Source organism: Rhodohalobacter halophilus, from assembly GCF_001715195.1.
Lineage (GTDB): Bacteria > Bacteroidota > Rhodothermia > Balneolales > Balneolaceae > Rhodohalobacter > Rhodohalobacter halophilus.
In genome coordinates, this window is record NZ_MDWE01000026.1 from 1 (window position 1) to 46,210 (window position 46,210).

At 45.8% G+C, this 46,210-nt stretch carries 41 protein-coding genes, 1 tRNA gene and 1 pseudogene; 27 read left to right on the plus strand and 16 right to left on the minus strand.

Going from position 1 to position 46,210, the window contains the following annotated elements; genetic code table 11:
• Positions 1-626: 626 nt before the first annotated feature.
• From BG260_RS08490 to BG260_RS14035, 5 genes and pseudogenes are all read right to left on the minus strand, one after another.
• Complete coding sequence (locus BG260_RS08490; RefSeq protein ID WP_069131672.1) at positions 627-1,625, minus strand: IS5 family transposase; 999 nt, start codon at positions 1,623-1,625, stop codon at positions 627-629.
• A gap of 104 nt (positions 1,626-1,729) precedes the next feature.
• A pseudogene (locus BG260_RS14540) lies at positions 1,730-1,819 on the minus strand (sugar phosphate nucleotidyltransferase); the annotation flags it as partial.
• A 102-nt stretch (positions 1,820-1,921) separates the two neighbouring features.
• Entirely contained in the window at positions 1,922-4,171 is a 2,250-nt protein-coding gene (locus tag BG260_RS08495) for a TonB-dependent receptor (protein WP_069131674.1), read from the minus strand.
• A 36-nt stretch (positions 4,172-4,207) separates the two neighbouring features.
• Complete coding sequence (locus BG260_RS08500) at positions 4,208-4,675, minus strand: hypothetical protein (RefSeq protein WP_141691552.1); 468 nt, start codon at positions 4,673-4,675, stop codon at positions 4,208-4,210.
• Positions 4,676-4,768: 93 nt separating this feature from the next.
• On the minus strand, positions 4,769-5,071 hold the full coding sequence (locus BG260_RS14035) for a hypothetical protein (RefSeq protein ID WP_141691553.1): 303 nt from the start codon (positions 5,069-5,071) through the stop codon (positions 4,769-4,771).
• 162 nt (positions 5,072-5,233) lie between these two features.
• Between BG260_RS14035 and BG260_RS08505 the strand changes: the two genes are divergently transcribed.
• The 7 genes from BG260_RS08505 to BG260_RS08535 all read left to right on the plus strand — a co-directional run bounded on the left by BG260_RS08505 (position 5,234) and on the right by BG260_RS08535 (position 12,720).
• Positions 5,234-5,572, plus strand: a complete 339-nt coding sequence (locus BG260_RS08505) for a hypothetical protein (RefSeq protein ID WP_069131677.1) — start codon at positions 5,234-5,236, stop codon at positions 5,570-5,572.
• On the plus strand, positions 5,559-7,040 hold the full coding sequence (locus BG260_RS08510; protein WP_083750200.1) for a dihydrolipoyl dehydrogenase family protein: 1,482 nt from the start codon (positions 5,559-5,561) through the stop codon (positions 7,038-7,040). Before BG260_RS08505 ends, BG260_RS08510 begins: the two co-directional genes overlap by 14 nt.
• Before the next feature lie 156 nt (positions 7,041-7,196).
• On the plus strand, positions 7,197-7,625 hold the full coding sequence (locus tag BG260_RS08515) for a hypothetical protein (RefSeq protein WP_069131679.1): 429 nt from the start codon (positions 7,197-7,199) through the stop codon (positions 7,623-7,625).
• A 198-nt stretch (positions 7,626-7,823) separates the two neighbouring features.
• Positions 7,824-9,644, plus strand: a complete 1,821-nt coding sequence (gene ggt / locus BG260_RS08520) for a gamma-glutamyltransferase (protein WP_069131681.1) — start codon at positions 7,824-7,826, stop codon at positions 9,642-9,644.
• A 55-nt stretch (positions 9,645-9,699) separates the two neighbouring features.
• Complete coding sequence (locus tag BG260_RS08525; protein ID WP_069131682.1) at positions 9,700-9,972, plus strand: GlsB/YeaQ/YmgE family stress response membrane protein; 273 nt, start codon at positions 9,700-9,702, stop codon at positions 9,970-9,972.
• Positions 9,973-9,975: 3 nt separating this feature from the next.
• Positions 9,976-11,334, plus strand: coding sequence for a serine hydrolase domain-containing protein (locus tag BG260_RS08530; RefSeq protein ID WP_069131684.1), 1,359 nt, complete (start codon positions 9,976-9,978; stop codon positions 11,332-11,334).
• Between the two features lie 12 nt (positions 11,335-11,346).
• Complete coding sequence (locus BG260_RS08535) at positions 11,347-12,720, plus strand: serine hydrolase (RefSeq protein ID WP_069131686.1); 1,374 nt, start codon at positions 11,347-11,349, stop codon at positions 12,718-12,720.
• A gap of 89 nt (positions 12,721-12,809) precedes the next feature.
• Here the strand turns inward: BG260_RS08535 and BG260_RS08540 are convergent, their stop codons facing one another.
• Both BG260_RS08540 and BG260_RS08545 read right to left on the minus strand, forming a co-directional pair.
• On the minus strand, positions 12,810-15,119 hold the full coding sequence (locus BG260_RS08540) for a TonB-dependent receptor (protein ID WP_083750201.1): 2,310 nt from the start codon (positions 15,117-15,119) through the stop codon (positions 12,810-12,812).
• 163 nt (positions 15,120-15,282) lie between these two features.
• Positions 15,283-15,756 (minus strand): hypothetical protein, encoded by a 474-nt coding sequence (locus BG260_RS08545; protein WP_069131689.1) that lies wholly within the window; start codon positions 15,754-15,756, stop codon positions 15,283-15,285.
• A 160-nt stretch (positions 15,757-15,916) separates the two neighbouring features.
• On the opposite strand from BG260_RS08545, the gene BG260_RS08550 reads away from it, so the two are divergent.
• On the plus strand, positions 15,917-17,395 hold the full coding sequence (locus tag BG260_RS08550; RefSeq protein WP_141691554.1) for a hypothetical protein: 1,479 nt from the start codon (positions 15,917-15,919) through the stop codon (positions 17,393-17,395).
• Positions 17,396-17,415: 20 nt separating this feature from the next.
• Here BG260_RS08550 and BG260_RS08555 read toward each other — a convergent pair whose 3' ends face one another.
• Together BG260_RS08555 and BG260_RS08560 are read right to left on the minus strand one after the other, a co-directional pair.
• The gene (locus BG260_RS08555; protein ID WP_245683931.1) at positions 17,416-18,231 is read right to left on the minus strand and encodes a ribonuclease H-like domain-containing protein; all 816 of its coding nucleotides are present in this window, start codon (positions 18,229-18,231) and stop codon (positions 17,416-17,418) included.
• A gap of 108 nt (positions 18,232-18,339) precedes the next feature.
• On the minus strand, positions 18,340-19,329 hold the full coding sequence (locus BG260_RS08560; RefSeq protein ID WP_069131692.1) for an asparaginase: 990 nt from the start codon (positions 19,327-19,329) through the stop codon (positions 18,340-18,342).
• A gap of 135 nt (positions 19,330-19,464) precedes the next feature.
• On the opposite strand from BG260_RS08560, the gene BG260_RS08565 reads away from it, so the two are divergent.
• Together BG260_RS08565 and BG260_RS08570 are read left to right on the plus strand one after the other, a co-directional pair.
• A complete protein-coding gene (locus tag BG260_RS08565; protein ID WP_069131694.1) occupies positions 19,465-21,588 on the plus strand; it encodes an elongation factor G in 2,124 nt (707 codons plus the stop codon).
• Between the two features lie 175 nt (positions 21,589-21,763).
• Entirely contained in the window at positions 21,764-22,774 is a 1,011-nt protein-coding gene (locus BG260_RS08570) for a Fe(3+) ABC transporter substrate-binding protein (RefSeq protein WP_069131696.1), read from the plus strand.
• Positions 22,775-22,855: 81 nt separating this feature from the next.
• On the opposite strand, the gene add is transcribed toward BG260_RS08570, so the two are convergent.
• Positions 22,856-23,845, minus strand: coding sequence for an adenosine deaminase (add, locus tag BG260_RS08575; RefSeq protein ID WP_069131698.1), 990 nt, complete (start codon positions 23,843-23,845; stop codon positions 22,856-22,858).
• 190 nt (positions 23,846-24,035) lie between these two features.
• Between add and corA the strand changes: the two genes are divergently transcribed.
• The 6 genes from corA to BG260_RS08605 all read left to right on the plus strand — a co-directional run bounded on the left by corA (position 24,036) and on the right by BG260_RS08605 (position 29,694).
• Positions 24,036-25,178, plus strand: a complete 1,143-nt coding sequence (gene corA, locus BG260_RS08580; RefSeq protein ID WP_083750202.1) for a magnesium/cobalt transporter CorA — start codon at positions 24,036-24,038, stop codon at positions 25,176-25,178.
• Between the two features lie 62 nt (positions 25,179-25,240).
• Positions 25,241-25,978, plus strand: a complete 738-nt coding sequence (locus BG260_RS08585; RefSeq protein WP_069131700.1) for an SDR family NAD(P)-dependent oxidoreductase — start codon at positions 25,241-25,243, stop codon at positions 25,976-25,978.
• Between the two features lie 48 nt (positions 25,979-26,026).
• Complete coding sequence (gene fni / locus BG260_RS08590; RefSeq protein ID WP_069131701.1) at positions 26,027-27,046, plus strand: type 2 isopentenyl-diphosphate Delta-isomerase; 1,020 nt, start codon at positions 26,027-26,029, stop codon at positions 27,044-27,046.
• A gap of 47 nt (positions 27,047-27,093) precedes the next feature.
• Positions 27,094-27,390: a putative quinol monooxygenase gene (locus tag BG260_RS08595; protein WP_069131703.1), complete on the plus strand. Its 297-nt coding sequence runs from the start codon at positions 27,094-27,096 to the stop codon at positions 27,388-27,390.
• 11 nt (positions 27,391-27,401) lie between these two features.
• On the plus strand, positions 27,402-27,875 hold the full coding sequence (locus BG260_RS08600) for an OsmC family protein (protein ID WP_069131704.1): 474 nt from the start codon (positions 27,402-27,404) through the stop codon (positions 27,873-27,875).
• 151 nt (positions 27,876-28,026) lie between these two features.
• Positions 28,027-29,694: an InlB B-repeat-containing protein gene (locus BG260_RS08605; protein ID WP_083750203.1), complete on the plus strand. Its 1,668-nt coding sequence runs from the start codon at positions 28,027-28,029 to the stop codon at positions 29,692-29,694.
• A 118-nt stretch (positions 29,695-29,812) separates the two neighbouring features.
• On the opposite strand, the gene BG260_RS08610 is transcribed toward BG260_RS08605, so the two are convergent.
• Positions 29,813-30,481 carry a DUF748 domain-containing protein gene (locus BG260_RS08610; protein WP_069131708.1) on the minus strand — a complete coding sequence of 223 codons (669 nt, stop codon included), beginning with the start codon at positions 30,479-30,481 and terminating at the stop codon, positions 29,813-29,815.
• A gap of 157 nt (positions 30,482-30,638) precedes the next feature.
• Between BG260_RS08610 and BG260_RS08615 the strand changes: the two genes are divergently transcribed.
• The 7 genes from BG260_RS08615 to arsB all read left to right on the plus strand — a co-directional run bounded on the left by BG260_RS08615 (position 30,639) and on the right by arsB (position 34,979).
• Positions 30,639-31,049, plus strand: coding sequence for a GNAT family N-acetyltransferase (locus tag BG260_RS08615; RefSeq protein ID WP_083750204.1), 411 nt, complete (start codon positions 30,639-30,641; stop codon positions 31,047-31,049).
• 274 nt (positions 31,050-31,323) lie between these two features.
• On the plus strand, positions 31,324-31,506 hold the full coding sequence (locus tag BG260_RS08620; RefSeq protein WP_069131709.1) for a histone H1: 183 nt from the start codon (positions 31,324-31,326) through the stop codon (positions 31,504-31,506).
• Between the two features lie 145 nt (positions 31,507-31,651).
• Positions 31,652-31,723: transfer RNA gene (locus BG260_RS08625), tRNA-Asn, on the plus strand.
• A 283-nt stretch (positions 31,724-32,006) separates the two neighbouring features.
• Positions 32,007-32,339, plus strand: coding sequence for an ArsR/SmtB family transcription factor (locus tag BG260_RS08630; protein WP_069131711.1), 333 nt, complete (start codon positions 32,007-32,009; stop codon positions 32,337-32,339).
• Between the two features lie 17 nt (positions 32,340-32,356).
• A complete protein-coding gene (locus BG260_RS08635; protein ID WP_069131736.1) occupies positions 32,357-33,253 on the plus strand; it encodes an arsenite methyltransferase in 897 nt (298 codons plus the stop codon).
• Entirely contained in the window at positions 33,253-33,867 is a 615-nt protein-coding gene (locus BG260_RS08640; protein WP_069131713.1) for a low molecular weight phosphatase family protein, read from the plus strand. Before BG260_RS08635 ends, BG260_RS08640 begins: the two co-directional genes overlap by 1 nt.
• Before the next feature lie 68 nt (positions 33,868-33,935).
• Complete coding sequence (gene arsB / locus BG260_RS08645; RefSeq protein ID WP_069131714.1) at positions 33,936-34,979, plus strand: ACR3 family arsenite efflux transporter; 1,044 nt, start codon at positions 33,936-33,938, stop codon at positions 34,977-34,979.
• 51 nt (positions 34,980-35,030) lie between these two features.
• Here arsB and BG260_RS08650 read toward each other — a convergent pair whose 3' ends face one another.
• The 5 genes from BG260_RS08650 to BG260_RS08670 are packed head-to-tail and all read right to left on the minus strand — an operon-like array spanning position 35,031 to position 42,385.
• Positions 35,031-35,651: a CPBP family intramembrane glutamic endopeptidase gene (locus BG260_RS08650; protein ID WP_069131717.1), complete on the minus strand. Its 621-nt coding sequence runs from the start codon at positions 35,649-35,651 to the stop codon at positions 35,031-35,033.
• A gap of 9 nt (positions 35,652-35,660) precedes the next feature.
• On the minus strand, positions 35,661-36,278 hold the full coding sequence (locus BG260_RS08655; RefSeq protein ID WP_069131720.1) for a hypothetical protein: 618 nt from the start codon (positions 36,276-36,278) through the stop codon (positions 35,661-35,663).
• Positions 36,275-36,958: a cytidine deaminase gene (locus BG260_RS13920; RefSeq protein ID WP_083750205.1), complete on the minus strand. Its 684-nt coding sequence runs from the start codon at positions 36,956-36,958 to the stop codon at positions 36,275-36,277. Before BG260_RS13920 ends, BG260_RS08655 begins: the two co-directional genes overlap by 4 nt.
• Before the next feature lie 15 nt (positions 36,959-36,973).
• Positions 36,974-39,913 (minus strand): glycoside hydrolase family 3 N-terminal domain-containing protein, encoded by a 2,940-nt coding sequence (locus tag BG260_RS08665; RefSeq protein WP_083750206.1) that lies wholly within the window; start codon positions 39,911-39,913, stop codon positions 36,974-36,976.
• A gap of 33 nt (positions 39,914-39,946) precedes the next feature.
• Positions 39,947-42,385 (minus strand): penicillin acylase family protein, encoded by a 2,439-nt coding sequence (locus tag BG260_RS08670; RefSeq protein ID WP_069131723.1) that lies wholly within the window; start codon positions 42,383-42,385, stop codon positions 39,947-39,949.
• Positions 42,386-42,514: 129 nt separating this feature from the next.
• Between BG260_RS08670 and BG260_RS08675 the strand changes: the two genes are divergently transcribed.
• The 4 genes from BG260_RS08675 to BG260_RS08690 form a co-directional block, all read left to right on the plus strand.
• The gene (locus tag BG260_RS08675; RefSeq protein ID WP_069131743.1) at positions 42,515-43,363 is read left to right on the plus strand and encodes a 3-hydroxybutyryl-CoA dehydrogenase; all 849 of its coding nucleotides are present in this window, start codon (positions 42,515-42,517) and stop codon (positions 43,361-43,363) included.
• Positions 43,364-43,691: 328 nt separating this feature from the next.
• Complete coding sequence (locus BG260_RS08680; RefSeq protein WP_069131725.1) at positions 43,692-44,708, plus strand: threonine aldolase family protein; 1,017 nt, start codon at positions 43,692-43,694, stop codon at positions 44,706-44,708.
• A 585-nt stretch (positions 44,709-45,293) separates the two neighbouring features.
• Positions 45,294-45,605, plus strand: a complete 312-nt coding sequence (locus BG260_RS08685) for a transposase (RefSeq protein WP_069131727.1) — start codon at positions 45,294-45,296, stop codon at positions 45,603-45,605.
• The coding region (locus BG260_RS08690) for an IS3 family transposase (protein WP_083750207.1) at positions 45,602-46,210 on the plus strand (609 nt) is incomplete at its 3' end. The genes BG260_RS08685 and BG260_RS08690, both read left to right, overlap by 4 nt.

The following is a 46,210-nucleotide window of genomic DNA, read 5'->3' on the forward strand; positions in this document are numbered from 1 at the left end:
AATTTTAAGCCAATTTTGGTAGCAAAATGATGTGATATTTACAGTTTTGTACGTAGGTAGATGTCTTTTCACATTTCCGTTTGTTAAAATGTAAATACTCTAAAAAACCTTCATTACAAACGGATGCGGTTGTACCGTTATGTATATCAGGGTTAAATTTGTCAAGAGCAATTCTGTTGGGAGATTTAAAGCTTTTTATGACACTGCGCTCTAATATTAAGTCACATCCAATTAAAACAAACGAATCTTTGATATAAGGAGATGCCTTCCAAAGAGAGTAAATGTTGTTAGTAGAAGAGTAGTCGGGGTTATGAACTCTCCGGATATTCAAATCGATATCATTTGATTGAATAAAGCTGTCTATCTGATTCGAAAGATACCCCGTAACCAAAATCAGATTTTCAAATTTGTGCTCCTCAAGACATTTAATCATATGACGAAGCGGGGACTACTAAAAACTACCCGTTTTTGTTCGTGTTAATATTTTGAAGCTTTTTTCTGAACATATCGAAAATTTTGATCCATATCGTACTCATCGTACTCAAAATGAGCTTTGCAAGCCCCATGTAAGGGGCGATTTTGTCCGATTTGTGGCGTTTTCGCCACTCCCGGACATACCTCACCCATCAAGGGTCCCTGGCAAGCAGCACCCCGGCCTGCTTCAGGTTCCAGCACATACAGCTAAAGTCGAAGATCAGGGCGTTCTTGATCTGGCTGCGGGCACTGGCTTTCAACGCCTTTGACTGCGTCTTCATCCAGGCAAAGGGATGTTCCACGGCAGCACGAACACGAGAAAATTTACGATTGCGTTTCTTCTGAGATCCGCTCAACGGGTTGTTGCGATACGCCTTATCCTGAATTCCATAAAACCACCCAAACTCCCGTGCCATCTTCTTAATGCGATCATCGGCGTAGCCTTTATCCCCGAACAGCGCCTTCGCTTTCAAATCTGCCAGCTGCTCGGTATACCGGCTGTCGTGGTGATTGGCCGGGCTAAAAATCCGTTTGTTGATCAGCTTGCTTTCCGCATCCATCCCGATATGGCCTTTGTAGCCAAAATAGTACCGATTGCCTTTTTTGGTCGAGCGGGCATCGCTGTCGTACTGCGGATTTTGTTGAACCGACTGCGATTGTTGCTTTTTCTTTTTGATGGTTCGATTGGTCGATTCCACCATAGTGGCATCGATGATGCTGCCCTTTCGCACAAAAAAGCCTTTGCCGCTGAGCTGGCGGTTTACTTCTTCGAACAACCGATCGGTCAGCCCGGCTTTGGCCAGCTCATCCTTGAACTTCCAGAAGCTGGTGAAGTCCGGAGCTTTGTTGCCAAGGGAGAGCCCAACAAAGTGCTGAAAGCTCAGGCGGTCGTTGAGCTGCTCTTCAAGCTGTGGGGCACTCAATCCATAAAAATGTTGCAGAAACAGCGATTTGACCATCAGCATAGGATGATGGCGAGGCCGCCCGCCCTTTTTGGTTCCAGTTTGATCCAGTCCGGCAATAATCTTCACCAGAGGCCCCCAGTCAATCACCGATTCCATCCTGGTCAGGAAAGCGGCTGTTTTGGTATTCTGTTTTTCGGGATGGAAGAGCTGGTCGGCCAGGGTGCGTTGATTGTCTTTTTGGATCATAATCTGGTATTATATCGTTGGTATTTATACCCTTACAAGATACAAAAACACGAAATGAGATAACCATTAAAACATCACTAAATCAGGGTTTTTCAAAGGCCCCGAAGCAGTGGTTTTCCGTTGATCTCTACCAGGCATTTAGGTTTCGCCTTTGTATAGGGGTACAGCCTGTTACCTTTTCCTGCTGCAAGTATTACCGCTGTTTTAACGTCCTAATTATTGGTAATCATAATCGAACAGTATCAATATTACATTCAGTGTGTTTGTAGTTAAATTTGATATTTATTCTTTCTATATCAGAAATAGAGTCTGTATAGCAGTGACACATTGTGGCCCGGTTCAGGAAAAACCTCTTTAAGTCGTGAAAGGTGATTTCTGTAGGTGGTATCAAACAGATTATTTCCCTGAAGTGAAATTGTGTGCAGAAGTCCGCTGCTGGATGTCAGGCGGTATTCGGCCGTGGCTCCAACCAGAGTGTAGGCATCCGTTACCGTCTCGAACTCAGCAAGGCGATCTTGTTTAAAAGAGTGCCTTACGTTCATACCCAGTCTGAGCGCATCTTTTGAGTAGTTTAACCCTGTTTTGAAGGAGAACGGAGGGATCATCGGGAGGGGAGTTGTATCAGATTCAAAATTGCCGCTCTCTTGCTCCTCCTCAGAAACATCGCGTCGGCCAATCGTCATACTTGCTGAACCGTTGAATGTAATATTTGAAGTGAGTTGAAATTCGGTTTGAGCTTCCAGTCCGTAAATTTCAGCACTCACCGATTCATATTGATAGTCGTTGAGGCGAGGGAAGAAGATATTTTGCCGGCCGGTATCTCTCGGGTAGATGTAGTTCTGAAAACCGTTGTGGTAGGCTGTTAACTCAAATGTTGCATTAGATCGGCGGTATCGAACAAATAGCTCCTTGGCAAGCCCGCGTTCAGGGTCTAAATCGGGATTTCCAATCTCAAAAGAGTAGGCTGCCAAATGGGGGCCCTGAGAATATAACTCTTCAATGGATGGAGCACGGAAGGAGTGCAGAAGCGTGGATCCCACAGAGAATCCGGCGCCGAGATTATAGATAACTGAAGCAGAGGATGCCAATGAATAAAATTCCCGCTGACGGATATGCCCGATTCTAGAATCCGGATTTTCACGGTCAGGCTTGGCAATTACGGCATCAAAACGGGTACCGAGTTCCAGGTGGAGTGGCCCAAAATCTGCCTCCTGTATGGTGTAGGCTGAACCGCTAAAACTGTTTGCAAAAATATTGAACCGATCCAGTACCTGGTAATCCTGGTACTCACCCCAGATTCCAATCACACCGTCATTAAAAACCGAAAAATTCCTGTGTGTTGCTTTCAGATTAACATTCGACGTATTGGTTGTGTACTCTGTGCCAACGGTTTCGTCTGACTCAAACTCTTTGTGGTGGTAGTAGCGATAGGAGAGTCCGCTCTCAACCATTTTGAAGAAGTGATCTTCAATTAAAAATTCACTTCTTGATTCAACCTGATACTTCTCCATCTCTACTTCAACACCATTTGGGTGGCCGCCTTCCGGGTCGGGCGGAATACCGTAACCGGAGATAAACGTTGAGGCAGCGATACCGCTATATCCCCAGGGGCGGATGTAGCTCACTCCAACTGCATTGTTGGTTGTGAGATAATTTGAGTTCTCGATGGTGCCAAGTGGCGATCGATAGTTAGCTCCGTATCGACCGCTTACATCTACATTAATAACAAAATCATTTTTGGGTACGGCTACTCTTCCGGCTGCCGAAAGGCCGCTGTTAACGGTTGCGCCCTGCAGTGTTGCCATGCCATTGATGGAGGATGGTTTATTGTTTGCGATCTGATTGCGGACAACATTTATCACTCCGCCGATGGCGTTTGATCCGTAGGCAAGTGCTGCGGGACCGCGGGCAATTTCAATCTCGTCGGCGCCCATTGGGTCTACAGTTACAGAGTGATCGGGGGAAGCCCCGGAAACATCTCCGGTTCGTTCGCCATCCTGCAGGATGAGTACACGTTCATCCCCAAGCCCTCTTATAACAGGACGTGCCGGTGCGGCGCCCATCGTGCGCTGGTCAAAACCAGGCTGATTTGAAAGGGTCTCGGATAGGGTGGTGCCAAGGCTTTCGCGCAGCTGTGCTCCGGTGACTTTCAGGGAGGCATGCTCCAGATTTGAACCTCTCATATCCCCGGCTTCAGCTACTACTTCAAGACTTTGACCGGAGAGAACCGTAGGGTTCAGTTCAATGGTGATGTTGGTCTCTTCACCATGAGTAATTTCAATTCGTTGAGTTTTACTTGAGTAGCCGATTCGGTGTACATACAGGCTGTATTCTCCTTCCGGAACATTGTGAATTTTGAAATAGCCGTGCCGATCGGTAGTTCCGGTTCGGTTAATCTCTTCGAGGTGGAGATAGGCAAAGGGTACCGGCTCTTCTGTTTCTGAATCTATAACAAATCCTGCAACCGACCCTGTGGATTTGGGATGGCCGGTTGCATTCATTGCCATAAAAAGTGAGAGAAGAACTGCAGTTAACAGATTTCTCATGCGATTAAATTAATAGGAATTGCTGATGCTGTTGAATTATGATTCTTGATTTTCAACCACAGTTACCGAAATTGGCAGTGATTCAAAATCTGAATGGCCTTCATGCATAAGATCAATAGTTACCTCTACTTCACCTTCACTTTCACCGGTTACCTGAAAACTCCATTCATCACCGTTTAACGGATGTACAACAGAAATTACGTTATCTGCCGATAGTGAGTACTCCAGGCTATACTCGCTGCCTTCGGGAGTGAATCGGTCACCATCATCAGCGATAAACTCAATACTGACAACGTTTTCAGATCCCAGTGGAACAGGAATGGTGCTGCCTGCTGTGTAAGTAAGGGTTCCGCTATCCTGCATGGCTACCATATTACCATTTGCTGTAAGAACAAAACCAACGGGTACTTCTCCGTGATCGTCATGATCGTCTGAATCACAAGATACAGCAGTAAAAATTAATGAAATTACTAATGTTAAGGGGATTAAGTATGATCGAATCATAGTAGTATGATTTATCTGTTTTGGGATTGAGATAGATTTTTCCCGCATAGGCAGGAAAAGGTTTATAGAAATGGTTAAAGCGGTAATGCTCGATTAGAAGGTAACGGGTGGAGCTCTGCCGTCGTAAGAAGGGTAGGTGACTGAAGTGTAAGAAATACTGTTATGAACGAATCTAACCGGTGTGGATGAAACAATAACTTCTGACTCAATACCGGTTTGCGGACTGAATTTAAACACGGATCCACAGATAACACACTGAAAATCGTCTTCGACGAGTTGATGAACTGTTTCGGAATCAGAGTAGTTGTCGATATGGAAATGAGAAGACGACAGTCCCGTTCCAATCAGAAGGATCAGTCCAAAAAATAGCGATATGAGAACTCTTTGTTTATCCAATCGTGTGTGGTAGTTAAGTGTGTATTCGAATATACACTCTAAAAGATGAATCGATCAAATGAAATTTTAGATTTGTTGTTTCAACATGTAAACGTGTATAAAAAGCAATTATTTGAATAGCTTTTAAGGGCCCGATAATATTTAGCAGATAGAGTAAGCCGTATGGAATATTTGAATGAAGTGAAGATTTGGTTTCTCATCCTGGGTGATGCCTATGGGGTGAATCCCATTATTTTTGGGGCAATTTATGTTGGAGCCATTCCTTTTTTTACACTTTCTGTTGCCTGGATTGTGAAAAACTTTCGGCAGGATAAAAACTTAGTGATTCCGGCTCTGAGCGCGTCATTCTTTTTTGTTTCAGCCTATCTCTATCTTATGATAGCCGGTGAAAATGTGCCGTGGTGGGTGTACCTACTTGTGATTGGGATGCTTTTTTATGGCGGATGGTCAACATTGAAAAAAGTAAAAGGAAAATTAAACAGGGTTGATGATGAAATATGATTTTGATGCAGTGATTATTGGGGGAGGAGCGGCAGGGCTGACCGCATCCGGAATTGCCGCAAACTTTGGAGCCAAAACCATGATGATTGAAAAAGATCGGCTTGGCGGCGACTGTACCTGGACAGGATGTATTCCCAGTAAAACATTGATCAAAGCGGCTTCTATAGTCCATCAAGCTAAGAAGAGCAGCCGGTTTGGTGTAGATATTTCTATAGAGGATATCAATCTGGAAACACTTTTAAAACATGTGGATGATGTTCGTACTGAGGTGTATGAGGATGCCGATCGCCCGGAGATTTATGAAGAGATGGGAATTGAGGTCGTCTTCGGGGCAGCGAGTTTTAAAAATCAGCACATCGTAGAAATTCAACTTGAGAACGGAACTGTACGAGAAGTTACATCAAAGTATTTTTTTATCTGCAGCGGTTCATCCGCTTTTGTACCGGATATTTCGGGATTGAATGATGTTGATTATCTGACCAACGACTCCCTGTTTGAAATCAATGATATTCCTGACTCAGTAGCGATTATCGGTGCCGGGCCTATTGGCTGTGAAATGGCGCAGAGTTTTGTGAGGCTGGGGAGAGAGGTTACGGTCCTGGATATAGAGGATCGGATCATGCTGAAAGATGACCCTGAACTTGCAGCGATATTGAGAGATAGTTTGGAAGCAGAGGGGGTGAAATTCGTGTTAGGCAGTTCCATTCAAAAAGTGGATCAGAAGGGGGCAGAAATTACAGTTCATTATGAGCAAAAAGGGGTAGCCGGAGAAGTAAAATGCCGGGCACTCCTCATGGCAACCGGCCGCAGAGCCAATGTGTCCGATCTAAACTTGAAGAATGCCGGGATCAACCATTCAGCGAAGGGGATTGACGTAAATGACAGATGCCGAACAAATTTGCGCCATATATATGCAGCGGGAGATGTGACCGGCCGTTATCAACTTACGCACATGAGTGAGCATATGGCGAAAATTGCGGTTACCAATGCACTTATAAAAGTTCCCATGAAAATTGATCATAAGCATGTTCCGTGGGCTACTTTCACCGATCCCGAACTGGCTCATATTGGCTCTTCAGAAGAAGATCTGAAGAGACAGGGGGTGGATTTTGAGACCTACCGGTTTCCATTCAGCAAAATCGACCGGGCAATCACAGACGGTAATACAAACGGTTTGATAAAAATTTATGCCAAGAAGTGGAGCGGTAAGATTTTGGGAGCATCTGTGGTTGGAGCTCATGCAGGCGAGATCATTTCAGAATATGCACTGGCTATGAAAAATGGTGTGTCGCTCCGGGATTTTGCCGACACGATTCATCCTTATCCAAGCTATGGACTGGGCGCGCGCCGTGCAGCTGATCAGTGGTATATCAGGAATCAGTCTGAAACTTTGGTGAAATGGATTAAGCGAATTTTCAGGTACAGGGGGGAAATTCCGGATTACAGCGATCCGAACAGAATTGTATGAACCGATTTTGTTTGTAAATCGAACCTTTTAACGTGATATTCCCAAAGTAAATACACCCGGCCGTTCCGCTGATTGTTGTAATTCCAAGAAATCGTGGAACGTTGACCACATGAACAGGTTATACTACACGAAAGCTCAAACCCAAACCCATTTCAAATGTATACAGGTTTTAAACATCTACACTCATATTTAGCCTATGTATTGCTGGCTGCACTTGTTTTTTCGATTATCTATGTAACGATTCAATTTGTCGGAAAGAAATCATTCACTGAAAAGGTCCGGAAAATTGCGCTCATCGGATTTATTGCCACTCACCTTCAACTTCTGATCGGATTAGTTCTCTATGTGCTCTCACCGGTTGGGCTCTCTAATTTTTCCGGCGAAGCGATGTCAGAATCTCTTAGCAGACTCTACATTTTGGAGCATCCGCTAACCATGATTATAGCCATTGTACTGGTATCGGTTGGATATATTAAAGCGAAAAAGCCCGGTGATGATGCCCGAAGATTTCGCACGATCATTATTTTTTACGGACTTGGTCTTATTCTGATGCTCTCCAGAATTCCCTGGTCTGTATGGCCTTAATATGAATATCGATTCGTGGCACATTCCTTATATGTGTCACAATTCGTATTGTCACTGCTGTCCTGAGCAGTCTTTCCGTAAAAACGTTTAAAAAAGAACAGCGGTTTTGGTTTACGGTTTGTATATAGAGTTTTGAAATGTCATATTTGAGGCTGCAATCACTTACTTACAATTTGAAAACCTATAATCTACCACCACATGCTCGATCCGTTACGCACTGCCGCTGCCACAATTTTTTTCGTTTTATTGTCTCTATTGATATTTCTCGGGTGTGAATCAGCCGAGGAGAGCAGGGTAACCTATTCAATTCCGGAACAGCCTGAAATGAGCACTGGCTACACGGATAAACCGGGCTGGGCAACGAATGAATTTGCCGTAGCTGCTGCGAATCCGCTCGCAACAGATGCCGGGTACCAGATTATTCAAGCGGGTGGATCTGCGGTGGATGCTGCTATTGCTGTTCAGATGGTACTGACCCTGGTTGAGCCACAATCCAGTGGAATCGGAGGCGGTGCATTTCTGCTGAACTGGGATGGTGAAAGTGTTCATGCTTATAACGGCCGGGAAACGGCGCCTTCTGCAGCAGATGAAAACCATTTTTTAGATGAGAATGGCGATCCTATGCCGTTCCGGGATGCCGTTAGAAGCGGCAAATCTGTGGGTGTTCCCGGAACCATCGCCATGCTGAAACAAGCCCATGAACGGCACGGAGTTCTCCCGTGGAGTGAACTATTTGAACCGGCGATTACATTGGCCGAAAATGGATTTAAATTGAGTCCGCGGCTGCACGAACTTCTCGAATCGGACCAATCATTCAGGGAAGATGATATCGCATCTCAGTTCTACTATGATGAAAACGGGGATGCCCGGGAAATCGGATATAATCTGAAAAACCCGGCATTGGCCGAAATTCTCAGAAATGTAGCAAGTGAAGGCATTCAGACATTTTATGAAGGAGCTGTTGCAGAAAATATCGTAAATCGGATTCAGGCTCATGAGCGGCCGGGCAATATGACAATAGAGGATATTGCGAACTATCCAGCCATGGATTTTGAAACCGTAGCACTCTGCAATGACTGGAAAAACTATAACATATGTGGATTTCCGCCGCCATCGTCGGGCCATCTCGCTGTCATGCAAATTTTGGGTATCCTGGAGCATCTGGGTCCCACCGAATCTGACTTTTCAAACGGGTTGATGACGCCGGCTTGGATGCACAACTACTTGGAAGCTGCAAAACTGGCGTTTGCCGATCGGAATAAATATATCGGCGACTGGGATTTTGTGGAAGCTCCCGCAGGTGATTGGAATAGCCTTGTAAACTCGGACTATTTAGCATCTCGTGCGGAACTGGTTGGCGAACAGAGTATGGGTACGGCAGAGCCTGGGAACCCCGGAGAAATGCAGGCAATGCTTGGAGTTCAGCCGTATCAGCCCGAGAGCGGTACAAGTCACATCAGTATCGTGGATCGTGAAGGGAATATGGTATCGATGACGACCACCATTGAGAGCGGTTTTGGCAGTCGAATTATGAGTGACGGCGGAACCGGCCTGCCGGGCGGTTTTATTCTTAATAATGAACTTACCGACTTCTCTTTAAGCCCGGTGGATGAGGATGGAAACCCAATGGCCAACCGGGTTGAGCCTAATAAGCGTCCCCGTTCAAGTATGAGCCCCTCGCTTATTTTTGATAGAGAGTCAGGGGAAATTCTGGCAAGTGTGGGTTCACCCGGTGGAGCAGCAATCATCCACTATGTGGCCAAAACGATCCTTGGCATGTATGAGTGGGATCTGAATGCACAGGATGCAATTAACCTCCCAAATTTTGCCAACTACAACAGCGCGTCTGTTCTTGAACAGGAGAGGTTTTCCGAAGAGTTTATTCAGGCGCTCATAGACAGAGGGCATGAGGTAAGGGAACAGTCGCTGACAAGCGGTATTCAGGCCATTCAGGTAACGGAAGATGGTTATTTTGGTGGTGCAGATCCGCGCCGTGAAGGTGTAGTCATGGGGCAGTAACTCCTGCTCTTTTTGGTAGAATTCATTGTAAACATCAATTATAAAGGAGAAAACAATGGGATTTTTAGAATTTTTACTGCTGCTATTAATTGCCGGTGTTTGCGGTTCAATCGGACAGGCCATTGCCGGCTACTCGCGTGGCGGGTGTGTTGTATCCATTGTCGTTGGATTTATCGGGGCACTGCTTGGCAGCTGGATGAGTGAACAGATAGGATTGCCTGAACTTTTTAATGTTAATATTGCTGGCAGCTCCTTCCCGATTATATGGTCAATCATCGGGTCTGTGGTGTTTGTGGTAATTGTCGGCCTGCTAACCAAGAAGAGATAAAACATGATAAACAGTCTGCTCAAGGTATTATTAGCAACTCTACTCTTTACTTCCTTATCTGTTAACCTTAATGCACAGAGTGTTCCTATTGATTTTAGCCGGGTCGATACGGCTGAAGTGGATTCAATTTTTTCTGACTATACGATTGATACACCGGGATGTGCATTGGGCGTAACACATCAGGGTAGTCTGATCTATTCAAAAGGTTATGGAATGGCCAACATGGATTATGGAATTCCAATTCAGCCCGACTCAAAATTTATGATTGCTTCCATCTCTAAACAGTTTGCAGCTGCAGCCCTGTTGATGATGGAGCAGGAGGGACTACTTGACCTGGATGAGAACCTGCAGACATATATACCCGAACTGCCGGATTATGAAATTCCCATTACTTCCCGGCAAATGATTCATCACACCTCCGGAATGAGGGATCTGTTCAGTTTACTGGCACTCAATGATGTGGGGCTGGATAATACCACAACACCGGAGGCGACGTTTGAGTTGCTTACCCGAATTAGCCGGTTGAACACAGAGCCTAACACCAAGTACAACTACAGCAACAGCACCTACTTTTTAATGTCTGTCCTGGTTGAAAATTTGACGGGTAAAACACTCCGGGAATATACCAAAGAGCACTTTTTTGATCCGATTGGGATGGATGATACCCACTTCCATGATGATACCGGAATGATTGTAAAAAACAGGGCAGAGAGCTACCGGCCCACAGGAAATGGAGTCGGTCGTTTCTACCGCGATAACCTTGATCGGGTAGGTGCACGCGGTCTTTTTACAACGATTGAAGATTTTGCCAAATGGGACGCCAATTTTTTGGAGAATCGGTCGAACCTGGAGAATTTCAGAGAAAAGATGTTAAGTGTTGGAGTATTTAATGATGGTACAGAGATGGATTATGCAGCCGGCATTCGGTTAAGTGAGTACCGGAAAATCGACACGTTTGGGCATGGCGGGAACTATATGGGATTCCGGACCAACTATATGCACTTTCCTGACTATGAGCTCGGGATTATCGTTTTTTGTAACAGAAGTAATATCAGCCCGGCAGCGCACTCTCGTGAAGTGGCTGATGTGTATCTCCGAGACGCTTATTCGGAAATTTTCAACGAGTATGTTGGAGAGTACCACAATGACTCATTTCGCACCTCATTTGATGTGATAAGCGAGGACGGTAAACTATATTTGCTGAGAGGGTTACGCCAAAAAGAGGAGTTGAGCTGGAGCAGAAATGATGAATTCAGGGCCGGAGGATTTTCCGTCAAATTTATCAGAAACGGGAATGGAATCGAGTCGATGAAACTGAGTTCCGGTCGAACGGCCAACATAACTTTTGAACGAAAGAACTGACAGATCAAACCTATGAAACGATATTTACAACTCTCACTGATAGCGGTACTGCTCGCTTCAATCCATACGGATATTCTCTGCGCTCAAACGGTTTCTAATGGACTGAATGATAGAGTGGATGAAATTTTTTCGCAGTACGACGGAGATGAAATTCCCGGCTGTGCGGTTTCCATATTTCAAGACGGTCAGTCAATTTTTAACAAAGGATATGGTATTGCAAATCTCGACTACGGAATAGAAATCAGTGATTCCACCCGGTTTTATATGGCGTCTGTATCGAAGCATGTTACCGCATCTGCGGCTCAGCTGTTGATTATTCGCGGCGAGCTCGACGAACATGCTCCGGTTGGCGAATATGTTGAGGAGTGGCCGGAATGGGCATCGGAAGTTCGCGTACATCACTTGTTTAATCACACCTCTGGTCTGCCTGATATTTACGGTTTGATGCGAATTGGCGGGATGGATATTAACGACGTGATGGATCTTGAGGATTACATTGAAGTGATCAAAAAAGGGGAGGAGTTAATGTTTGAGCCGGGATCGGACTACTCCTACACCAATAGCGGGTACTCTCTGCTGGCTTATCTGGTTGAGGAGATAAGCGGATTGAGTTTTCCCGAATTTGTACATGAAGAGTTCTTTGAACCGTTTGGCATGAATGCTTCTCATTTTCACAACGACCGGACTTTAATTATTCCAAACCGTGCGATCAGCTACCAGGTATCCGGTGGAAACATCCGGCGATCATACCCCGGTAATTTTCAGGGTGTAGGTGGCGGCGGACTCTACACTACCCTTCAGGATTGGGAGAAGTGGGAGCAGTTTTGGAATGGAAGTTTGAGCTGGGAAGGCGGTATTTCACAAGATGAAGCTAATCAACTGAAGGAGAGTTTATTGGCCCCTTCATTTGCCGGTGGTGAGGAGATTCCGTACCGAAGGGGGCTGCGTATGGAGGATCGAAAAGGGGTCAGAAATGTTAATCACGGCGGATCTTTTCAAGGATTCAAAACACACTATTCCCGATATCCTGATGCGGGATATTCGATGGTTACGGTTTGCAATCGCGGTGATGCAGACCCCGGCTCACTGAATGGCGATATCGCAGATTTTATTCTTCAGGAACAGTTTGAAAACTACCTCAGTGAATATACAGGTCGATTTGTGAATGATGAGCTTCCTGCTGAGTATCTGTTGAAGGTAGAAGATGGTAATCTGCATTTAGAAAGAAGGCTGAGCCCAAATGGTAGAATGAACGAGGTTGAAAGAGATGTTTGGGAAGCAGGATCGTGGGATTTTGAGTTTTTTAGGGATGAGAACGGTGAAATCGCGGGCTTTTTAGTGACAACCGGACGGGCTGAAAATGTGGAGTTTTTGAAGGCTGATTGAAAGTATTTTTTTAAAGATTTTGTGACAAAATGGAACCCCGCACCGAACTGTTTCGATGCGGGGTTTTGATTTTATAATAATGCGAAAGCTTAGAACCGAATGCTAACCTCTGCAAAGAACCGTTGTCCGGGTTCCGGCAAGTAGCCGCCGGATGGATTCTCCATGGTGTTAAACTGACGATTCAGGTGTTCGTAGTAATTTTCATCGAACAGGTTGCGAACACCGCCCGAGAGCGTAACTCCGTTAATCAGTGGAGAGGCAAAGGTGATGTCTGTTAACCAGAATCCCGGTGACCGGTTTTCCCCAAACTCTTCATTATAGCGTGTTTGCGGGAATACTCTTCGAATGTTCAGTACCGGGAATATCTTTCCTGACAACATAGAGCCATTTAACTGTAGTGTGGTTTCAAGTGGTGGAATTTCCGCTACAGCCTCACCTGAATCTGTGTATTCGGCATACGTGTAGGAGCTGTTGAAACCGGCTGACCAGCTTTCAGAGAATTGATATTGAAAGCCCAGTTCAAATCCTGTAAAAAGAGCATCTCCCCGGTTATCAAACTCACGAACTCCAGGGGCGCCCATTCCTACAGGAGTCAGGTCGGGGTTGATGACTGCAGATATGTAGTTTGTCATATAGGATGCAAACAGTGTCGATTCAACGTTAAAACGTCCCAGGTTTGATTTGATGACCAGGTCGGCCTGATTGTTGGCTTCGGGGTCCAAATCCGGGTTGCCGGCATACTCATAACTGTCTCGGCCAATGGTTAGGTAGTTGATGAAGCGCTCGGTTACGTCAGGACTGCGAACACCCCGGCCCAGATAGAGTCCCATACTGGTCGATGAACTGATTTGACGTGTAACCCCCAGGCTCAAACTAAGATTGAGATGTTCTGAACGGTTATCAAGTCCTGCAAAACGTGGAGCAGGATCATTTGAGTCCGCCCGGTTCAGGTCCAATCGTGATCCGGCAGATAGCGTCCACTGGTCGATAAAATGTTCAATACCTGCATACAGACCCGCGTTAAAGACCTCGGCATCCTGCCATAGGTTATAGGTCATGCTACTTCCGGCCTGTGGCCCCATTTTAATGTCTACATAGCGGGTTCCGGTCACATCGAGCTGATCGAACCCACCCGCAATGGTGTACGAACCGGACTCGTAAAGACCTTTGAAGGATCCGTGTACACCGTATGTTTCTGTTTCGGCAAGAGCAACAGCATCCCTCATCTCGAAAGAAGAGCGGTCATGGTTATTCATTTCATGATCCACCAGACTCCAGTATCCGTTTAGTTCAAGCGAAGAGACAGACTCATTCTGAGCCGGTTTCCACTCGTACCCGCTTTTGAACTTGTAGGTGTCATCTACAGCCATATCCATCATTAGAGCAGGGAAATCGGCGTCTCTGATAAAGGATTGAGACCAACCTGCTGTGATTCGATGTGAAGGTGCGATACGTAACCCGCCTTCAATACCGTAATCATACGATTCAAACCCGGAGGCGACTTCCTGTCCGTTACCCCCGGTGTAGTTACCGGTTGAGGAGAGTCCACCACTCAGCAGAAAGTTCCATATATCGGTTCCACCCTGAAGCCGGGCATCGGTTTTTCTGTGATTGGTGTTACTTTCAAACCCGGCTCTAACGTCTCCGTTCATTCCAAAATCGATGTAATCAGGTGTCGGGTGACTCACAAAATTGACGGTTCCGCCAAACGAAGGACCATACTTTAAGGCGTGTGGCCCGCGATGAATTTCAACCCTCTCTATATCACTCAGGCGAATGTGAGAGGTTGGCGGGTCCATACGGTTTGGACATGCCGCAGCCGTTGCAGTCAATCCGTCCAAGCGTACATTCAGTCGACTCCCGCTCAACCCTCGGAGAACAGGATCGATACCAAAACCGCCTTTTCGGATTCCCGATGCGTTGCCCGCATCTCGTAGAAACTGTCCCGAATCGATGGGTAAAGATGCTGCTTGATCTGTTCCCATACGGTTTGAGGGTGAGTTCATCACCCGGTGTGAGAGAACGGTGATCGGACTCATCATTTCAGAGGCCGGTGAGAGCTTAAAATGAAGTGGATCTCCGGAGTAGAGTTCACTTTGGGAGAGTGATCTTGTTAACGGACGAAAACCGATATGAGTGATCCGCACGGTTGCTTCAGTAAGATTTTCGCTTACGGTTAACGAAAATTGACCATGTTCATCAGAAACTGCAGAAAGCTGTTCACTCTCTATTTGAACATGAGCGCCCGCTACCGGCTGAAGGTCATCAGCCGAGAGGATTAATCCGGATATGATTCTGTTGTTTTGTTGATTGATAGCATCAGATAATGGGGTTGTCGCAGCTTCAACTCCAAACATGGGGAGCAGAAACAGGACAATAAAGAATTTTAATAAAGACATAATTCATTCTTGAATATGTTAGTGAATGGCTTCCAGTTTTGACGGAAAGATCCACCGATCCCAACTGCGGAATGATGAGCCCGTCAAAAATTAAAAGCTGTTAAATAGTTGTTTGATATTACTTCAGCCCTTTTTTTTTGCTGAAGTTTTGAGGATGGATGAATTAGCTTTGTGGAGGATGAAAAATATCTTTTTGAAAGAAGGAGAGGTTTGACTGATGAAGTTGTTTAAAAAATCGTTTGTCAAAAATCAGTTTAGCATTGCCGGATTCGGCAAGTAAAGCAGTCTTGTCCAGCGTATTGAACAGGATGTGCATTTGGCCGGGCGCGCCTTTCTGGCACCCGCAGACAGATTCACCGCTGGCGGTTTGAGTCATATCACAATGAGCCGGCTTTTCTTCGCTGCCGTGCTTCTCCGCGCTGTGTGATGAATCATGACTCTTGTCCATCTCCATATCGATGGCGCAGTGTTCCGTTCCGCTATTCGTATCGTGAGAACATCCGATACAGGTACAAAAATGTGCGACTTTTTCTCCATCGGTAAACAGCGAATACCCCACAATAGCAACCTTGCTGATCTCCGTCATGGAGAAGAGCAGGGTGAGCGTGAGGAATATGGAACCAATGGACTGCTTCATAAAATCTTGAAGTTTTATTAAAGATAATGTTGTCCGAAATAAAGGTCAATCCAAATTGGATAAATATATCTGAATAAGGAGTGAAATTACAGAATTGATACGATCAGATGATAAGTTTTATCAAGAGTGAAGGTTTCGTATTATCTAATGGAGAGATGGGATGGAATTAAAAGTAGATATGAGAACAAATCGATATACTCTATTTGCGATATTTTTATTGATGTTATTTGTAAACAGCAGGGACTCGCTACATGCACAACAGAGTAGCGGGTTTGCCACACTGATAGAGTGGGAGCAGAGAACCCTCAATTTTATGCTCGATCGCAGCCACAATTTCGGAGCCACGCATTACAACCGCGGACTTTTCAGGAGAACCATCAATCCAATGAGTCCGGAACACGAAATTGACCTCCTCACGTACCGATATACCTACTTGGATGATTACCGATGGCACACGGCTGATCAAGCCTACCGGCTTTCTGTTGGCAGCCTGAATGCGACCAATTTTGCCATTGAGAACAAGATAAAGATGAACTACCGTCCCGGGGATCGCCATCTTGTTAAGGTTGATGGTTTTCATGAAGAGAATTTGCGTACAGACCGGTTTCTGTTTCGTTTGGGATATGAATATCAGCTAAAAAACCGTCATCAAATAGGTGCAGAACACACGCTTAGCCGGGATAAAAGTGATCTCGACATAACGCTATATTACAAATATGGCGACATCGAAAATGGAATGATCTATGCCGGGTTTACATGGATGGATTGGGGTGCAGGCGTTGTGCAGGACTTGGCTGAAGGAAGCGACAACGAGTGGAATGACCGTTACGAACTCGTTTATGAATACGGCAAACATCCTTTTCTTTATAACATCAAAATTGTTTCGCCTGAAATTGGAAATTTCAAAGCAGAAATTCTGGCCGGCATCCAGACAAAATTAGAGAAAGAGGTGCGCTCTACATCCGATCCGGGTCAAATATTTTCTGATGAAGAGTGGGCTCACTATCTGGGAGCACTCGCTCAATACAGCCATCCGTTCGGTTTGATTGGTGTCACCTATCAGCGAAGGTTTTCAAAACTGATTCGTCAGCCGGTTCCGGGTTCAGATTTTATTGAGGATTTTAGCAATCGGCAGTACAGCGATCGGGGAGGTTTTTTTGTGACGGGAACGTACAGAAACTTCAGTGCAGAACAGTGGATGTGGCTCGAACGGAATGTGGACAGTCTGCAAGGGGAGACCGTACCCGGTGATCTGGCTCCAAACTACAGTAATGTAGGCAGACAACCCTTCCATTTTGTTGAACAGAGATTGAAAATGAAGAGCAGAATTCTGTATGGCTCCGATCGAAAGGGGATTCAGCTCGGTCTGGAGTTTCATGCGGATTATCGCTATCCCGAAGGGGATCCCCATCCCGATAATGGAGTCAGAAATCTCGATTTTCGAAGAGTGTATCCTACCGTCAGAAACAGAAATGATCGGTTAACCTTTACAATCGGATATCGGGTGAATGAAAAATTTCATTTCTTAGCCGGTGTCTCTTACGATATAGATCAGGATAAGCAGTCCGGCATTGGGTATCCAAGAGAACCGGGCAGCCGCTTTGATGGAGGATTTGGAAGACTATCCGTAGAGTGGTGAGGATGTAAATTTGTCCGATGTCAGCCGGTCTGAATCTCTTTCAGTTTACTGAGTGCACGTTCGTTCAGGTTGGTAAACTGTTCTTCAGGAATGTCACCCACTGTGTATTTCATCCGTAACCAGACGATGTAGGTAGCCATGACATCTTCGTAGCAGTAGTGCTCGATTTCGGCCAGCTTCTTTTCACGATACATTGCCAGTACTTCATTTCCCTCCGCTGTTTGCTTGAAGGGTACATCAATCAGATACCCAAGATGTTTCAGTTTAGGATAGGAGCTGGCTCCGTAATTACTGAACTCATCCATCAGATCCACATTTTCCTTGCTGAAACGGTATCGGATGTCGTAGTGGTTTAGGCGGACCGGTATCTGCATGTTGTGTTTCATAGCCCGATAGGTGAGAAGGGGCAGATCGAAACCGCGGCCATTATGGTGTACCAAACCGAAATCTTTGTACGTCAGCAGAGTGTTGAAAATAGCCTGCAGACCTGCCTTTTCATCTTCTCCATTCCAAGCAGCTTTTTGAACCGGGTTACCGCCGTTATCGACCCAAAGTCCGGCCCAGGATACCATTCTGTGGTACATCGGTGGCAGAAATCCGCTATTGTTTCGTGTGAGTTCCTCGCTTGCTTGTTGAAGCAGTTCCTCGTCTTCAAGATCGGGCTGATTTAACACCCTGCGAAGAAATTCAAAATCCGGAATGGTTTCGACATCAAAAATAAAGATCATACGATAGATTCGATTTTTTAAAGGTATCTGCTCAATTCCAATTAACGTTAATGTATAAAAATGAGAAGATAGAAGTGTGAGGAATTCCACCCCGACTGTCGATTGCATTTTTCGACGGTCGGGTTGAAGGGAAAAGGTGTTGGGTTCATATTCGCCGGTCAACTGAAAGTGATGAGCTGAAACTTCATGTTTTGAGGAAGTCGACAGGCGAGGTTGTTACCTTTCCCCGGATAGGCTTGCCTCGAATTTGGTTCGGAATTCCTGCTCATTAAAACCAAGGCCAAGCAGAAACATAGCTTTGGTTACGGTGGCCTCCATGGTCATGGGGCCGGCGCTGAGTGCTCCGCGTCTTTTTGCTTCTCGCCCGCTGGAGTATTGATCGAGAGTAACCGAATCATATGCCGCCTGAGACGTAATGATTACATGTACGCCGTGGTCTCTGCATTTATCAAGAAAAGGCAGCAAATTGTAATCTCCTTTTATCGGCATATTCCCGCTCCCAAACGCTTCCAGAACCAAAACTTTAATGTGATCCAGATCAAGACAATCTAAAAAGGAAGGTTTCAGATTAGGGTGTAGCTTCAGAACAAAAAGATCATCTCTGAATATGGGTGAACAGATCAGATTATTTTCCTTTTTTAGAATGTGCTGTGAAAGTTTTATTTCCAGTCCAACTTCAGCAAGCGGTTCAAAATTTGGGGATGCAAATGCGTCAAAATCACCGATACTCATTTTGGTACTCCGATTTCCCCTGAAAAGGTGATCATTAAAACAGATCGCTACTTCGGGTATAGGAAAGGTGGAGAGTTCTACGGCATTTACCAGATTTCGGCGGGCATCACTTCGCAGATTACTCATTGGAACCTGACTTCCGGTAAAAATGACCGGCTTCCCTAAATTTTGCAAAGCAAAAGAGAGTGCCGATGTGGTATAAGCCATTGTGTCTGTTCCATGCAGGACAACAAACCCATCAAAATTCTGATAATTTTTTTGGATGGTTTCAGCGAGGAGTTTCCAGTGGGTATGATTGACGTCCGAACTGTCTTCAAAAAAGACATTTTCTGTAGTCAGATGGGCAATCTGTGATAGTTCAGGGATTTCATTGTGCAGGAGTTCATTCCAGCTCTCCGAATCCAGTTCGGGGCCTCCGCTCTCCAATTGCATGGCAATCGTACCGCCGGTCTGCAGTAAAAGAATTTTTTTCATATTGATTTCAAACTGAAGCCTTATAAATTAAGAGGAGAAAGATAGCGAAGAGAAGTTTGGAAAACATAATCGGTAAAGCCGACGAGAGAACAAACAAGCCGGCTGTCCGGATTAATCACAAAAAGAGGAGTTTATATGAAGAACTATCCTACCGGTAAGATTCGAAATGTTGCTCTGATGGGGCATGCGGGATCCGGTAAAACCACACTCGCCGAAACCATGATTTTCGAATCGGGTTCATCACATAAAAGAGGTTCAATTGAAAAGAAATCAACTCTGTCTGATTACCACTCACTGGAAAAGGAGAAACAGAAATCAATCTTTGGATCAGTTCTCAATCTCGACTGGCGGGGGACCAAAATCAATTTGCTTGATACACCCGGTACCCCGGACTATTGGGGACACGTGTCGGATTCGCTGCATGTAGCTGATTCTGCCATGATTGTGCTAAACAGTGAATATGGTGTTGAGGTGGGTACGGAAGCGTTCTGGAAAGCCGCTGAACGCAGAAAGCTCCCAACGATCCTTGTGGCCAACAAACTGGATAGCGAGCAGTCTGATTTTCAGAAAACCGTGGACATGGCCAAAGAGCGATTTGGGCGAGGAGTGGTTATTGTTCAGTTTCCTTACAGTGAAGGCGATGACTTTCACGCCATTGTAGATGTACTGAAAATGACCATGTATGAATTCCCTGAAGCGGGAGGAAAGCCCGACAAACTGCCCATTCCCGAGTCGCTGAAATCTCAGGCCGAACTTCTGCACAACGAACTTGTGGAAACCATTGCCGAAAATGATGAGAGCCTGCTCGATCTCTATTTTGAACATGGCGAACTGGATGAGTATCAGATGCGGGACGGGCTGAAAATTGGAATGCTGAACCGGGATATTTTTCCACTATTCTGCACAGTAGCAGATCGAAATATGGGATCCGGGCGATTAATGGGGTTTATCAGCAATGTATCTCCGGACCCAACCGAGAGGGAACTCCCTCTGAAATCCGGTGACGTTCATCGTGTTCATTCGGATGGAGACCCGGCAATGTTTGTTTTCCGGTCCACTTCAGAGAATCATGTCGGGGACCTTACCTATTTTAAGGTGATGGATGGATCCATTGAGCACGGAATGGATCTTGTTAATAAACGAACCGGGGATTCTCTTCGGCTGGGCTCACTTTTCGTTCCACAGGGAGAAAAACGAACCGAAGTCTCTACCCTGGAGGCCGGTGACATTGGTGTTACCGTAAAGCTGAAAGGGGTTATGTCTGGCGACACGATTGCCGGAAAATCCTCTGATGTAGAATTTGAACCGATTAAATATCCGGAACCAACAATACGGGTTGCCCTTCAGCTTCTCAATGAGGGGGAAGAGGATAAGCTCAGCAATGCGCTTCATCAAATAGAGAAGGAGGATCCGTCAATACGGGTAGAACATAGCCAGGAGCTACAGCAAACAATATTACACGGGCTGGGTGAAGAGCATCTTAATGTGATTCTTCACGAGCTTCAAAACAGGTTTAACCTCAATGTTCAATTCATCACTCCGCGAATTCCATATCGCGAGACAATTACAAAGAGGTCAGATGCTCATTATAAGCACAAAAAACAGAGTGGTGGAGCCGGGCAATTTGCTGAAGTTTATCTATCTATTGAGCCCTGGTACGAAGGAATTCCGGACCGAAAAGATCTGAATGTTCGGGATGTGCAGGAGATTACCCTCGATTGGGGTGGAAAGCTTGTGTTTCAAAACTGCATTGTTGGCGGTGTGATTGATAACCGTTTTATGCCTGCTATTTTGAAAGGGATCATGGAAAAAATGGAGAACGGACCGATGAGCGGTTGCCGGGTTCGGGATGTAAGGGTTTCGGTTTATGATGGATCGATGCACTCGGTGGATTCGAATGAGGCAGCATTTAAAACGGCGTCGCTGATGGCTTTTAAAGATGGGTTTCTCCAGGCATCGCCACAGCTACTGGAACCGCTCTATGAAATTGAAGTGACGCTTCCGGCTGATTATATGGGAGATGTGATGAGTGATTTGAGCTCACGCCGCGGCCAGATTCTGGGAATGGATTCAGAAGGATCAATTCAGAAAATAAAGGCGATTGTGCCGCTGCAGGAGCTGGATAAATACACAACACGGCTCAAATCGATGACGCAGGGAAGTGCCACCTATACGCGTCAATTTCACGAGTATGGACCTGTTCCGCACGATATCCAGAAACGGGTAATGGAAGAGACACTGAGTGCAGAAACCGCTTAACGGCAATATCACTCTATCCAATTCTATAAAGGCCGGTATCATCGGCCTTTATTGGTTATAGCATTTGAATTCATATCCTTACAACTTTTATCAAAATCCGGGGTTGCTTCTGAGTGATTATCTATTTAGAATTGATCTAAATTAATTTTTAACACAAAAAGACAGCAATTACGTCATGAAACAGCTCATGGTACTTATCGTCTCTGCACTGCTATTTTTTTCTTGCAGTGATCAGGATGAAGTGAACATCTACTCTTCTCGCCATTATGATACAGATCTTGAACTCTACAGTCAGTTTACGGAAGAGACAGGTATAGAAATAAATCTCATTGAAGGCTCAAGTGATGAACTTATTGAGCGGATGCGCAATGAAGGGATAAATAGTCCCGCAGATGTAGTAATAACCGTTGATGCTGGCAGACTTTGGAGAGCCAAGGAAGCCGGAGTTCTTCAGCCTCTCAATTCGGAATATCTGAATGAAGTAATTCCTGCTCAGTTTCGCGATGTAGATGATATGTGGGTTGGATTATCAGAAAGAGTTCGTGGAATTATTTACAACAAAGAGAGTGTAGATCCCGCCGATTTACGCGGATATCTTGATCTTGCAGAGGAAAAGTGGAACGGCAGGGTTTGTGTTCGTTCGTCCAACAATATTTATAACCAATCGCTGGTAGCGTCTTTGATTGAAAGCCATGGAGAGGAGCGTGTGGAAGAGTGGGCCGAAGGTTTGGTCAACAATTTTGCTCGTGACCCGCAAGGCGGCGACACAGATCAGATCAGAGCCGTTGCTGCCGGACTCTGTGACGTTGCTTTAGCCAACCATTACTATCTCGCGCGATTGATGCAATCGGATGATGCTCAAGATCTTGAAGTGGCCGGAAAAGTTGGCATCTACTTCCCGGATGCGGAATATGGAGGAGCACATGTTAATATCAGCGGTGCCGGAATTGCAGCAAATTCACCAAACCGGGAGAATGCTCTTCGATTTATCGAGTATCTGGCTACCGATGATGCCCAACAGCTCTATTCGATTGGCAACAATGAGTTTCCGATTCTTGAGTCGATGGAGGTTCCCGGAGTACTCGGCGACTTTGGTTCTTTCGACAGTGATGCCGTGAATGTTACTTCCTACGGGGAGAACAACCCGCTGGCCATTCGGTTAATGGACAGAGTGGGTTGGAGATAATATTGACTTCTATCTTTCAGAAGATTTCAGATAAGGAAATGAATATCCGTTTGACCGCTTTTAGCGGTCTGACGGATACTTCTATTCCCAGCCCGTCAAGATTTTCTGTTTTAGCCTTTTCTTCCTCTTTCTATCTATAAAAGCGTGTTCTATTGCTTCGAGGTTACACTTTAAAAGGTAGGCTTTTTCCCAGCTAAACGTTTTTTCGAGCATCTCATACTCATCTTTTAGAGTCACATTCGAGATCGTGCGTCCGTCAGTATTAATACTCATCGATACCCCGGAGTTGTAAATCTGATCAACCGGGTGATCTTCAATTTTCGATACGACTTTAGTCAGTACATTACTGGTGGGGCATATCTCAAGGTGAATTTGATCTTCTATCAAGCGCTTCATCAATTCAGAATCTTCAATGCTCCGTACTCCGTGTCCGATGCGCGCCGGTTTGAAATAATCCAGTGTTTCGCGAACACTTTCGGGTCCGGCCGCTTCACCGGCATGTGCCGTTGTTGAGATACCGTGGCTTCGTGCATATTCAAATGCGTTTTTATGATTGTCGATCGGGAAGCCCGCTTCATCCGCCGCAATATCAAACCCGACAACTCTGCTGCCTTTAAATTTTTCACACAGCTTCACCGTTTCCATCGACTCCTCTTCAGAGTAATGCCGCAGGGTACAGAGAATGATGCCGGTTTCAATTCCCGTACGTTGAATACCCTCCTCAGCAGCTTTCTCAACGGCCTCAACCACTTGATTGGCAGTTAGACCCTGCTTGATATGTTCAAGGGGAGCAAACCGGATTTCTGCATAGATAACATGATCCTGCTGAAGCTGATCAAACAGGTCCAGCGTAACCAAACGTAGGGCTTCCTTACTCTGCATGAGATCGATAGCGCGCCCGGCTTTTTCAATATACTCGTTCAAATTCCGGCAGTTGACGGTAGCCTGAAATTCATTTTGATACTGTTTTTCAGTAATGGTCGGATCAAGCGATTTTACCACAGAATAGCTTAGGGAGCAGTCGAGGTGGAGGTGCAGTTCGATTTTAGGAAGCTTCGAGTAGTTTGTCATAGGGAGAAGAAAAAATTGGGTCAACAGGAATCAAAGTTAGACATTTGTTTCTATCAAATCAGATTTAATTCGGTGTAACATATATCAAGTGGAAATGGATTCATGAATCGGAACAAATCAGGAATCGACATTTTCCCAAAAAAAGGGTACTGTTTATACTGAAAAGTGAAAAGATGATACAGACACTCTCATGAAGAAACGGGCAAATAACGTAGCAAAAAAAATTCAGAGCTTATTTCCGGCTAATCACCGGCATCGCCATGTAAGAAAGAAGCCGGGTGAGGTTCCCGGAACAGCTATTTACACCGGGATTCAGCGCATGGATGAAGTGCTGATGACTGTTCACGATTTTGACGAAACACATTACGATGTGATACCGATCAAAAAAATTGAGAAATCTGAACCTTACATTCAAAATAAATCGAAAACCTGGATTCAGGTACGAGGGTTGCACGATATTGAGAAACTGAGAAGTGTTTGGGAATATTTTGACCTTCACCCGCTCATTCAGGAAGATATTGTAAGCACCACACAACGGCCAAAAGTAGAGATCTATCCAAATGCGGTTTTTATTGTTCTTAGAATGATCAAGCAGCAGGAAAATGAGAAGGGAGATCTAAAGGTTCACACCGAACAGGTGAGCATCGTGCTGGGTGAGAACTACGTACTCTCTTTCCAGGAGAGCGATGAGCCGTTATTTGATCCGGTTTTAAAACGCCTGGAGCTGACAACCACCCGCCTGCGAAAGTTTGGACCGGACTATCTTGCTTATGCACTAGCTGATAATATAGTCGATCACTACTTTTTTGCACTGGATGTAATTAGTGAAAACATTGAGAAGATTGAAGAGGATATACTGGATAACCCTCGAAGTGATCAGCTTCATAAAATCCACGCTCTGCGTCGGGATATCATCTACTTCAGAAAATCGGTTTGGTCGCTGCGCGATGGGATCAATTCACTAATTCGTGATGAGGTGCCGCTCATATCAACAGAAGTTCGGGTATTTTTACGAGATGTGTACGACCATATGGTTCAGGTACTGGACAGCCTTGAAACCAGTCGTGAAATGGTTTTCGGACTCTACGATATGTATATGTCGGGCCTCAGCAACAGAATGAACGAGGTAATGAAGGTTTTGACCATCATCGCTACAATATTTATTCCCCTTACTTTCATAGCCGGAATTTACGGGATGAATTTTGATCCCGAGGTGAGTCCGTTCAATATGCCTGAACTGAATTGGTATTTTGGTTACCCTTTTTCTCTCGGGCTGATGTTTCTGATGAGCCTTGCAATGATTATCTACTTTAAACGAAAAGGGTGGTATTAAACATTGAATGGTAATTTCTATACCGGAATTCAGTCAAAATTATTACAAATAAACAGTTTACAATGAAACACGCAGTCGTTACGGGGGCCAGCCGAGGAATTGGCAAAGCAATTACCGATAAGTTATTGAAGGAGAAGTTTAGGGTCACCGGTACACGGAGAGGCTCAGAGTTTCCGGTTGATTTTCAAACTTCAGACCATTTTCACGGTGTGCAGGTTGATCTGGGGGATTTTGAACAAATAGAGTCGAAACTCAAACCATTATTTTTTGCAAACAAATACTTTCCGGATGTTTTGATAAACAATGCGGGTATTTTTCAGGATGCAGATTTTAAGGTCAGTGACACAGACTGGCTGGCAGTTTGGGATCGTACGATGAACGTCAACCTTCGGTCTTCAGCCCTGCTTACCAAATGGTTTATCAATGCTCATTCAGAGAACAAAAGCGAAGGAATTGTGATCAACATCTCTTCCCGAGCGGCATACCGGGGCGATACCCAGGAATATGCCGCATATGCTGCATCTAAAGCGGGGATGGCCGCTTTTACCAAAAGCATTGCCAGAGATTTCAGCAGAAAAGGAATTGTAGCTTATACAGTTGCACCGGGTTTCATCGAAACGGATATGGCGAAGGAATCGGTTGAGATACTGGGCGCCGAAGCTTTGACTAAACGATCAGCTTTTGATGAAATCACGCAGCCCGAAGAAGTTGCGAATCTGGTAGCTTTTCTGGCTAAAGGTGAGGTAAAACACATGTCGGGATCGACGTTGCACATCAATGGCGGTTCGTATATGGTATAGATCATAATCAGAACAGGGAATCAGAATTTTTACTAAACTAATAACACTATGTCGATACAGGAGCGAAAAAAAGATCATGTAGATCTGACCGCTTACAGTGACGTTTTTTACCGAAAAACTACCGGTTTTGAAGCATACGATTTTATGCACAATGCTCTGCCCGAAGTGAATCCGGCTGAGGTGGATGTAACGGCATCACTCTTGGGGCGTACATTTTCGCTGCCTCTGTTCATATCCTCGATGACGGGTGGGTATACTGAAGCGGGATCAGTTAATTCCATCATCGCGAAATGTTGCCAGGAGAATAATCTGCCGTTTGGGGTTGGCAGCCAGCGGGCCATGCTCGAAGATGAAAGGCAGATCGAGTCATTTTCTGTAGTACGGGAGCATGCGCCCGATGCATTTATATCGGCAAATATTGGCGGCGCACAGTTGATCGGTGGTTTGAACAGTGATAAACTGAACCTTTTGGTTAACTCCATTCAGGCCGATGCTATCATTGTGCATCTTAACCCTCTTCAGGAATTAATGCAGCCTGAGGGAGATCACGATTTTGCAGGTATTGAGAAAGGAATTGAGTATTTGATTGCAAATAGCCCTGTTCCTGTTATGATTAAGGAGACCGGAGCGGGAATATCGGGTTCGGTGGCACGCCGGTTGCTGGCAATGGGTGCCGACTGTATCGATGTGGCCGGAGCCGGTGGAACCAGCTGGGCCAAGGTTGAGAATCTTCGTGAAAGGCAAAAAAACCCGATGCATCAGTTTGATGACTGGGGAATCCCAACCGTGGAGTGTTTGAATCAAATTGCCCCGCTGAAAGATGAATTTCGTTTTGATCTGATTGCATCCGGAGGGATCCGTTCTTCCTTTGATGTAGTAAAAGCGATTGCGCTGGGGGCTGATTTTGCCGCTACTGCTCAGCCAGTTATACACGCCATCAAAGAGAAAGGGGAAGAGGGTGTACAAGAGTTGATTAGCAACTGGAGTCGGGATTTAAAATATATCCTGGCCCTGTTGGGGTGTAAATCTTTGAATGAAGTACACTCAGGACTGTTGAGAACGGTTTAGTTTTATACAATCATGCAGGATAACGTTAACTTAGTTGGAGGGAATAGATGTACGGATTGATCGGGCAGATGAAAGCCAAAAGCGGATCACGGGATGAACTGATAGAAATTTTGCTGGCCGGTACTCAAAATATGCCGGGCTGCATCCAGTATGTGATTTCAAAAGATGTGGACGATGAGAACGGAATCTGGATTACAGAGATCTGGGAGACGAAAAATGATCATGAAAACTCACTTCAGCTTCCTGAGGTGCAATCTGCCATTGCAAAAGGCCGTGAGTTTATTGCCGGCTTTGGTGCCCGGCATGAGCTGGATCCTGTTGGTGGGTTCGGGTTGAGTGACTGATCGGATAAATCATGGCAACATATTGTGCGGAAATTAAATGGGAGAGAAACGGAGCGCCGTTTCAACAGTCGGATTACAGCCGGGTTCACAGATGGTTGTTCGACGGCGGAGATGTGATAAAAGCAACTGCTTCGCTACATATCGTTCCGGAACCACATGCTATCCCAAACGCCGTAGACCCTGAGGAGGCATTCATTGCATCCATTTCAAGTTGTCACATGCTTTGGTTTCTGGCCATTGCTTCAAGAAAAGGTTTTGTGGTAGACAGCTACTCCGACTGTGCAGAGGGCGTAATGGAGAAAAATGAAAAGGGAGAGCTGGCTATTACGAATGTGGACCTTCATCCGGTTGTTTCATACTCACCAGAGAAGGTTCCCGATACGGAGTCAGATCAAAAAATGCATCAAGAAGCACACCAAAAATGTTTTATTGCCAACTCGGTAAAATCGGAAATTCGTATTTATTCAAAAATAGAGGTGTCGTAACTCCTGTTGTTGAAAATTTCCTGCTCGCTACTCTCTTCCTCAAAATAGATTGATCTTTTTTGACAGTCTTTATTGACAGGCTGCGCTTATATATCTGGAATATCGTCTCAAGTGGCGTATCAATACAACAGATTAACGATTACAACCAGATATGAAAAAGCTATTACTACTAATTACAGCTCTATTACTTTTAGGGTGCAGCGCAACAACTGAAAATTCAGAAATTTACACACTTAACACAAATGTGAATCCCGAGGATGCAGGTTCTGTTTCACCGGCTCAGGGGGAGTTTGATGAAGGTACCGAGGTGACAGTTAATGCATCTGCCAACGAAGGATGGGTGTTTTCCGGTTGGCAGGGAGATCATAACGGATCCTCCAACCCGGCCACAATTGTGATGAACAGCGATAAAAGCGTAACGGCGATGTTTGAGGTGCGCGAATATGATCTGACACTGAATACCGAAGGAAGCGGATCCATTCAGGAGCAGATTGTCACTTCCAAGACAGAAAGTTACCAGGAGGGCACTGCAGTTCAATTGACAGCCGTTCCTGATGATGGGTGGGAATTTGTGGAATGGACAGGGGATCTGACCGGATCCTCAAACCCGGAAACCATTACCATCGACAGTGAGAAAAATGTGACTGCAGTTTTTGCAATGTCCACCTATGAAATTACAACAGAGACAGTGGGTGAGGGTGAAATTGTTGAGCAGATCATCTCATCAGAATCTGAAGAGGTTGAATACGGAACAGTGATCGAATATACGGCTGTTCCTGCAGAAGGGTGGGTGTTTGTCGAGTGGTCCGGAGATATTTCAGGAGAGGAAAATCCAATAGAGGTTACGGTAGAAGGGAATATGAATATCGTTGCCAATTTTGAGGAGGAGCCGGCTCCTGCTAATGCCACGACCTGGTACGATACCGGCAGCAGTGCCCGACTGAATATTGTGGACTTTTTATCAGATGATATCGGATGGGTTGGCGGTGAGGGCCTGATTGCCAAAACGACTGACGGCGGGGTCACCTGGACCTTTCAGATGGAAGATGATTTTGTTGTTACCGATCTACAGATGATTGACGAAAATGTTGGTTTTGTAACCGGTACCGTATACGGTGATTTTACAGGAGATGAGGGAATTTATCGCACAACAGATGGCGGTGATAACTGGGATCTGGTTTTTGCAACAAGCGAAGAGCCACGAACTCTGTTTTTCATAGATGAAAATACCGGGTGGGTTGCCGGTGTAAATGATCTGATTCTAAAAACAGAAGATGGCGGCGATACCTGGACAGTTCAGGATCAGTTTGTTGGAGCCTTTGGCGGTGCCGAATCGTTCTGGATCAATGATCTCTTCTTTATGGATGAAAATATGGGCTGGGGTGCAGGTCACTACTCACCGGCTGATAATCGCCTGATTATTTATACAGAAGATGGCGGTGATACCTGGGAAGTTGTGTACGATTATCAGGGCGGTCCGTTCAATTTTATCTATATGACGAACGAAGAGGAGGGAGTAACAGGTTCGGGGCGATCCGTTTTTAAAATTTGGAACAACGCTGAGAGTACAAGCTTACGGTTGACTCATCCTGTTTTTTCTTCTGCACAAGACGTTACATTCAAGACATTCCGACACGGTTACGTGATTGGAAGAAATTTTGAGAATATCTCTGAAAGCTTTTTATATGAAACCACGGACGCCGGCGGTACATGGACTCAGGTAGAAACGGAAGACCTTATGGGAGGTTCATCGATCGATATCGGGACCGACTATCTCTGGGTTGCCACCGGACCGTTTGTGGTGAAAGTTGAAATGTAATCAGATATAGAATATGATTAAATCAAAGGTCAGGCCGGTAAATCGGTCTGATCTTTTTTTGTTTGAACTGAATCGAAATCAATTGCTGAGTTTTACGGTATCAGAAAGAAGCGATTGATCAAAAGAGATCACGGATTGCATCCCGTATTTGTTCAGCTCCACTTTGGGCAGCAGCGCGCAGCGAGTTTTCTACAATTCTGTCTGCAATGGTTTGAATGACATCTTCAACTGATTGACGAGCTCCACCCCGACCAAGATCTTGGAGTTCTATTTCTGAGATCTCTACCTGGGCCGAACGCTCCCCACCTATTTCGGTATAGAGATCAGCAGTGCCGTCGGTCATGCGAAACTGTTCAATGACCAGCATCGACTCGGAAGCTGAGTCTGAAGAGCTTTGGTTGATGGAATTCATAATCTTCCGGAGATTATTATCAGGCATCTGCTGCTCAACAATCACAGAGGGTGAGATGACTTCAAGCTGTTTAACCACCATTTCATCAGAGAAGAGTGAGCGAATGTCTACCTCGATAGAGATTTCATCTGCAGTAAAGGCGTTCTCCTTATCGAACCCGTCTGGATTTGCAACCTTCAGTCCGGTAATGGAACCTTTACCTGAAAAGAGTGAGATGGAGACACCATCTACTGAAACTTTGGTTTGAGTCATTTCGGATCCGATATTTTCAATACCTGATTTAACGATGGAATCGACCGATAAAGTGAGTATAACGGCTGCAGCAACGAAGACGAAGATGAACCCTGTAAGACCGAGCTTGATGGATCTATTCATGAAAGTGGGAGTTGATTTAAAATTTTACTGTGAAGGCTTTTACCTGAATTCCCGAAAACATGTTTCCAATGCGTTATGAGGACTTATAACGATAAAATTCTTATCCAATATGTATTAAATTCAGATGAAATCGAAAACATGATCTTTTAAATTAATTATGAACATCCGTACAGCCATTGCAGCTGATCTGCCTGCGATTGATATAATTTACAACGAAGCGATTGAAGAGGGCTTTAGAACTGCACACACAGAGCCAATGGGTAAAGATGCTCGGTTAAACTGGTTCAAAAATTTTAATGAGAAGTATCCGCTTTACGTGTCTGAGGAAGAGAGTGAAGTGACGGGATGGCTATCCATATCACCTTATCGTAAAGGACGTCAGGCACTGTCAGAAACCGCTGAGGTTAGCTTTTATGTGTCTCGTAATGCAAGGGGGGCAGGGGGTAGGTTCTGCACTTTTAAGCCACGCAATCATTCTGGCAGATCAGCTGAACTTTCATGTATATATTGCCATACTGATAGAAACCAACCGGGCGAGCATAGCACTCTTAGAGAAACATCGATTTGAAAAGTGGGGATATCTTCCGGAAGTTATCAGTATGGTTGGGGAGAGGAGAGGGCAGGATATATATGGGAGGATTTTATAGTTTTTGGTCGTAATAAAGTAGTAGTAGGTATTATTATTTCATAGAATTGGTAAAGATTGGGTAAAAAACTTCATTATCTGCATTAAAATGCGAAAAAAACGATTTTTTATTTGCCCATTTATAAACCGTTCAATAGTTTAGATGCGAATTCCAGCAATAAATTTGCGTAAACGTTAACTAACTAAAGGAGTTATAATGAGCAGAATCGATCAGATTAAAAATATGGTTGCTGAACTGGAAGACGATATGAACAAATTTTACGAGAAGGGAAATAAGGCAGCCGGAACAAGAGCTCGTAAGCAGTTACAAGAACTGAAAAAAGTATCTCAGGAAATTCGTCTTGAAATTCAGGATATGAAGAATTCAGGAAAGGTTTAAAAACCCGCTCAAATGAATTTAAAAGCCGCTTTTCTGAAGCGGCTTTTTTTGTTTTAAAAAAGATTAAAAAAGTTCATTGATCGGCTTGACATAGGTAACTGCAACCTCTTATATTTGTGCCCGTTCGATAAGAACAAACACTGATTCCTCGGTAGCTCAGTGGCAGAGCAGTTGACTGTTAATCAATTGGTCGTAGGTTCGAATCCTACCCGGGGAGCTGATCAAAGCCTGATTCACATATGTGGGTCAGGCTTTATTTGTTAGTAGGACTTCTCAGCCAATCTATATTCTGAACGCTTTTGGATAGATCAAACTCAAATGAATGAAACGATAATATTCTATCCGGATTTGATGGAGTAGATGACCGTATTCTCCAAACGGTCTCAGATTCGTTCTAATGATTACCATATTTTGAACTAACCGGAATGTAAAATTTCGAATTTAACTTTGAATTTCTATAGTTAGATCTTACATTCATCGTAAAATTACGATATACGATTATGGCCATTACAAAAGCAGATCTATTTAATAAAAAACAGGTGAGGCTGGCAGAGCTGGCGAAAGCGCTGGGCCATCCCGCACGCATTGCGATTCTGGAGATTTTGTCTAGACAGAACACGTGTATCTGTGGGGATATCACGGATGAGCTGCCACTGGCACAATCTACAGTATCCCAACACCTGAAAGCGCTCAAAACGGCCGGAATCATCAAGGGGGAGGTCGAGGGAGTGCGCACCTGCTACTGCCTGGATGAGGGAAATCTGGCTGAAATGAAAAGCTTATTTGAAGAATTAATCGAAAAACTATCACCCCAAAATTCAAACTGCTGTTAATATTTATGAAAACACGTATGAAGACACCTGAAGAGCTCAAAGAAACTGTTCGAAGAAAGTATTCCGAAATCAGTGAACAGGACAAAAATTACAATGCCCGAAGTTGTTGCGGGGCAGGGGGCGATTCCACCAAGGTGTATAACATCATGACGGATGACTACAGTGAACTGGAAGGCTACAACTCCGATGCTGATCTTGGACTGGGGTGCGGGCTTCCCACTCAATTTGCACATATCCAAAAAGGAGATTATGTCATCGATCTGGGATCGGGAGCCGGAAATGACTGCTTTGTGGCTCGGCATGAAACTGGTCCGGAGGGAAAGGTATTGGGTATTGATTTTACAGAGTCCATGATCCGCAAGGCCAGGGAGAATGCCGATAAGCTCGGATACAACAACGTGGAGTTTCGATTTGGCGACATCGAACAGATGCCGGTTTCTGATAATGTGGCCGATGTAGTTGTGAGTAACTGTGTCCTGAATCTGGTTCCAAATAAGCCAAACGTTTTTTCTGAAATTTTTCGGGTTCTGAAGCCGGGCGGACATTTCAGTATATCTGATATTGTTCTGGAGGGTGATCTGCCGGATGCACTAAGAGAGGATGCTGAAATGTACGCAGGATGTGTTGCCGGTGCCATTCAGAAAGATGAGTACCTAAGCTACATTCGGGAGTCCGGATTTGAGAATATCACCATCCAAAAAGAGAAACCGATTACCCTGCCTGAGGATATTCTGTCTCAATACCTGAATGAGGCTGAGATTGCAGAGTTCAATGAAGGCGGTGCGGGCATCTTCAGTATTACGGTTTTTGCTCAGAAAAAATCGGAGCGTCTGGAAAAAGATAAAAAGAAGCCGTTTACGGTGATTGCCGGTAACGATTCAGCGTCTTGTGATCCGGAATCGGGGTGTTGCTGATGCGTTTTTACGAACCCTTGGAATCAACCATCAACTCACTGAAGAAGGATATTGAATCCATACCGAATGATCGAAAAAAGGTACTGGAAGAAGTATCTGACTACGTTCGGAATCAGAGAGACTCCGGTAACCGTGTGAAGCTCAATTTTATTTGTACCCACAACAGCCGAAGGAGCCATCTCGCGCAAATATGGACGTCAGTAGCAGCTCATCATTTTGGCATGGATAACATCGAAACCTATTCAGGTGGGACTGAAGCGACGGCCTTCAACCCGAGAGCGGTGGCAGCTCTTGATCGGGCAGGATTCAGGATTGAAAATCCGGGGGGAGACAATCCGCGCTACAAGGTACACTTTTCCGATGAAGCAGAACCGATAACCTGCTTTTCGAAAACGTTTGATGATGGGTTCAACCCCTCTGAAAACTTTGCTGCGATTATGACCTGTTCCGATGCCGACGAAAACTGTCCGTTCATTCCCGGTGCTGAAAAACGAATCTCGGTACCCTATCGAGACCCCAAAGAGTCGGACGGAACACCTGACGAATCAAAAACTTATGCTGAACGCAGCCGGCAGATCGCCGCGGAGTGGTTCTACATGATGAGTCAGGTATAAACTCTCAATTAAAATCTGAATTGAATATTTAATGTAGGGGAGGGGATACCTCTTCGAACAACAGAATTATGACAAAATCATCTGAAAAACGTATGGACTTTTTTGAGCGATACCTTACACTTTGGGTCGCTTTGTGTATAGCCGTTGGAATTGGGCTTGGATATCTGGCCGGAGACTCCATTCAGATTATCAGTAAATGGGAAATCTATAATGTGAATATTCCGGTTGCAATTCTGGTGTGGCTGATGATCTACCCGATGATGCTTCAGGTTGATTTTGCATCATTAAAAGAGATCGGGAAATCCCCGAAAGGTGTCGTCTGGACCGTCATCATCAATTGGGCTATCAAACCGTTTTCGATGGCCTTTTTTGCCTGGATCTTTTTCAGTCAAATCTATTCTGCCTGGATTACCCCGGAGCTGGCTGATCAGTATATCGCAGGTGCTATTTTGCTCGGAGCGGCTCCATGTACGGCCATGGTTTTTGTGTGGTCTTACTTGTCTGATGGTGACCCGAACTATACTCTTGTTCAAGTTTCGGTGAACGACCTGCTGATTTTGGTTTTGTTTATCCCGATTGTGGGGCTGTTGCTCGGAATTACCGATATTACCATTCCGTGGAATACACTGGCTGCCTCCATTATTGTGTTTGTGGTGATTCCACTGGTAGCCGGATATTTGACGCATAAGATCGCGATTAACCGAAAAGGGCAAGAGTGGTACACGGCTACATTTCTGCCCATGTTTAAACCGGTATCGATCTCTGCATTACTTATTACATTGATTCTTCTTTTTGCCTACCAGGGTGAACGAATCGTAGCTCAGCCGCTGGATATTCTGTTGATCGCCATTCCGTTGATCATTCAAACCTACTTTATTTTTGCGCTTGCATGGATTGGCGGAAAAAAGATTGGACTTCCGTATCAGGTCTGCGCCCCGGGCTCAATGATCGGTGCGAGCAACTTCTTTGAACTGGCGGTAGCCGTTGCCATTGCACTGTTTGGACTTCAATCCGGAGCAGCACTGGTAACCGTAGTCGGGGTTCTGATCGAAGTGCCAATCATGCTGTCACTGGTTCGGTATGCGAACCGAAATCGGAAGAGTTTTGCTTGATGATTCGCAAACCGACACATCATCGGTACGCTGTGAGCTTTGCTAAAATTTTTACTTCAGCAGGTCCACTTTTTTAAGCATCACCATATCGTACACGGCATGCGCGGCCATGGCAGAAATCAAACCGGATGTTTCATAAAGAAAACCGAGCATCATACTGAGCCCGAACATCATAAACCCAAACAGCAAGTGTCCTTTCGATTTGAACTTGAAATAGCCGTGTATGGCAATGAAAAATGCGGATGTAATCCATATACCCACTACCGGCTGAAGAGCACCCCTGAATAGAATCTCCTCGCCAATACCGGCAAAGAGGGAGACTTGAACCTTGTCGAAGTTGGAGAAGTTTGCTTTGGAAATGACCTTGAAGATGGCAAAATCGTTCAAGACTTCTTTAATTGGCGGCCGGGTGGAGAGAAACAGTACAACTGTAGCGGATCCCAATCCCGCTGCTATTCCAACCACCAGCTGTGTTGTAAATCCAAACCCATGGCTGAAGAGGTCTGAGAACGAGCCCTCGTGAAAGAAATAGATGATAACAAGAGCAACCGTACTGTAGAAACCCAGTGACAGGAGAGACATCCCCAGCAGATTTTTCGTATTCAATTTATCAGCCGTGATTTCTTCCGGATCTGAATGGTGATCTTCAGTTTTTGGCTCATCAATATTCATTCCTATGGCCTACTCATCCCCGCTGCCAAAAGCATCAGGTGTGGTGATGACCACTTTTTGTGAAAAATGATGAAAACTTCCGGGTACATGTTTTTCCAAAAAGTCAGCTTCTGTTTCGTTTGGAATGATCTCTTTGGGAAAATCACCTTTTATGACTGTTGAACTCTCATCCATACTGAACAGATGAATGTTTTCGATATTGAACTGCTGTTGAAAAGTATAAGCCATCTCCGGAAGGGGGAGAGGAGCCGGCTGATCAGACTCTTCAGAAACGGCTAAACCGGATATGAGTAGCATAGGCTGGGATGGAAATCGTTGAACCTGCTCCCGGTTGATTTCAATTTTACCTTCATTGAGTTTTATCAACGATTTTTGATGCCCGTTTACGCCAATAGTTGAAACTCCTTGATCGGCAAAAAGGGCGATGAGTCTGTGGTTCAGGTCTTTGATGGCACGGAGTCGGGCATCCTCCCGCATCATACCGGTCTGGATTAGGCGGTCGGTGTATTCACTGTCGCTGTGAATAATGATTCCGCTTTTCTTTCGCCGTGAAAGGGAACGGGCAAAAGCGGTCAGGAACATTCCGTTATCGAGATGATCGTAATCAAGTACTGCTATAAAATTCATGATCGTTTTCTTAGTGAGCTGCCGGTAAAACCGTAGGGCAGCATATCTTTTACAAAATGGGTTGATGTAGTTTGATTGGCGTGATGCAGAACAATCTGATTCCGCGGCATAAACTCTGCCAAAACCTGTCTGCAGGCACCGCAGGGGCTGCTAAACTCTCCCTTCGGAGCATAGACATGAAGTTTGCGTAGACGGGTTTCATATCCGGCAGCAACCGCCCGGCTGATGGCTGTTCGCTCAGCACACAATCCCAGACTCCATGCGCTCACCTCAATATTCACTCCCGGAATGTAACCGTCTTCCGTTTCGAGCAGAGCCGTGACCGGGAAGCCGGAGTGGGGGATGACGCAGTTATCCGATAGTTTCTGAAGAGCAGGAAGTATCTCGGTTTCCGGGGGGAGGAGCGGATTAAAAATATTTGGGGAAGCGGGCAGCGTTTTGAGCTCCTGAAGATCAAACTCATCTTTCCAGTAGTTCATGAGCTCCGACTCCGGTTGTTCCTGATAGAATGAAACCGGCCGGTCACCGTTGGCCAGGCAGCTGCAGATCGCCCCGTGGATGGCTGAAATAGTCAGTGGAAAAGAGATATTCTCGACCCGTACTCCGGGATAGAAAACCCCCGACTCACCTTGAATCAGGCAGTATTCATCTTGTTCGGAATAGGGAGCGTAGCTGTTCATACTTCACTTTTGTGGTTATTCTTTGTTGATTGCTCTCATCACGGTGTCGGCAATAGTTGCCCGAACCCGGCTGATAGTGCTTCCGTATGACCGGTTGGGATACGTTCGGTTTGTCAGCAGTATAATAGCAATTTCCTCGTCCGGATCGATCCACAGACTAGTCCCGGTAAACCCTGTATGGCCAAATGAGTTGGGACCTGTCAACTCTCCGGCTGTGCTGAAGCCTTCGCTTTTCCGGTCGAACCCAAAAGCCCGCTGGTTGATGGGAGAGCGTTTTTCGGTAAAATAGTGAATGGTCTCTGACCTGAGATATTCGCGACCGCCATACACACCGCCGTTCAGCATCATATAAGCATATTTCCCGATATCTGCGGCAGAGGAGAAGAGTCCGGCGTGGCCTGCTACACCATCCATAAACCAGGCGCGCTCGTCGTGTGCCTCGGCCCGTACGGCACCGTTGCGGTAGGTTGTGTCAATCTCTGTAGGTGGAATCCGGTTGCTCAACCAGCCGCCAATCTTCTTAGGGTTGTAAACGGTGGTCTTCATTCCCATCGGGTAGAAGAGCTGACTTCTCACAAATTGATCAATCCGCATACCGGAAACCTCCTCCACAATTTCTGCCAGAAGGATAAACCCAAGATCACTGTAGACGTACTCTTCACCCGGCTTGTTGATCAATGGTTCATTCCGAACGGCATGGATGATCTCTTCGCGGGTTTTCAGCTCATCAACATAAACCTGAAATGCGGGGAGGCCGGAGGTGTGAATCAACAGCTGTTCAATGGTAATCTCCCGTTTTTCATCCGTATCAAATTCTGATATGTATTTTGAGACCGGATCGTCGACATCGATTCGGCCCTCATCCACAAGCTTCATGACAGCCGTGGTTGTGGCAACTACTTTGGTGAGCGAAGCCAGATCATAGATATCACCCGGTTGTACGCTGCGGGTCTTTTCATAGTCGTGGTAGCCGTATCCCTGATTCCAGACCATCACTCCGTTTTTCATCACGCCAACCACACCGCCCGGAAAAACGGAGTCATTGATCGCCTCCTGCATCACCCTGTCGATGTCGAGCAGTTTTTCGGTACTCATTCCAACAGATTCCGGAGAGTCCTGCCGTACAATCGACTGTGTTTTTTGAATTCCATCCCCGATATCGTACATGCCGGGTATCCGAATTGGGAGAGTGCCGGTTATATCTGAGGCGCCAAAGAGTGCGGGAACTGTTTGGCGTACCTGATTTGTATTCGCTGACCACGCCATTACATGGGCATCCGCATTTGGCAGATCCCGAACCACATAAGGATTTCCGAAAGCGACCAATACAGACGGACTCGGACGACTGATAATCTGCCTTAATAGCTGAAGCTGTTCAGGCTGAACCTGGATGGGTTGATGGGACCGAACGTAGATAAATGACCCGATGATGATCAGATCGGCTTCATCCGCTGCCTGTAGAATGTCTGCGATCTCTTCTTGTCCTGTTCGTCTGTCGAGCACATGAAAAGCTACATTGTCGTGGTATTTACGAAGCTCCCGTGCAAATGTGGATCCGGTTGATCCCGACTCATCATCCGCCAGCGCAACGGCCAGAACTTTTTGGTGGGTTGTTTCGCGAATGGGAAGCAGATCCTTGAATTCTTTGAGCAATGTAACAGATTGGCGGGCAATCCGGTTTGCAATATTCTGATATTCGGGCGTATTGATTTCATGAGCGAGCCGATCCAGATCGACAGAGGGGGTGTCGAACGCACCGTGCTCTTTTTTGAGCTCCAGAATTTTTCGTACGGAGTGATCAATTCTCTCCGGGGAGAGTTCACCGCGGTCTACCGCTTTATGGATTTCGTCAATGGCCCCCATAGCGTCTGGGCTGATCAGCATCATGTCTGCACCTGCCTGAAGAGCCTTGATGACCGCTTCGCCGGGGGAGTAGTGATCGGAAATTCCCTTCATCTCCAATCCATCAGTGACAATCAGACCATCAAAGTTCAGCGAGTCGCGAAGTATATCATTCAGAATGAACGGGTCCATTGTGCCGGGAAGATCTCCATTCGGGCTCATGTTGGGGTAGGCGATGTGGGCGCTCATCACGCTTCGAAGTCCGTTGTTGATGTTAACTCGAAACGGATAGAGCTCCAGGGAATCGATGCGGGCAAAATCGTGGTTGATGATCGGAAGTGCAAGGTGAGAATCGGTGTCTGTATCACCATGGCCGGGAAAGTGTTTTGCGGTTGCCAGCAGTCCTTCGCTTTGAATGCCCTGAATCATGTAGTGTCCATACTCTGCAACCATCTTCGGGTCAGCAGAAAATGATCGTACATTAATTACAGGATTTTCCGGATTGTTGTTCACATCCAGCACCGGCGCAAAGATTTGATGAACACCCAGCGCCTTTGCTTCGCGTGCGGTGATCTTTCCTTTTAGATAGGAGTTTTCGGGATTGCCTGTTGCTGCAATACCCATTGCCGGTGTGATGCGTGTGGTGCCGCTGACCCGCATTGCCGCTCCGAATTCCATATCCTGCGAGATCCACAGCGGTATATCAGAAATGGACTGCAGCGTATTAGTTAACATTGCCTGTCCGTACACATCACCCTGCATAAAGATGATTCCGCCAATGTGGTAGTTCTCAATCAGACGTTTCAGACGCAGAAATCCGGGGTCTTTGTCGTTTGTAAATCGACCATAAGCGGGTACGACGAACAGCTGCCCGATCTTCTCATCCAGGCTCATGGTTTGAATCAGTGAATCAACATCGACATCCGTATAAGTCATGACGCTCTCCCGGTCGATCGGTTCCGGAGACTTTAGCTCGGGCAGTGTTACCGGCCGGGTCTCCTGCAGTTCGGTTGATTTACAGGATGAAAAGAGTGCTACTGAGGATAGTAATATCAGAAAAGAATAAAACGAACGGCTGTATTGAATACGGTTGAACGGTAATTTCTTGTGCATCTGTAAAATGGGTGAATTCTTTTAATTGAATGATTAACGCGTTGGCTCCAATCGCATTGTCTGATAGCTGGTTTGCTGAAAAAAGGTGCTGTCCTGATAAATATAGCGGTAGCGCCCCTCAAGCCACATCTCAGTTTGATCTCCAAAGTGTGTGGAGAGCGGGTTGCCCGATTGTCCGGTTGGAAGTATTGAGAGGCCGCGACCCGGATTTGAAAAGTCGATGATTCGCCTGATGGACGGACCGAGATTGACCTGAAACGGATCGCTCCAGTCGTACTGAGCCTTGTTAACCGTAAGAGCATTTCCACGAACAGGGTAGGGACCTTTGCTAAGCAGATTGTTGACAATCATTTTAAGAGCAGTCGAAGCCTCTGGATTTTCAGCAGCTTCTGCAAAAAGAGGAGGTTTCAGCGTTAACTGGTTTACATTTTCCCAGCGCCAGCTAATTGGCTCATCACCATACTCGTTTTGAAGCTGCTCAATGGTTTGCAGCATGCTTTGTCGAATGATCGTCTCACGATTTTCCGGCTCGCCCGATCCTGAGATATTGAAAAATCCACTGTCTGTAGTGATCAGCCGGCTCATAACCTGAATCGGGAGGTAGTTCAGTGAAATAAATGCCTCGTACGCCTCTTCTCCAACTTCATCAGCGAGTGTGTTTCGGCTCACATTTAGGAAGAAGAGATCAAAAATGGTAGCTGCTGTGGAAGTGGGGGTGTAATTAAAATCCCAGTTTTGCAGGTAAGTAAGGGCAATGGAAAAATCGTTAACCGGATCGGACCGGAGGATGGGCAGAATTTCTTCCGTAATCTCACGTGCGTGATCGGAAAAGGTATCGTATTGAAGCTCCTGCATATTTGTTACCGTGATGGAGTCGGCCTGCTCAAGATAGCGACTTATTCGCGTAATCCTTGACGGAGGAGCCCAGAAAGAACCGATGTAGTGTCCGTATCTGTCGGTGTGAATTTTGTTGTTGGCGTGGGCTACAAATCCGGTTTCAGGATTTTTAAGCTGAGGCAGTTCGTTATGCGGAATCCACCCGTTCCATCTATCGGAAGGGTTTGAACCGTCACGAAAAAGAAGTGGATTACCGGTGCGAACAGGGATGTTACCGGCACTGAATATGGCGATATTTCCTTCAACATCTGCATAGGTAAAGTTCATTGCCGGTGATTTGAACTCTTGAACGGCTTCCTCAAACTGTTCCATCGTTTCTGCACGATTCATCCGGTAGATGGCACTCGCTTCCCGGCTGAGCTCACGCCCGGTCCAGCGCATCGAAACCACCCTGTCTCCCAGCAGTTCGTTATTTTCAAACAGATCACTGATGACAGGGCCGTTTTGGGTTTGGCGAACTCTGTGAAGTACATCATCACCGTCTTTGACTTTGATGAGCTCATTTCTGAACTGAAACTCTTCTGTCTGAGACGAACCGCTGTTTACTACATACTTTCGGCTGTCTGACGAGTCGGGTGTTTCGACGTAAAAATCGAGGACATCGGCCATCATATTGGTGATGGACCAGCCATGTCTGCCGTTGTTGCCCAGAATGACGAATGGAGCGCCGGGTATGGTTGCCCCGGTGATGGACCGATCCGGAGTGGATTGATTCATTTCAAACCAGAAGCCGGGCATGCCGAGTCCCATATGAGGATCTCCGGCCAGAATTGGAAAACCCGACTCTGTTTTATTTCCGCTCACGGCCCAGGCGTTACTTCCCCATTGAGAGCCTTCCATACTCAATAAAGATCTTCGCTTTTTCTCCAGATCGAGTGCGGGCAGAACTGATTCAGCAATTGACCGGCTTTGAGTATCGTTGAGTAGTGTTGGGTAACGATCGCTGTACTCCGGGAAAAGCTCCAGCAGGCGATTGGTGCTCAATTTTCCTTCCAGATAGGCATAGGCCAGTTCACTCCACCAGTAAATATTCTGATCCCACGCCATGAGCCGGGTAACCGCAAAGGAGTGAGTTGGTGTCCACTCCATGGGCTCCATGTCCAGCAGGGTGAATTCAATCGGCAGGTCTTTTTTGTTGGCTTGAATATACTCGTTTACACCGTCGGCGTAGGATTGCAGACGGTTCAGGATTTCCGGTGAAGCTTGTTCGTTAAGCTTTTGAGCCGTTTCCCAAAATCCGAGTGTGCGCTGGTATTTGTCAATCTCCACGAGCTCTTGTCCCAGGAACTCTGCAAAACGACCCTCTGCGGCAAGTTGCTGTAGTGTCATTTGCCACAAACGCTCCTGAGCATGAACATAGCCGACGGCAAAGTAGAGATCCTCCTCTGAGCCGGCATGGATATAGGGAACCCCATATGGATCCCAATGAATATCGACGGGCTCATTGATTCCCTCAATGGAAATCGTGGCACTGTAGTCTGGGAGGGGTTTAATAATGGTCCAGTACACCCCAATCACGGCAAACCCAATGATCAGAACAAGCAGCAGAAGCAATATCCGTAAGATTGATCTCATGTCAGCTGGTAAAGAATTGGAAAGTTTTCCCAATTTGATTGAAAATTCCGTTCAAAATACATACTCTCAAAGCCATATGAAACGAGTTTCAATCAATAAAAAAGATGAAGGAGCTATACCATGAGTGAGATTAAAAAAGTAGCAGTTATCGGTGGCGGAACCATGGGTAACGGAATTGTGCACGTATTTGCCATGAACGGATATGAAGTTCATTTAATAGAGACGAAAAAGGAGTTTGCCGAGCGTGCTCTGAACACCATAGACAAGAATTTGAGCCGAATGGTGAATAAGGAGAAGATTTCTGAAAATGATAAAGCCGCAACGCTGGATAGAATTCAAACGTTTCTGGATGTAAATGAGGGCGTTTCGGATGTTGACTTGGTAGTAGAGGCCGTGCCTGAAGTATTTGACCTGAAGAAGAAAATTTTTGAGGCAGTGGATGAGAGTGCACCGGACCACGCTATTCTGGCAAGTAATACCTCTTCGATTTCTATAACCAAGCTGGCCGCTGTCACCGGCCGGCCTGAGCGGTTCATCGGAATGCACTTTTTTAATCCCGTACCGGTAATGAAACTGGTTGAGGTGATCAACGGTCTTGAGACGTCAGAAGAGGTAACCAAAACCATTATGGAGATCTCAAAAAAACTGAACAAAGTGCCGGTTCCCGCCAACGATTTTCCCGGATTTGTATCTAACCGCGTGCTGATGCCGATGATCAACGAGGCGATCTTCTGCGTTCATGAGGGTGTGGCTGAGCCTGAACACGTGGATGAGGTGATGAAGCTCGGAATGGCTCACCCGATGGGACCGCTTCGCCTTGCTGACTTCATTGGGCTGGATGTTTGCCTAGACATTTTAAACGTGCTATACGAAGGGTTTAAAGATCCGAAATATCGTCCTGCACCGCTGCTGGTAAAAATGGTGGATGCCGGTAAACTGGGGGATAAAACCGATGAAGGGTTTTTTAAATACGATTAAGTTTTAATCAAACGAACACTCCAAGGGTTCCAAACCTTTGGAGGGTTGAGTTTAAAAAATCTCCTCTCGAGGGGGGTGGCTGCAAAAGCAGTCGTGGGGTGTAATCCCCTCTCGAGAGGGGATAAGTGAAAACAGAGTGGCGAAGCCGTCTCTGTTGAGCAAGGGGTGTGTTGATTTAGACAATGAACTTGAAGATTGTTTAAAATCATCAGCCAAGCTCAGGATTATCGTGAACACACCTCTGAAGTTATCGCTGAACGCTCAAACTTCTGTTTCCTCTCAAGAGGAGAATTTCAACATATAATATGCACAATTCAATTATCAAATAATGATCGACCTTCGAAGCGATACCGTGACCAAGCCGACTCCCGAAATGCTCAAATTTATGACAGAGGCAGAGGTGGGAGATGATGTCTTTGCATCTGATCCGACTGTCAATGCTTTTGAGAAGAGAATGGCTGAGATGTTTGGAATGGAGGCGGGACTGTTTGTGCCCAGTGGCACGATGAGCAATCAGCTTTGTGTTTCGGTTCTTACGCAGCCGGGGGATGAGATCATTATTGATGAGCTTGGGCATATTTTTAACTACGAATCGGGAGCAGCAGCTCACCTCTCATCCGTTCAGATTCGTCCGGTGAAAGGTAATCGGGGGAAAATCAATCGTGAACAGACCGAAGCTGCCATTCGGACCTATAACGACTGGGATCCGCATACGCGAGTCATTGCCGTGGAGAATACCACAAACAAGGGCGGAGGTGCCTGCTACAGCAAGGAGGAATTGATTGAGTTGAGTAACCTGGCCGATGAGCACGATCTCTATTTTCACCTGGATGGCGCCCGGATCTGGAACGCGATGACGGCTACAGGAATTGAGCCCGAATTTTATGGGTCCGTGGCCGATACCATCTCCATCTGCTTCAGCAAGGGATTGGGCGCACCGGTCGGGTCGATGATGCTGGCATCAAAAGAGCATATCAAAAAAGCGAGAAGGTTACGGAAAATGTGGGGAGGCGGAATGCGACAGGTCGGGTTGCTTGCGGCAGCTGCCGATTACGCCGTGGAGAATCACCTGCCGCTGATGGAAGAGGATCATAAACGGGCGATGCAGCTTGCCGAAGCTGTTTCAGGAAATCCGGCATTTGAGATCAATATCGATACTGTGGAGACAAATATCGTGATTTTCGATACAGCGGACGAAGCAGCTGTGGATGTGTTGAAAAAGTTTGAAGAGCAGGGAATTGCCATGATTCCGTTCGGCCCCAAAACCATCCGTGCTACATTCCATTTCCAGGTGGGGGATGAGGATTTGGAGAAAGTTCTGGACGTGGTGAGGAGTTACGGATAGACGGGTTAAAATAGGTGACGGTTTGGCCCGGCATTTAAGACGCGCACGCAACGTTTTGGCTTAAATATCAGATCTAGCAACCGGTGAGTTCGGAAAACAATACCTCAAAACCTACTTTAATAAGCTTTTAAAAACGATTCACAAACTTTCTTCTCTCTTCCGATCATACAATCCGAAATCCGTATGTACACTTAACTCTGGAATTGGAACTTTTAGGTGTTTGATGTTGGGGATGATAATCCAATGATGTTTTACGGCCGTAGCATACTAGATTCTTCTTCTTGAGGATTGACTGAACAACTTTGTTAATAAATAAGGAACGATAGGCAGGCCTGTGACCAATCTCTTCTCCGCCTGAAGGAAGAATCAAACATCTTTGCAATAAATGATGAAATCTTAGATATATTTTATAAAACAAACATGCAGTTATTATCCTGTAACCATGGAATCGTTTTCTCATAACAGACTACTGGGTATCACCCTTTGGATTATCATCATCTTTATGACCGGGTACGTACTGGCCATTGTCTTAGCCCCCTAAACAACTGGAGGAAAATTCTACTTTAAGAATAATTATCTTAACGTATGAAAAAACGAAGAACCTGGACAGCGGAGCAGAAGCTGTCCATCCTTAAAGAAGCCGAGCAGCACGGGGTAACAGCGACGATTCGCAAGCATAGTCTGTACGCTAACACCTATTACCAATGGAAGCAGAATTATGAGTGTGAGGGGATCGGTGGATTAAAGAACCATCGAAGGCGCATTGAACCTGAACTGCGAAAGCTTCAGAAAGAAAACCAGCGATTGAAGCAGCTGTTGGCTGATAAAGAGCTTGCCATCAGTATTCAGGCGGACCTTTTAAAAAAAACAACCCGAAACCGGAACACAAACGGATGATTGCCGCTCACTATATCGCTCAGGGATACCCGGTGGGCAAGGTACTGGCCTGTTGCAGCCTTTCCCATAGCAGTTATTATTATACCAAACGCCGTGGGAAACCGGGACGAAAGCCCAGCCGTTATACGCAGTGCATCGATGGCAGGTGGGTAACCAATGAGCAGGTTGTAGCAGAGATTAAGGCTTTGTTAAAACAGCCATTTGTTGATTACGGCTACATCAAAGTAACCTGGTGGCTTCGCTATAACAAAGGATATATCATCAACTTTAAGAAGGTATACCGGTTGATGAGGGAGCATCATCTGTTGAATCCGGTTCGGTACAAATCCCGCTTTCCGCGCAACTGGGCCAGCTGGGACGGGCCAGATCTGCAAGGCCCGCTGTGCTATTGGCAGTTTGACATCAAGTATGTGTATGTGGGCGGTCAGGGCAAAAATGCCCTGCTATTATCGGTCCTGGATGTGGATTCACGGCTGGTGCTGGGAACCACCCTGCGCTGGAGCATTTGCAAAGAGCAGGTCAAAGAACTGTTTGCCGATATTTTGAGCCGTTACAGCCTTTCGCTGCCGAAATTAGTTACGGTTCGCAGCGATAATGGCAGCCAT

Bases quoted from the DNA above. Each gene is read 5' to 3' on its own strand.
- BG260_RS08490 (WP_069131672.1), bottom strand. From the start codon at position 1,625: ATGATCCAAAAAGACAATCAACGCACCCTGGCCGACCAGCTCTTCCAT.
- BG260_RS08495 (WP_069131674.1), bottom strand. From the start codon at position 4,171: ATGAGAAATCTGTTAACTGCAGTTCTTCTCTCACTTTTTATGGCAATG.
- BG260_RS08500 (WP_141691552.1), bottom strand. From the start codon at position 4,675: ATGATTCGATCATACTTAATCCCCTTAACATTAGTAATTTCATTAATT.
- BG260_RS08505 (WP_069131677.1), top strand. From the start codon at position 5,234: ATGGAATATTTGAATGAAGTGAAGATTTGGTTTCTCATCCTGGGTGAT.
- BG260_RS08510 (WP_083750200.1), top strand. From the start codon at position 5,559: ATGATGAAATATGATTTTGATGCAGTGATTATTGGGGGAGGAGCGGCA.
- BG260_RS08515 (WP_069131679.1), top strand. From the start codon at position 7,197: ATGTATACAGGTTTTAAACATCTACACTCATATTTAGCCTATGTATTG.
- ggt (WP_069131681.1), top strand. From the start codon at position 7,824: ATGCTCGATCCGTTACGCACTGCCGCTGCCACAATTTTTTTCGTTTTA.
- BG260_RS08525 (WP_069131682.1), top strand. From the start codon at position 9,700: ATGGGATTTTTAGAATTTTTACTGCTGCTATTAATTGCCGGTGTTTGC.
- BG260_RS08530 (WP_069131684.1), top strand. From the start codon at position 9,976: ATGATAAACAGTCTGCTCAAGGTATTATTAGCAACTCTACTCTTTACT.
- BG260_RS08535 (WP_069131686.1), top strand. From the start codon at position 11,347: ATGAAACGATATTTACAACTCTCACTGATAGCGGTACTGCTCGCTTCA.
- BG260_RS08540 (WP_083750201.1), bottom strand. From the start codon at position 15,119: ATGTCTTTATTAAAATTCTTTATTGTCCTGTTTCTGCTCCCCATGTTT.
- BG260_RS08545 (WP_069131689.1), bottom strand. From the start codon at position 15,756: ATGAAGCAGTCCATTGGTTCCATATTCCTCACGCTCACCCTGCTCTTC.
- BG260_RS08550 (WP_141691554.1), top strand. From the start codon at position 15,917: ATGGAATTAAAAGTAGATATGAGAACAAATCGATATACTCTATTTGCG.
- BG260_RS08555 (WP_245683931.1), bottom strand. From the start codon at position 18,231: ATGCAATCGACAGTCGGGGTGGAATTCCTCACACTTCTATCTTCTCAT.
- BG260_RS08560 (WP_069131692.1), bottom strand. From the start codon at position 19,329: ATGAAAAAAATTCTTTTACTGCAGACCGGCGGTACGATTGCCATGCAA.
- BG260_RS08565 (WP_069131694.1), top strand. From the start codon at position 19,465: ATGAAGAACTATCCTACCGGTAAGATTCGAAATGTTGCTCTGATGGGG.
- BG260_RS08570 (WP_069131696.1), top strand. From the start codon at position 21,764: ATGAAACAGCTCATGGTACTTATCGTCTCTGCACTGCTATTTTTTTCT.
- add (WP_069131698.1), bottom strand. From the start codon at position 23,845: ATGACAAACTACTCGAAGCTTCCTAAAATCGAACTGCACCTCCACCTC.
- corA (WP_083750202.1), top strand. From the start codon at position 24,036: ATGAAGAAACGGGCAAATAACGTAGCAAAAAAAATTCAGAGCTTATTT.
- BG260_RS08585 (WP_069131700.1), top strand. From the start codon at position 25,241: ATGAAACACGCAGTCGTTACGGGGGCCAGCCGAGGAATTGGCAAAGCA.
- fni (WP_069131701.1), top strand. From the start codon at position 26,027: ATGTCGATACAGGAGCGAAAAAAAGATCATGTAGATCTGACCGCTTAC.
- BG260_RS08595 (WP_069131703.1), top strand. From the start codon at position 27,094: ATGTACGGATTGATCGGGCAGATGAAAGCCAAAAGCGGATCACGGGAT.
- BG260_RS08600 (WP_069131704.1), top strand. From the start codon at position 27,402: ATGGCAACATATTGTGCGGAAATTAAATGGGAGAGAAACGGAGCGCCG.
- BG260_RS08605 (WP_083750203.1), top strand. From the start codon at position 28,027: ATGAAAAAGCTATTACTACTAATTACAGCTCTATTACTTTTAGGGTGC.
- BG260_RS08610 (WP_069131708.1), bottom strand. From the start codon at position 30,481: ATGAATAGATCCATCAAGCTCGGTCTTACAGGGTTCATCTTCGTCTTC.
- BG260_RS08615 (WP_083750204.1), top strand. From the start codon at position 30,639: ATGAACATCCGTACAGCCATTGCAGCTGATCTGCCTGCGATTGATATA.
- BG260_RS08620 (WP_069131709.1), top strand. From the start codon at position 31,324: ATGAGCAGAATCGATCAGATTAAAAATATGGTTGCTGAACTGGAAGAC.
- BG260_RS08630 (WP_069131711.1), top strand. From the start codon at position 32,007: ATGGCCATTACAAAAGCAGATCTATTTAATAAAAAACAGGTGAGGCTG.
- BG260_RS08635 (WP_069131736.1), top strand. From the start codon at position 32,357: ATGAAGACACCTGAAGAGCTCAAAGAAACTGTTCGAAGAAAGTATTCC.
- BG260_RS08640 (WP_069131713.1), top strand. From the start codon at position 33,253: ATGCGTTTTTACGAACCCTTGGAATCAACCATCAACTCACTGAAGAAG.
- arsB (WP_069131714.1), top strand. From the start codon at position 33,936: ATGACAAAATCATCTGAAAAACGTATGGACTTTTTTGAGCGATACCTT.
- BG260_RS08650 (WP_069131717.1), bottom strand. From the start codon at position 35,651: ATGAATATTGATGAGCCAAAAACTGAAGATCACCATTCAGATCCGGAA.
- BG260_RS08655 (WP_069131720.1), bottom strand. From the start codon at position 36,278: ATGAATTTTATAGCAGTACTTGATTACGATCATCTCGATAACGGAATG.
- BG260_RS13920 (WP_083750205.1), bottom strand. From the start codon at position 36,958: ATGAACAGCTACGCTCCCTATTCCGAACAAGATGAATACTGCCTGATT.
- BG260_RS08665 (WP_083750206.1), bottom strand. From the start codon at position 39,913: ATGCACAAGAAATTACCGTTCAACCGTATTCAATACAGCCGTTCGTTT.
- BG260_RS08670 (WP_069131723.1), bottom strand. From the start codon at position 42,385: ATGAGATCAATCTTACGGATATTGCTTCTGCTGCTTGTTCTGATCATT.
- BG260_RS08680 (WP_069131725.1), top strand. From the start codon at position 43,692: ATGATCGACCTTCGAAGCGATACCGTGACCAAGCCGACTCCCGAAATG.
- BG260_RS08685 (WP_069131727.1), top strand. From the start codon at position 45,294: ATGAAAAAACGAAGAACCTGGACAGCGGAGCAGAAGCTGTCCATCCTT.